Genomic DNA, 57,544 nt, shown 5'->3' on the forward strand with positions numbered 1-57,544 from the left:
ATCCACGTCGGCGGCACCAAGACCGGGAGCACGAAGACCGGGAGCACCAAGGCCGAGGACGCCAAGACGCAGACCGTCAAACGGTCCGTGAAGGACGTACAGCCGCAGACCACACCGCAGTCCCGCGCGGGCACCGTCGAGATGTACACGGTCGTGCGCGGCGACACCCTCTCCGGGATCGCCGAGACCGAGCGAGTCGACGGCGGCTGGCACGAGCTCTACGCCGCGAACCGCACGACAGTCGGTGACGACCCGGACCTGATCCTGCCGGGCCAGCGGCTGAGCCTGCACGCCAAGGCCGAGGCGAAGGCCCGTACGACGACGAAGCCGGCCACCAAGTCCGCGACGAAGAAGGCCTCTTCGGACACCGCGGAGAAGAAGACCACCACCAAGAAGTCGACGAGTCGCTCCCTCGTCGCCCCCGTCAACGCCCCCATCGGCACGGCGTACCACGCGGAGGGCTCCGCCTGGTCGAAGGGCTACCACACCGGCGTCGACTTCCTTGTCCCCACCGGCACTTCGGTGAAGGCCATCGAAGGCGGGCAGGTGGTCACCGCGGGCTGGGGCGGCTCCTACGGCTACCAGGTGGTGATCCGGCACGCCGACGGGCGGTACTCGCAGTACGCCCACCTGTCCGCGATCTCGGTGCGGGACGGACAGTCCGTCGGCGCAGGGCAGCGCATCGGGCGGTCGGGGTCCACCGGGAACACCACGGGCCCGCATCTGCACTTCGAGGTGCGGACGGGGCCCGGATTCGGTACCGACATCGACCCGCTCGCCTATCTGCGGGCCGGCGGCGTCACGATTTGACTCGGGTGCGATGCCGGTCGTGGACCGGCATCATCACGTACAGCCCGGCGTGGAACGGGCCGAAGTAGCTCGGCGGTTCGGCGGAGCCGGCCGGTTCCAGGGTCTCGTAACCCTCGTCGGCCGGGATCGCCGCCGGGGCCGGGACGAGGAATTCGCCGCTCCGCGCGGCGACCGTGAGGTCCGTGCCGCGCGCGTCGACGTTCGCGCTCACGTCGACGGGCTGTCCAGGGAGGGCGTCGAGCAACTCCTCGATGGGCGACGGCGCGACGGGGATGCCCGGTGCCGCGGTGCCGTCGGCGGAGCGGGACGGTGCGTGCTCGCTCTCCAGCCGCTCCGTCGTCAGCAGGATCAGGCCACCCGCGGCGACCACTCCGGCGCTCAGGGCGAGCAGGGTGCCCGTCGTGCCGTAGCGGAAGGTCTCGCCGAACATCGTGATGCCGACGACGGCCGCCACCACCGGGTTCACGACCGTCAGGACGGCCAGCGGAGCCGCCAGGCCCGCGCCCCGGTAGGAGGCCTGCGAGAGCATCAGACCGGCCACGGCGAACACGGCGATCACGGCCAGGAACGGGATGTCGCTCGCCGATATCGCGCCGTTGCCCCAGTCGACCGTCACCGTCTTCGTGAACACCGAGGACATGCCGAACGCTATGCCGGACGCGGTCGCCAGCAGCACACTGCGCACCGCCGGGTGCCGGTGTGCCGCGCGGCCCGCGATCATCAGCGTCGCGACCACCGCGCCGGTGAACACCGCCACGGACACCCGCTGGGCGGTGCTCAGCGAGTGACTGTCGGACGCGCCGACCAGGGACAGCAGACCGGCGAGACCGATCGTCGCCATGATCGCGCCGCGCCAGGCGGTGGACCCGGCCTTGCGGCCGACGAACAGGGCCGCCATCGGCAGCGCGAACACGATGGTCAGCGCGCCCAGCGGCTGCACCAGGCTCAGCGGGCCGTAGGCCAGCGCCACCACGTGCAGCAGACCGCCGCTGCCGTTCAACGCGACCGCCGCCCACCAGCTCGGGCGGCGCAGCGGCGCGTACTCCTGGTCGGGAGAGGACACCGCGACGCGCTCCTGCACGATCGCACCGGCCGCGTAGGCCACGGCGGAGACGAGCGACAGCACGATGGACAACGCGAGGGCGCTCATCGGCAGCTCCTCTGCGTCAGGCGGGCGCCTCTGGCACCACGCGGCGAACGGTCGGCTTTCATACAGAACACGATGCCGCGCGATGTTCTTCCCGTCGTCGTACCTGAGCACCGATTGGGTAGTACTGCCGATGGAGTACGAAACCCCCCTTGTCCTCCCCAAGGTGGGTGACATCAGGGGGACACCCCCTGGGTGGAACCCTTAGAAGCCTTGGTACTACTGCTGTTCGTGGACCTGGACCCCGAACTCGCCGCGCTCCGCCCCCTCGGCGGCTTCTTCGTACTACGCACGGGCGCAGCCCCGAGCGGCCCGCTGCCGACGCTTGCGACGACCTACGAAAACCCGGTGCCGGATGTCTACGGAAATTCTCTGACTTTCCGTGTCCATGTCGTCGCCAAGCGTCTCCAGGCCCCTGAGCCGCGCATTGCCGCCTCGGTGGCACAACAGGCACTCGCGGCCCGGCTGTGGTCGGCGGCGCTCGGCTGCGCCGCCCTCTACGACCGCATCCCGGACCTCGACCCACGCCTGCTGTACTGGGACGCGGGCAGCGCTGCTCCGGACGACCTGTGGCTGGCCGAGGTCCGCCCGCTGCCCGTCGACGCTCTGGCGGACGTCGTGCTCCACGGCCACCTGGAACCCCTGACCGCGGCCCTGGTCGCCCACCACCGCATGTCCGCCGGCCTGCTGTGGGGCAACGCGGCCTCCGCGCTGGCGGGCGCGGCCCGCGAACTGGACCGCTGGGCACGCGCGCGTGGCCGTACGGAAGTGGCCACGCGCGCGCGTGCCCTCACGACGGAACTCCTCGCCCACCCCCTCCTGGCCGGCACCGGAACCCTCACCGGAACCGCCTTCCGGCGCCGCAGCTGCTGCCTCTATTACCGGGTCCCCGGCGGCGGGGTCTGCGGGGACTGCTGCTTCACACAGCCGCCCGGCTCTTCCGCGAACGCCGCTTCTGGGTGACCATGAGTGCAATCAGCCGCCGAGAACAAGGGGTTAACGGGTGCGAGTGGGACTGCTGACCCGGGAGTACCCGCCGGATGTGTACGGCGGCGCGGGCGTCCATGTGGAGTTCCTGGCCCGGGAGTTGAGGCCCCTGGTCGATCTTGACGTGCACTGCTGGGGCGAGGGCCGCACGGAGGGCGTCGTACGCCACCGCTCCTGGCCGACCCTGGACGGCGCCAACGACGCCCTGCGCACCTTCTCCGTGGACCTCTCCATGGCCGCCGCCCTCGAAGGCCGCGAGCTCGTCCACTCGCACACCTGGTACGCCAACCTCGCCGGCCACTTCGCCAAGCTCCTCCACGGCGTCCCGCACGTGATGACCGCCCACTCCCTGGAGCCGCTGCGCCCCTGGAAGGCCGAGCAGCTCGGCGGCGGATACGCGCTCTCCAGCTGGGCCGAGCGCACCGCGATCGAGGCCGCGGACGCCGTGGTCGCCGTATCGGGAGCCATGCGCGAGGACATCCTCGCGTGCTACCCGTCGCTGGACCCCGCCACGGTGCGGGTGATCCACAACGGCATCGACACCACGCTCTACCGGCCCGACCACGGCACCGACGTGCTCACCCGGCTCGGCATCGACCCCGACCGCCCCTACGTGCTGTTCGTCGGCCGCATCACCCGCCAGAAGGGCGTGCCCCATCTGCTGCGCGCGGTGCGTGACCTCGACCCGGCCGCGCAGGTCGTCCTGTGCGCGGGCGCGCCCGACACGCCGGAGATCGACCGGGAGTTCCGCGACCTCTTCGAGGAGCTGAGCCGGGTCCGCGAGGGCGTGCGCTGGATCCCTCAGATGCTGCCCCGCCCGGAGGTCATCCAGCTCCTCACCCACGCCACCGTGTTCGCCTGCCCCTCGGTCTACGAGCCCCTGGGGATCGTCAACCTGGAGGCGATGGCCTGCGGTACGGCCGTGGTCGCCTCCCGGGTCGGGGGCATCCCCGAGGTGGTGGCGGACGGCGAGACCGGCCTGCTGGTGTCCGTCGAGGAAAACTTCGAGGAGAACCTGGCGTCGGCTCTCGACTCCGTGCTCGCCGACCCGGAGACTGCGAAGCGCATGGGCGAGGCGGGGCGGAAGCGCGCGGTGGGCGAGTTCGGCTGGGACGCCGTGGCGCTGCGCACCGCGCGGCTCTACGCGGAGATCCTCAAACAGGCTTAGTGTGCGCTGCTCAGGGGCAGGCTGGGGTCAACCAGGGTGAGGGGAGCGGCCATGCGTCGTGGCGGACCTTCGGTGCTCGGGATCGTACTGGCGGGCGGTGAGGGCAAGCGGTTGATGCCCTTGACCGCCGACCGGGCCAAACCCGCGGTCACCTTCGGCGGGACGTACCGCCTAGTGGACTTCGTGCTGTCCAATCTCGTGAACGCAGACATCCTGCGCATCTGCGTGCTCACGCAGTACAAGTCGCACTCGCTGGACCGCCACATCACCACCACCTGGCGGATGTCCAGCCTGCTCGGCAACTACGTCACACCGGTTCCGGCGCAGCAGCGCCTGGGGCCGCGCTGGTACCTCGGCAGCGCGGACGCGATCCTGCAGTCGCTGAACCTGATCTACGACGAGCGCCCCGAGTACGTCGCGGTCTTCGGCGCCGACCACGTCTACCGCATGGACCCCCGGCAGATGCTCGCCCAGCACATCGACAGCGGCGCGGGCGTCACCGTGGCCGGGATCCGCGTCCCGCGCGCGGAGTCCTCGCAGTTCGGCGTGATCACCCCGGGCTCGGACGGCCAGACGGTCGAACGCTTCCTGGAGAAGCCCGCCGACCCGCCGGGCCTGGTCGACGACCCCGAGTGCGTCTACGCCTCCATGGGCAACTACATCTTCACCACCAAGACCCTGATAGAGGCACTCCAGCGGGACGCCGAGGACATCGGCTCGGTGCACGACATGGGCGGCTCGATCCTGCCCGCGCTCACCGACCGGGGCGAGGCCGCGCTCTACGACTTCAGCGCCAACCACGTCCCCGGCGAGACCACCCGCGACCAGGGCTACTGGCGCGACGTCGGCACCTTGGACGCCTACTACGACGCCCACATGGACCTCATCGCCGAGCGCCCCGCCTTCAACCTCTACAACCGCAACTGGCCCATCTACACCCACTCCGGCCAGCTCTCCCCGGCCCGCTTCAACGCCGGCGGCATGGCCAGCGAGTCGATCATCAGCTCCGGGTGCCTCATCCGCGGCCAGGTCACGCGCTCGGTGCTGTCCCCGGGCGTGGTCGTCGACCCCGGAGCGGTCGTCCAGGGCTCGATCCTGCACGACAACGTCCACATCGGGCGGGGTGCGGTGGTCCGGGGCGCCGTGCTGGACAAGAACGTCGAGGTGCCGCCGGGCGCGACGATCGGGGTCAACCCGGAGCGCGACGCCGACCTGTACACGGTCTCCAAGGGCGGCGTCATCGCCCTGGGGAAGGGCCAACTGGTCACGTAGTACCGAACATCGGCCCCGGTGCGTCCCGACCGCACCGGGGCTTTGCCGTGCCCTGACGCAGGCTTGTCATGTCCCTGGACGGAATGCGGAATCCGTGTTGTCATGCCAACTGCTGCCCATGACAACGTTGTTATGGAGGTTCCGTGCGTATCAGACGTCTCAAGGACCGACTCGCGTTACTGCTCGCGCTGGCACTCGGCATCGCCGCCCTGGCGGCTGTCCCCACCGCGAGCGCCACCACCGCCGAGGATCCCGTGGAGATCCACGGCCTGAAGGGCGAGTACTACACCCAGTCCGCCCCCGGCGCCTTCGACTTCGCCGACCTCAAGGCCACCGGCGTCGACCCGAACCTCGACTTCGACAACCTCGAACCCCGGCTCGCCTTCACCACCGGCCAGTCGGACGACGTCAGCATCCGCTGGACCGGAAAGATCGTCCCGACGAAGTCCGGACCCCACACCTTCTCGATCATCGGCGACAACGGCTTCCGCCTCTGGATCGGCGGACAGCTGGTCATCGACCACTGGGTCGACGACTGGGACAACGAACAGAGCGCCGCCCCCGTCGAGTTGACCGCCGGCACGGCCTACGACATCAAGGTCGAGTACTTCGAGCACTACGGCGGCTCCAACCTCCACCTCCGCTGGACCGAACCCGGCGGCGCCAAGGTCCCCGTCCCGCAGTCGGCCTTCCGCCTCCCCGACGGCTACGACTACGACGGCGCCCTCGCCGCCACGGTCACCAGCACCGGCCGCACCCTCAAGCTCGACTTCGCCCAGCCCCTCGCCACACCCCCGGCCGACCTCACCGACCACCTCGAAGCGGTGATCGGCGGCGCCAAGTGGCCACTGGGGAAGGCTCAGTTGGATCCAACGGACGCGCGCACCCTGCTCGTCCCCCTCACCGAACCCGTCGTGGGCAACAAGACGGGCACCGCCCCCGGCACCGCCGACATCCGCTACGACGGCGAAGCCGGCCTCACCGCGGCCGATGGCAACGTTATCAACGCCTTCTGGAGCACCGGCCCGAACCGCTCCACCCACGAACTGCGCACCCAGTGGGCCGACCAGGTGGGCCCGCAGAACGCGCTCCCGGAGTACCCGCGCCCACAGCTCACCCGCACCGACTGGCGCAACCTCAACGGGAGTTGGCAGTTCGCGGCGGCCACAGCGGGCGAGTCCCCGCCCATCGGCCGGACACTCGCCGAGCGCATCCTCGTTCCGTACCCCGTCGAGTCCCAGCTCTCCGGCCTCGAACGGCACGAGGACCGCATGTGGTACCGCCGCACCTTCACCGTCCCCGCCGACTGGAGGATCGGCTCGGGCAAGCGCCTGATGCTCAACTTCGGTGCCGTCGACTGGCGGGCCGAGGTCTACGTCAACGGCGTCAAAGTCACCGAACATCAGGGCGGCTACGACAAGTTCAGCACCGACGTCACCGACGTCCTCAAGCCCGGCCGCACCCAGGAACTGATCGTCGGCGTCTACGACCCCACCGACGCGCCCGACGGCGAGAACCCCCCGATCGGCAAACAGCGCCTCGACCCGAGCGGCATCTGGTACACCCCCACCTCGGGCATCTGGCAGACCGTCTGGATGGAACCGGTCGCCCCCGACCACGTCGACTCCCTCAAGCTCACCCCGGACGTCACCAAGAGCCAACTCACCGTCGAAGCAAAGGGAGTCCGGGACGGCGTACCGATCACGGCGACGGCGTACGACGGAAAACGGGAGGTCGCGACAGCACACGGCCGCACCGGCGGCCCACTGACCCTGACCATCACGAACCCCCAACTCTGGTCACCCGACAACCCGTTCCTCTACGACTTGAGGGTCGCCGTCGGCAAGGACCGCGTCGGCAGCTACTTCGGGATGCGTTCGATCGCCGTGGAGAAGGTGAACGGCGTCCCGCGCACGGTCCTGAACGGCAAGCCGATCTTCATGATGGCCACCCTGGACCAGGGCTTCTGGCCGGACGGCCTCTACACCGCCCCGACCGACGAGGCACTCGCCCATGACCTCAAGGTGCACAAGGAGTTGGGCTTCAACGCGGTGCGCAAACACATCAAGGTCGAGCCCGACCGCTGGTTCTACTGGGCCGACCGGCTCGGCCTCATGGTGTGGCAGGACATGCCCGCGATGACCGCCGGGGTGAACCCGTCGCCCGCCGCCCGCGCCGAGTACGAGCGCGAGATGAAGCAGATGATCGACCAGCACATCAGCAGCCCGTCGATCGTCATGTGGGTGACGTTCAACGAGGGTTGGGGCCAGTACGACGAGGCCCGCGTCGCCGACCAGGCGAAGGCCTGGGACCCGACGAGGCTCGTCAACAGCATGTCCGGCATCAACCTCGGCGTGGACGGCGGCACCGGCGACGTCATCGACGAGCACGGCTATCCCAGCCCCGCCCTGCCACCCCACCCGGACGGCCGACGCGCCCTGGTCAGCGGGGAGTACGGCGGCCTCGGGCTCGCGGTGCCGGGACACGCCTGGTCGGTCCAGCAGTCGTACGTCGACGTCGACCCGGCCGCCTACACCGACGACTACCTCGCCAAGCTCGCCGAGGTGCACGCCCTGACCTGCCAGGGGAGCAACGGCGCGGTCTACACGCAGATCTCCGACGTCGAGGGCGAGTTGAACGGCCTGATGACGTACGACCGGCGGGTGCTCAAGCCCGACGCGCAACGGGTGAAGGCCGCTCAGCAGGCACTGATCCGCGATGCCTCGCAGGCGACCCCCGCAGGGTGCCCCACCACCTGAACTCCCTTGGAGGACCCATGAGATGGACCCGGCGCCTGCGGTTGTGCATGGCGGGGGCGGTGGCAGTGTCCGCGCTGTTCGCCGCCCCCGCCACCGCCGCCCAGGCCTCGGTCGGCGGTCAACTCACCGACCTGGTCAACCCGTTCATCGGTACCGAGAACGACGGCAACACGTACCCCGGCGCCGCCGTGCCCTTCGGTATGGTGCAGTTCTCGCCGGACACGGGCCACAACACCGGCTACGACTACTCCCAGAACCACATCCGCGGCTTCTCCCTCGTGCACCTCTCCGGCGTCGGCTGCGGCCTCGGCGGCGATCTGCCCGTACTGCCCACGACCGGGGAGGTGACACAGACCGACTACGCCCAGTACGCGGCCGAGTTCAGCCACGACGACGAGCACGCGAGCCCCGGCTACTACCAAGTCGGCCTGAAAACAGGCATCGAGGCCGAACTGACGGCGACCGCGCGCACCGGCGTCCAGCGCTACACCTTCCCGGCCACCGACAAGGCCAACGTCCTGCTCAACGCGGCCCAGTCGCTGCACTCCGGCGTCTCCTCGAAGGTGGAGGTCCTCGACAACCGCACCGTGCGGACCACCATCACCGGCCGCGGCTTCTGCCAGGACACCAAGCCGTACACCGTCTACACGATCACCCGCTTCGACCGGCCCTTCACCACCTACGGCACCTGGAACGGCTCGACGGTGACGGCCGGTTCGAGGAGCGGGAGCGGCGGTGCGTACGTCCGCTTCGACACGACGAAGGACCGTACGGTCGAGGCGACCACCGCCCTTTCGTACGTCGACGGGCACGGCGCGGCCGTCAACCTCCGTGCGGAGGGCGGGAGTTCGTTCGACGCGGTACGCCACCGTGCTCAACAGGCCTGGGAGGACAGGCTCGACGATGTCCGCGCCCAAGGCGGCTCCGACAGCCTGCGCCGGACCTTCTACTCGTCCCTGTACCGGTCGTTCCTCGCACCCAACATCGGCAGCGACGCCGACGGCCGCTACACCGGCTGGGACCAGAAGATCCACCGCGCGAAGGGCTTCACCTACTACCAGAACTGGTCCCTCTGGGACACCTACCGCACCCAGTCCCAACTCCTCGCCCTCCTCGCACCCCGCGAGGCCCGGGACATGGCGATCTCGGTGATCGAAATTGACGAGGAGAGCGGCTGGCTGCCCAAGTGGGGCTACGGCACGGTCGAGACGAACATCATGACCGGCGACCCCGTCACGCCGTTCCTGACCAACGCCTATCAGCAGGGGTTGCTCAAGGGGTACGAGGAGCGTGCGTACCGGGCGTTGAAGCGGAACGCCGACGGCGTGCCGCCCACCGAGTCGGCTGCGGTCGGCCGGGAGGCGAACAAGGAGTACATCGCCAACGGTTTCGCGCCGTACATCAAGGGCCGCCCGCACGCGAAGCCCGGTGACTCCGACTACGACCACGGGGCCTCGGCCACCTTGGAGTACGCCCTCTCGGACGCGATGCTCGGGCAGATGGCCCGCGACCTCGGACACGGCGCCGACGCCGCACGTTACGCCGCCCGCGCCCAGAGCTACCGGAACATCTTCGACCCGTCGACCGGCTTCTTCCGCGCCCGCGACGCCTCCGGTGCCTTCGTCGGTCCCGCTGACCCTGCACAGAGCGAGGGCTTCCACGAGGGCACGTCGTGGCAGTACCAGTGGCTGGTCCCGCAGGACCTGCCCGGCATGGTCGACCTCATCGGCGGGCAACAGGCGGCCAACCAGCGGCTGGACTCCTTCTTCGCCTACGACCAGCTGCTCGCCGACCCGGCGAAGACCGCCCGCGAGGTGTGGGTCAACGGGCCGTACGACTACTACAACGCGGACAAGTACAACCCGCAGAACGAGCCCGACCTGATCGCCCCCTACACCTATCTGTCGACCGGACAGCCGTGGAAGACGACCGACGTCGTCCATGCGGCGCTGACCCTGTTCACGGACGGTCCGACCGGCATGACCGGCAACGACGACCTCGGCACGATGTCCGCCTGGAACGTGCTGTCGTCGATCGGGATCTTCCCGGTCCAGCCCGGCTACGACACCTGGGGCCTGTCCACGCCCGTGTTCGACCGGGTCGACCTGACCCTGGACCGCCGCTACTACCCGCACGGCGCCCTGACCATCAAGGCGCCCGGCACCTCCGCCGGCGACCGCTACATCCAGGCGGCCCGGACGGACGGGACGTCGTACGACCGCACCTATCTGACGACCGGGCTGCTGCGGTCCGTACGGTCGCTGGACTTCACGGTCGGCCCGCACCCGTCGGAGTGGGGTACGTCACCCCAGGCGGGACCACCGGCATTGAAGTGACCTCAGTCGCCTCATGAGTCCCGCCCCTCTCAGAGGGGTGGGACCGGGGTCGGATGTAATCTGCTGTTAACTGTGTGTAGCTTGATCGTACTTGACCGTAATCGCTTGTCGGCGCTTGACTGCTTGCTCACTCCTAGTCGACGCGAGGCAAGCCTTTGACTTCCGATCTGCTCGCTCCTCTCGACCTGGCGTTCTGGAACATCGAGTCCGACCGGAACCCGATGCACCTGGGCGCACTCGGCGTCTTCTCGGCACACTCGCCGACCGCGGGAGCCCACGCCGCCGACCTCCTCGCCGCCCGCGCCGCCGCCGTCCCCGGGCTGCGGATGCGCATCCGGGACGTGTGGCAGCCGCTGTCCCTGTCCTTCGGGAGCGCCACCCGCGAGGAAGACCCCGACTTCGACCCGCTGCACCACGTCCGGCTGCACGCCCCGACCGCCGACTTCCAGGAGGTCGCGGGCCGGCTCATGGAGCGCCCGCTGGAGCGCGGCCGGCCCCCGTGGGAGGCGCATGTGCTGCCCGGCGAGGACGGTGTCTCCTTCGCCGTGCTGTTCAAGTTCCACCACGCCCTGGCCGACGGGCTGCGGGCCCTGACCCTGGCCGCCGCGATCCTCGACCCGATGGACATGCCCGAGCGGCGACCCCGCCCCGAGGAGCCCGCGCGCGGCCTGCTGCCCGATGTGCGCAAGCTGCCCGGGCTGCTGCGGGGTGCCCTGTCCGACGTCGGCCGGGCCCTCGACATCGGGGCGTCCGTCGCCCGCTCGACCCTCGACGTCCGTTCGTCGGCGGCATTGGCCTCCGAGTCGTCGGGCACCCGCCGTACCGCCGGAGTCGTCGTGGACCTCGACGACGTGCACCGCATCCGCAAGACCGTCGGCGGGACCGTCAACGACGTGCTCATCGCCGTCGTCGCGGGCGCCCTGCGCCGCTGGCTCGACGAACGCGGCGACGGCAGCGAGGGCGTCGCGCCCCGCGCCCTGATCCCCGTCTCCAAACGCCGCCCGCGCGGCGCGCAGCCACAGGGCAATCGGCTCTCCGGGTATCTGATAAGGCTGCCCGTCGACGACCCGGACCCCCTCGCCCGCCTCGACTCCGTGCGCACCGCCATGGACCGCAACAAGGACGCGGGACCCAACCGGGGCGCGGGTGCCGTCGCCCTCCTCGCCGACCACGTACCGGCGCTCGGCCACCGGCTCGGCGGGCCGTTCGCCGCACAGGCCGCCCGGCTCTGGTTCGACATCCTCGTCACCAGCGTCCCGCTGCCCGGCATCGGCCTCAAGCTCGGCGGCAACCCGGTCACCGCGGTCTTCCCGTACGCCCCGCTGGCCCACGGCCAGTCCCTCGCCGTCGCCGTCTCCACCTTCCGTGGACACGTCCACTACGGCCTCGTCGCGGACGCGGCGGCCGTACCGGATCTCGATCTGTTCGCCCGTGCGCTCACCGAGGAGGTGGAGACACTCATCACCGCGTGTGGGTCGTGACGCGGCACGGGTTTGGTGCTGCGGCCCGGCGCTCCGTAAAATTCCCTGTTCGACGGCCGGTGCGCTCTGAGCGCCGCCGCGGACGACCCAAGGAAACGGCAGCGCGATGACGGTGACAGAGAACGGCTCAACGACCCCGGACGAGGTCGTGTACGGGCCCGGCATCGACCCCGAGCGGCTGGCCGTCTGCCTCAGCGTGCTCGACGAACTGGAGAAGATCGACGTCGACCACCCCGACGCGATCACCGTGCGCCGCGCCACCGCCGGCATCTACCGCAGCGTCAAGCAGCGCCGCCGCCAGGAGCGCCGGGCCGCGAAGACCGCGCACGACAAGGCCGTCACCGAGTCCACCGCGACCGGCTCCGCCCAGCGCATCGACGACGAGACCGAGGGACTGCTCCCGTCGTCGGTGACGGAGGAGGGCCGGATCGCCGGGATACTGCAGCGCCCGCGCTCCTGCTACACCTGCAAGACCCGGTACGTGGAAGTCGACTACTTCTACCACCAGCTCTGTCCCGACTGCGCCCGTCTGAACCGCGAGAGGCGCGACGTCCACGCCGACCTCACCGGCAAGCGCGCGCTGCTCACCGGCGGTCGCGCCAAGATCGGCATGTACATCGCGCTGAGGCTGCTGCGCGACGGCGCCCACACCACGATCACCACGCGCTTCCCGAAGGACGCCATCCGCCGCTTCAAGGCCATGGACGACTCGGCGGACTGGCTGCACCGCCTGGAGGTCGTCGGCGTCGACCTGCGCGACCCGGCCCAGGCCGTGGCGCTCGCCGACCAGGTTGCCGAGACGGGCCCGCTCGACATCCTCATCAACAACGCGACCCAGACCGTACGGCGCCTGGCCTCGGCCTACGCCGCCCTCGTCGACGGCGAGAGCGCCCCGCTGCCCGCCGGTGAGCTGCCCGCCCACCACGTGATCGGCGCGTTCGGCTCCGGCGCGGTCGACGGCCTTGCCGCGCTGCCCGTCGGGATCTCCGGCCTCGACGCCCAGCAGGTCGCCGACCTCGCCCTGGTCGCGGGCAACGCCAGCGTCGCCCGGCACCTCGACGGCACCGCCATCGACGCCGGCGGCCTGGTTCCCGACGTGGTCGACACCAACACCTGGGTGCAGACCATCGAGCAGATCTCCCCGGTGGAGCTCCTCGAGACCCAACTCTGCAACTACACCTCGCCGTTCATCCTGATCAGCAAGCTCCGCCCGGCCATGGCCGTCGCCGCGAGGACGGCGACGAGCGGGCGCTCGTACATCGTCAACGTCTCCGCGATGGAGGGCGTCTTCGGCCGCGGCTACAAGGGCGCCGGACACCCGAACACCAATGCCGCCAAGGCAGCGATGAACATGGTGACCCGCACCAGCGGCCAGGAGATGTTCCAGACCGACGGCATCCTCATGACCTCCGTCGACACCGGCTGGATCACCGACGAACGCCCCCACTACGACAAGCTCCGCCTCGCCGAGGAGGGCTTCCACGCCCCGCTCGACCTGGTCGACGGAGCGGCCCGGGTTTACGATCCAATTGTGCGCGGCGAGCAGGGCGAGGACCTGTACGGCGTCTTCCTGAAGGACTACGCGCCCGGCAAGTGGTAACCCGCCACCCTGGGCGCGGGCCGGGCGTCCGCCGGCCCCGGCCCTGGTGAAGACCGCGCGAGGAGTTCCCATGGCCAGTGCACACGGCATCGATCCGAGGGCCTTCGAAGACCCGCGCAACCACTACCCGACCGACGACGAGTTCTACGCGAGCGACCGCCCGGCACACCCCGTGCTGCCGGAGGACCGCCCGCGCGGCGGCGGACCCACGACCGCGGTGAAGCACCGCGGGACCTGGGCCACGGTCGCACTGGTCGCCGGGATCATCCTGCTGATCCTCGTGGGGATCGCCCTGTTCCCGTGATCCCGTCAGGGGCCGCTACGGGCGGGGCGGCACCGCCGATCTCAGCCGGTCGTGGACGGCGTACCCGCCCGACGCGTACGCCGCCCGCACCCGTGTCCCGCCGTCCACCAGCAGATCCGCCCCGGTGATCCACTCGGCCTGGTCGGAAGCCAGCCACAGCACGGCCCGTGCGATGTCGGCCGGCTCCCCGATCCGGCCGAGCGGCAGCCCCGCGGCGACCTCCGCCTCACCCGGCTCCCAGACGAAGCGCGCCATCTCGGTGCGGACGAGTCCGGGGGAGACGGAGTTGACCCGCACCCCCGGCGCGAGTTCACCAGCGAGCTGTTGCGTGAGGTGAAGGAGCGCTGCCTTGCTGGTGGAGTACGCCCCCACGTTCGGCCCGACATGCCCGGCACCCTCGGTGCACACGTTGACCACCGCGCCGCCGTGCTCCCGCATCCACGCCCGCCACGCGCACTGCGTCAACCGCAGCGGCGCCTCGACGTTCACGGTGAAGGCAGCCCGCCAGGTATCCGGATCGGCTTCCATCAGCGGGCCGTACGGCTGGTTCGTCGCCGCGTTGTTGACGACCACGTCGATCCGCCCGAAGGCGCGCAGCGCGAACTCGGTCAGCTCACACAGGTGTTCCGGGTCGGCGACATCCCCGGCCAGGCCGACACCGCCCAACTCCTCGGCCGCGCACGCCACTTCACCGGCGTCCCGGGCGCTCACGCACACCAGCGCGCCGGCCCCGGCGAACGCCTCGGCGACCGCGCGCCCGATCCCGCGCGTGCCGCCGGTGATCAGAGCGACCCGACCCCGCAGACCGTACGACGACGACGTCATCGCCGTACGATCTCATGACGGACCGTCAGTCGACAGCCCTCAGGCGGGAGTTGGGCAGTCGTGAGTTCCGGGCGGCGACGATGTCCAGGACCGTGCGCCAGTCCTCCAGGACCCCGGCGTCGAGGCCCACGACCTTGGCCGCGTCGTCGGCCTGGCGGAGGGTGATCGCGTCGTCGGCGAGCGGATCGCGCTCGAAGGCGGCGGCCTCTGCGCGGGACATCGGGCCGCCCTGGGCCCGGAGCGTCAGCGTGCTCTGCGCGGACATGCCGTGGTCCGGTGCGGCGGTGGCCAGGTAGCGCTTCGCGGGCACGTGCATCCGGACCAGCCGGGCGACCCGTGCGCCGAGCAGGGCGTGGACGGCGTCCGCCGCGTGGTCGGCGTGTCCGGCGTCGTCGCCGGGTTGCAGGAGATGCCCGATGTCGTGGACCAGGCCGGCGACCTGGAGTTCCTTGTCGGCGGGGCGACTTCGGCGCAGCAGTGCGGCCGTCTGCAGCGCGTGGTCGTGCAGATCGACCGGATCGCCGCTCCGGTCCGGGGTGTCCCGGGCGCCCCGGCAGGCGTACAGCAGGTCCATCAGCTCCTCGACGCTGCGCAACTCCATGCGTCAGTCCTCCCGCGAGACAGCCTGTGCGGAACGCCAGGAGATCATGGCGAGCTTTCGGCGCAGCCAACGGGACCTGAACTGCGCGACGCCTTCAGTGACGCAGGTCGTGTTCGCGCCGGTTCGGGCGTTGGTGTTACGGGGAGTCGGGCCGTGTGCGGGCGGAGCCCTGTCCGGCCCAGCCGTGCTGGAGGGTGTCGACCATCCGCTCGATCCGGCCCTCCTCGATGGGCTGCCGGATGAGCAGCGCCCTGAAGTGCGGCGGTGCGACCAGCAGTTCGAGGGCGAGCTGGTGATCGGCGTCGGCCGCCAGCTCGTGGCGGTCGATGGCGCGGTCGACGACGTCTCGGGTGAGGTCGTAGCGGGTCTGCCAGAACTGGGCGCGGCTCCCGCCCAGTTGGGGATCAGGATCAGGTTCTGCACGGCGCCCCAACGCCGCTGGATCGACGTGGCGTGGACGCCCGACCGCCGGGCGATCTCGCTCACCGTCAAGCCGCCCGTACCGTTCTCGGCGAGCGTTTCCAGGGTCGACCAGCCGTCATGCCCTACCAAGGGCCGCTGGACGCGTCGGAGCTGTTCGGCGAGCGGTATCCGCAGATGGTCCGCGGCGAGGTCGACGCCGCCGTGGTGCTGGGCGGGCCGGTCGAAGCGGCGTTCACCGACGCGCGCAAGGACGCCTTCGGCATGGACGGGATCCTCGGCAACGCGATGGGATTCGACGCGCCGCCCACCCCCGAGCAACTGGCCGCAGGAAGGGCCGAGTTCTCCCTGCGCCCGCTGCTCGGCCAGGACAGCAACAGCCCCACTCGTGAACCTCGTTCCCGACACCGGGCACTGCGCGGTCAGCAAGCTGCCCGAAGTGTTCCCGACGATCATCGGCCGGCTTGACCGCACCCTGACCGCCACCACGGAGACGGACCGGTAAGCGGCCGTATTCCGGCCTCGCGGTCATGGCTACTGGGTGGCCCGGTGGACGAAGGCGGGTGGGAGGTTCGGCCAGACCACGGTCGAGCGTTCCAACTCGCTGAAGCGGCGGGTCAGTTCGGCGGTGAAGTGACGGGCGGGTGGAGTCCAGGACGCGTGCAGATAGGCGAAGGTGGTGAACCGGCCTCCGGGTGTGAGGACTTCGGCCACGGCGTCCAGGATGTGCCCGCGCTGCTCCCGAGGCATGACCGTCCACGGCAGACCGGAGACCACCGCATCGGCCGGTTCGCCCACTGTCGCGGCCAGTTCGGCGGCCGAGCCCCGTATCACGGTCAGGCGGGTGTCGCGCCGGGTGGCCGACAGCCGTGCTGCGAGCACCGGGTTGAGCTCGATCGCGACGAGCCGTGCGGCGGGCGCGAGCCGGGCGAGGATCGCGTCGGTGAACACCCCGGTTCCCGGGCCGAGTTCGACCACGAGCCGGGCCCCCTCCAGGCCGATGCCCTCCGGTAGGTGTTGCGGGTCATCGCGGTGCGTCCTTCTCGCTCGCCTGCGAGCGGCGGCCCCGCGCGCTGATCAGGGGGTAGGCGTTGACGACGAATTCCGGGTGCCGCAACAACGCCTGGAACCGGGCCAGTTCAGCGGCTGACACACCGGACATGGCCAGCCGGTCGGTGACCTGGTCGGTGTTGTGCCGGTGCAGGGCGATGCCGGTACTGCCGCCCGGCCATGCCTCGGCGTACGTGCTCGCGGCGATCTCGGGCAGCCCGGCAGCCGCCATCGCTCCCAGCGCGCGGCGCCCCCACAGCGGACCGGCCCCGGCCTCCGCCAGCGGCCCCATCAACGCTGTGTGGACCCGGTTGAACAGGCCGACGAGGCGTCGGGCGCGGCCAGTACCGGGGTCCAGCCGCAGTCGAACTCCTCCAGCACCAGCCACCCGCCCGGTCGCAGAGCCGCCACGAGCTTCTCGAGCACCTCCAGCCGCTCCGGCAGGTGGAGCAGTACCAGCCGGGCATGGACGAGGTCGTAGTCCTGGCCCGGCAGCGGATCGCGGACGATGTCGTGCCGCAGCAGACGGACATGATCCGGACGGTGCCGTGAAGCGGCCCGACGCGGTTCGAGCTCGGTGACCGTCACCTCGCCCCGCGGCCCCACCCGTTCCCCGAGCCAGTCGTCCAACGAAGCGCTGCCGCCGCCGACTTCAAGGCATCGCCATCCCGTGGCGAGCCCGGTCGGGTCCAACTGACGCCGAGAAACGGGGTCGTAGCTCGACTCCAGAGCGGAGAAGCGGCCGGCGGCCTGCGCGACGGCGCTGTCGAAGGAGGCAGCCCTGTCGAAAGGCGTACCCCAGCTCACTCACCATCGCCACGCGCTCGGAGCGGCTCGACGGTGGCGTGGAGCAGGTACATGCTGTCGCCGCTGAGCGGAAGGACGCCCGCGAACTCATCGCCGAGGCCCGGGAGACGGCCGGACGGTTGTTGAACTCCGCGTCCTGGCACCGTAGTTCACACACGGCGGGCCGGTTCCGCGCTGTCAGCCCTCGTCAGGCTCCCTCCTGCCGCGCGAAATCGGGGAGTTCGGTGGACAGGAGGTGTTCGGCGCCGTGGTCGAGGAGTCGCTGCATCTCGGTGGAGCGGGGCAGCAGGGTCTTCTCGTAGGCGTGGAGGGCGTCGTCGACGGTGGGGTGGTTCGCGAGGGCCAGGGCCAGTTCGCAGGCGTCGAGCATGGCGAGGTTGACGCCGACGCCGAGCGGGGGCATGAGGTGGGCGGCGTCGCCGAGCAGGGTGACGGTGGGGTTGTGGTCCCAGGTGTGGGGGACGGGCAGGGCGTGGATGGGGCGGTCGACGTAGCGGCCGTCGTTGTCGCCGATCAGCCGGCGCAGGGCCGGTGACCAGTCGCGGAACCGCTCCAGCAGGAGTGCTCGGATGCCGTCGGTGTCCTGGACGGTCAGGCCGCTCGCGGTGATCCAGTCGGCGGGGACGCGCTGGATGACGTAGACGCGGATGTGGTCGCCACTGCTGCGCTGGGCGAACAGACCGCGGTCGCCGTCGGCCGCGGCGGCGCTGCCCTGGCCGACGAGTCCGGCGATGTCGGGGTGCCGGTTCTCGACGTCGTGGAACCAGGCTTCGAGGAAGCTGACGCCGGTGTACTGGGGGACGGCGGGGGAGAGCGCACGGCGGACCCGGGACCAGGCGCCGTCGGCGCCGATGACGAGGTCGGCCTCGACGGTGGTGCCGTCGGTGAAGTGGAGCTGCCGGGGGCCCTCTTCGGGACCGGCGACGGCATCGAGGGTGCGGCCCCAGCGGACCGTGCCCGGCCCAAGGGAGTTCAGGAGGAGGTCGCGCAGCTGGCCGCGGTCGATCTCCGGCTTGAAGCGGTCGCCTTCTTCGGCGGTGTGGTGGAAGAGGAGCGTGCCGTACTGGTCCAGCCGGCGCATCTCCTGCCCTTCGAGGCGGGAGAGCCGGAAGAACTCCTCCAGCAGTCCGGCTTCGCGCAGGGCGATCTGGCCGTTGTCCTCGTGCAGGTCGAGGGTGCCGCCCTGATCGCGGGCGCCGGGACCTGATGCCTGGTCGTGGACGGTGACGGCGATGCCGTGCAGCTGGAGAATCCGGGCGCAGGTCAGGCCGCCGGGACCGGCGCCGATGATTGCGATGCGAGGGGTGGGTGAGGTGTTCATGGTGGTGCTCCGTTCGTGTTGCGGGAGGCCGCAGTGGGGTGCGCGGGGGTGAGGGCCGGTCAGCCGGCCGCGGTGGCGGGGGCGGCCGTGGTGCCGTCGGTCGCGGTCGCGGGCCGGCCGGCCTTCTTCAGCGGGACCTCGATGACGAGGAGTGCGGCGACGAGGGCGAGGGCGGACAGGATCGCGCCGGTCAGGAAGATGTGGCCGGTGCCGTCGGCGACCGCGTGGAGATAGGCGTCCCGGGTGCTCGCGGGGAGTTTCCGCAGGGCGCCGGCGTCGGTGCCGCTGTCGCCGCCGGGCAGGTGCGACCGGACGGCGCGGGTGAACATCGAGCCGAACACGGCGACGCCGAGGGAGCCGCCCAGGGTGCGGAAGAGGTTGACCGAGCTCATCGCGGCACCCATGTCCCGCATCGAGACGCTGTTCTGCGCGATGGTGCCGGCCATCTGCAGGGTGAAGCCCAGGCCGATGCCGATGAGCGCCATGTAGAGGCCGGTCAGCACGCGTGAGGTACCGGTGTCCATGGTGGCCAGCAGACCCAGGCCGACAGTGAGGAACGCGGCCCCGAGGACGGGGAAGATCTTGTACTTCCCGGTGGCGGACATGATCTTGCCCGCGAGAGTGGACACGATCACGACCGGGATCATCATCGGCAGCATCAGCAGCCCGGAGTTGGTGGCCGACGCGCCCTGCACGGTCTGCTGGAAGAGCGGCAGATACAGGCCCGCACCGAACATGACGACACCGGCGACCAGGAGCATGACCATCGCGAGCGGGTAGTTGCGATGGCCGGTGAACACGGACACCGGCAGCAGCGGCTCGTCGACGCGCTTCTCCACCAGGACGAACACGGCCAGCCCCGCCACCGCGGCGGCACCGAGGCAGAGGATCTGCCAGGAGCCCCAGGCGTATGTGCTTCCCGCCCAGGTCGCGGCCAGCACGATCGCGGAGATGGCGAGGGCCAGCAGGGCGATGCCCGCCCAGTCGATCCTCGCCTCGATGCGCTGGGCGGGGGTGTGCAGCTTCAGCCACAGCCACACGAGGGCTACGACGCCGAGCGGCAGGTTGATGTAGAAGGCCCACCGCCAGTCGAAGTGGCCGGTGATGAACCCGCCGAGCAGGGGCCCTCCGATGGTGCCGATCGCCATGACGGAGGCGGTCATGCCCTGGTACCTGCCCCGCTCACGAGGCGGCACGAGAGCACCGATCAGCGCGAACGCGCCCGCACCGATCCCGCCGGCACCGACACCCTGCACGACACGGAAGGCGATCAGCTCGCCCATGGACTGGGCGGCGCCGCACAGCGCGGACCCGGCGATGAACGCGGCGATCGACGCGAGATACATGGGCTTGCGGCCGTACAGGTCACCGAACTTGCCCCAGACCGGGGTGGTGACGGCGGTGACGAGCGTGTAGGCGGTAACGACCCAGGAGATGTGCTCCAGGCCGCCCAGGTCGGAGACGATCGTGGGCATCGCCGTACTGACGACCATGTTGTCGAGCATGGACAGCAGCATCGCGAGCATCACGCCGAGCAGTACCCAGCGCACGTTCTTCGGCACGGCCTGCTCGGCGGAGGAGAGCGCATCGGTCGTGGACATGACTGATCACTCCTTTCGGAGGGGGAGGTGGAGAAATAAGGGGCCGGCCGGGCGATGCCTCGAGGCCACGGCTTGAGAAAAGCACACCTGCTCAATAAGTGCAACGACTCAACTTTTGAAGTCGGTCCATCATGAAGGGTAGGATGGTGGTCATGACCGAGACCCGGAGCGCGCCCGTCCCGGTGGGACGCCGCGAACGCAAGAAGGCCGCCACCCGCCAGGCCATCGCCGACGCCGCCCTGCGTCTGTTCCTGGAACGCGGATACGACGATGTCGGCATCCGCGAGATCGCGGACGCCGCGGACGTCTCCACCACCACCCTGTTCAAGCACTTCCCCGTCAAGGAAGCCCTGGTCTTCGACGAGGACGCCGACCAGGAGACCCGCTTGCTCGCCGCCGTACGCGAACGCCTCGACGGTCAGTCGATCCCGGTCGCCCTGCGCGAGCACGCACTGCACCACCGCAGGGCCGCGGCCGGCGGTGACCCCCGCTTCACCGCCTTCTTCGACCTGATCAACAACACCCCCGCCCTGCGTGACTACGCCCAGGCCATGTGGTTGCGCCACAGCGCCGCCCTGGCCCGGGTCATCGCCGAGGAGAGCGGCCTTCCCTGCGGCGACCCCGTCTGCGCCGCCCTGGCCCACTTCGCCCTCGAAGCCCCCCGCGCCGCCCGCGGGCACAGTGCCCCCGAGGAAGCCATCACCCGCGCCTTCGACCTGCTCGACAACGGCTGGAGCGCGGTCGCCTCCGGTCGGTGAGCGGTAGTGCGGGTGCCCGCTGAGAAAGCGGCCGTCGACTGTCGGGGGTGAAGGTGGCGATGACGAGGCGTTCGCCGGCCCGTCTGTGGGAGACGCTCGCGGCGGAACAGCCGGGCCGACTCGGAGACCCGTCGGTCTTCAAGTCCTTGATCACGGACGCGACGTGGCCGTCCTTCACGGTGACGACGAAGGAGCCGACCTTCTTCGAGCCTGGCCTTCCGGCCAGGTGAAGCATCGCCTACCTCATTTGTCCGGTAGGGGCATCGCCGGGTTGACGGACGTCATGCGACTGGTTGTCGCGGAACACTGACCGGCTGAGGCGGTGCCCCGGCCTTGGGTATCCACGTTTGTTGGGGCGGCATTGCCCTGACCGGCGGGATCACGGCCCCGAACGCGCTCGGCTTCAACGACGACGTCGCAGTTCGCCACCGCGCGGTTCGCGCATACACCGAGTGCGGGCCGGTCAACTCCCTCTGATCGTCCCGCAGATGCGACGACCTGCCAGGTGGAGACCTTCCGCCGACGGCGGAAGTGCCGCACGTGCACGTCCGAACAACCCTGGGCCGGGTCGGCCCGCGAAAGGCGGTGGGCGTCGTACTCCTGATCTTCGAACGACCCGGTCAGGCAAACGCCGGGCTCCTGCGCGCCAAGTTCCCAGAACCTCCGGCACCGGACGGACAACGCGTGTCGCCCTTTGCCTAGGCGGTCGTGAACACGACACAATCGCCCCGAGCGCGAGGACGGCGATCGCCGGCGCCCGCTCAAGGCCATCGCGGACCAGCGCAGGCGACCACGGACGACCACGACGTCTTCGACACTTCGACGTCGTATCGGCCGCGCAGGAAATCCCCGACCGCAGTACCGGAAGGACGACATGACGGCCTCCTCCGAGGATCCGACGGCGGAGGCCGTCACGGCCGCCCGGACCGACCAGTCCGACACCGCGCCGCTGCTCCTGCCACGCCGGTCGAGGGGACCGTCGGCGATCGCCGAGGCCGCTGCCGCGCTGGGACCCGCTCCCGCCTCCGACCCCCGGCCTGAGCCTTTGCCGCCCATGTCCGCAATGGCGGCCGAGTTCGCGGCATTCACCGAGCGCGCTCCGGACGCCGACACATTGGGGAGGCGTACGGACGCCTTCGCCGGGGACGCGACCGACCGTCGAGCCGACATCACGACCGCCCCGAGCCGGTCCGTGCTTCGCCCCGCACAGCGCCGCGGGATGCTGCTCGCCGTCGCCGCTACCGCCGCCGTCCTGCTGGCCGGCTCCCTGTTCCTCATGGACGGCGACGACGGCAAGGGACGTTCGGCGGCCGGTACCGGATCGGACACCGTCCGGGGCAGCGGACAGAACGAGGACGTGACCGACTCGTCCGACTCCGCCTCGCCGTCGGGTGAATCCTCCGCGCTCGAAGCCGACGCCACCCGGCAGGCGACCCCGAAGGCCGGTTCACCGGCAGCGGGGAAGAACACCGGTGATGCCACGGCCACTACGAAGGGCGGCACCAAGAACGGCGGTGCGCCGTCCGGCAGTTCCTCGCCGGCCGCCGATTCCGCCGCCGCTGCCAAGGGCGTACTGATCCGGGGTCACGGCTCCGGCCGCTGTATCGATGTGACCGGAGGCGAGCCGGTGGACCACACCCGCCTGCAGATATGGGACTGCACGGATGCCGCCCGGCAGAAGTGGCGGTTCGGGTCGGACGGAACGGTCCGCGCCCTGGGCAAATGCATGGACGTCGACGGCGGTTCGCGGACGGACGGCGCGTGGATCAAGCTCGTCACCTGCAACGGCACCGGGGCCCAGCGGTTCCGGCTCACCGCCGCGCACGACCTGGTCAACATCCAGGCCGACAAGTGCGTCGACGTCACCGACGCGGGGACCGCCAACGGTGCGGAGCTGCAACTCTGGAGCTGTACCGGCGGGGACAACCAGAAATGGAGCACCGGCTGACCGATAGGTCGGGCCGGTGGACCGTGAGCGAGGTCGGCAACCAGTCCACTGCCAGGACTCGACGGGTCCATCCCGATCGGCCGCCTCAGGACGCGTCCTGTACCGGGAACTCCAGCCGCAGTTCGTAGCCGCCGTCGACCGTGGGGCCCGCGCTGACGCTGCCGCCGAGCAGTTCGGCGCGCTGGCGCAGGCCGACCAGACCGTGGTGGGAGCCGGGGAGGGGGAGCGCGGGGCGTTGGGGGGCGGAGTTGACGACCACGACGTGGACGGTCCCGGCCTGCTGCCCGATGCGGATCGCGGCCCTGGAACCGGGCGCGTGCTTGCGTATGTTGGTCAGCGCTTCCTGGACGGTGCGGTAGACGGCGCGCTGCACCGCGGGCGGGAGTTCCTGGGGCAGCTCGGCGCGTAGTTCGGCCTCGATGCCGCTGCCGTCGACCAGTTGTGGCAGGTCGGCGAGCAACGGCTGGGGAGTCAGTTCGGTGGGGCGGCTGCCGGCGGCGCGCAGTACGCCGACCATGTGGCGCAGTTCGTCCAGCGTCTGCACGGCGAGTCGCCGGATGTCGGCCGCGGCCTCCTTCGCCTCCGGGTCCCGGTTGCCCACCTGGAGCGCCCCTGCCCGTACGGCGATCAGGCTGACCTGGTGGGAGACGACGTCGTGCATCTCCCGGGCCAGTTGGGCGCGTTCCTTGGCCAGCACGTTCTGGGCGAGCAACCGGCGTTCGTGCTCGCGCGCCTCGGTGATCTCGGTGAGGCGCAGTCCGAGTTCGCGCCGGGCCTGGACGAGCTGTCCGAGGAAGACGGGGGCCGTCGCCGTCGCCAGGCTGTAAGTGATCGTGATGAGCGTCGCGGCGTCCGACGGGTCGGCGAACTCCGGTACCGGCCACGACCAGGCCGTGGTGTCGCCGACCGTGAACACCGCCGCGCAGCCGGCCAGCAGGACGCGACGGCGGGAGAGCGAGGCCAGCGTGTACAGCGCGGCGAGGGTGACGAACACCCAGTCCGCCACGGGCGCGCTCGTCCTGCCCCAAGTGCTGTACGCGGTACGGCAGTCCATCGAGGGCGGCGACTGGGCCGACGCCGTCGTCGTCGCCGATCCACTCGCCAGGGTCACCGGCACGGACGGCTTCACGGAGCTGCTGTTCACCGGCGCGTACCCGGTGCTCACCTGGATGCCGTTCATGGTCGCGGGCATGGCACTGGCCCGCCTCGACCTCACTCGGCCCGGACTCCGCACCCGCCTGCTCCTCACCGGCGGCGCCCTGACCGTGCTCGGCTACGGCGGTTCATGGCTGGCCCTGTACCTCGTCCCGCACGCGCTCACCGCGGTCGGCGCGGCGACGAACGGCGGTCCGGCATCCTCGGCCTGGTGGTCCGACACCGTCGGAGACCTAGGTGACGACACCCCGGCCGCCTGGCTGCTGGTGGCCGCACCGCACAGTCAGACGACGTTCTCCATCCTCGGCAGCACAGGCCTCGCGCTTGTCGTGGTAGCTCTCTGCCTCTGGGCGACGCACCGGCTGCCCCGGCTCACCCGACTGGCCGCACCCGTGACCTCGGTCGGCATGACCGCGCTGACCGCCTACGTCCTGCACATTCTCGCCATCCGTGCCGTCGGCATGGAGGAGTCGACAGGCCCGGCACTTCTGTCACTCTTCATCTTCATCGCCGCCTCCATGCTCCTGGCGACCGCCTGGAGCCGACGATTCCGTCGCGGCCCGTTGGAACACCTGCTCCACAGCACGACCCGCTTCGCCGACCGCATCACGTGATCCCGCCGACTGGACCCGGTGGCTGTGCGTTGCTAATTTTTACTCCATGTTTTCAGCCCCATCGAGCGGCAGCCCGCTCATTTGGTTAGTCTGAGGCAGACGGACAGCAACAAGGGGTCCCACCCACACCCATGGTCCGTCCCGGGGCAAGCCGTTCACAACGGCCTGCTCTCACACGAGTAACCGGCGCCACCGCGTCCGAACTGCCTTCAACCCACACCCGAGCGGGCCTCAGGTACCGGACCGGAGAATGGCCGGTATGCCCCGAGGGTGACCCGACACATAAGGAGTGCGCGGTGACACCGGAGAAGACGAATCGCGAGGAACGCCCCAAGGAACCAACGGAGCGTGCGGGCCACCGGTCCGACGAGCTCGGCAGCCTGGCCGTGTGGGCCCGCTCGGCCCCCATCCGACTCGCGGGCTACGAGGACGACCTCGCCGAGCCCCACATCCTGCCCAGCGTGGACTGACCCCCACGGGACCCATCGCGATCGCCGACAGCATGGGCGTGCGAGAATCGCGCCCATGCTGATCAGAGAAGCCGCGGCCGACGACTGGCCGCGGATCTGGCCTTTCTGGCACCGGATCGTCGCCGCCGGCGACACCTACACCTGGGCCCGGGACACCTCCGAAGAGGCGGCCCGGGCCCTGTGGACGTCCCCGCCCAAGCGCGTGTACGTCGCCGAGGACGAGAGCGGGGCGATCGTCGGTTCGGCCTTCGTCACCCCCAACTACGGCGGCCCCGCCGACCGCATCGCCAACGCCGGCTTCATGGTCGACCCCGACCACGGCGGCCGGGGCATCGGCCGCGCTCTCGCCGAACACATCCTCACCGCCGCCCGCGAACAGGGCTTCCGGGGCATGGTCTTCAACGCGGTCGTCGAGACCAACCCCGCCGTCAAACTCTGGCGCTCCCTCGGCTTCACGATCCTGGGCACGGTGCCGGACGCCTTCGACCATCCCCGGGACGGCCGCGTGGGCCTGCACATCATGTACCGCGCCCTCTAGCCAGGACCTTCAGTCGAGTGGCGCGGTCCGCACCCACGGGCGCAGCTTCTCCAACTGCTCCGCCAGCTCCAGCAGCGCCGCCTCCGAACCCGGCCGCCCCACCAGCTGTACGGCACAGGGCGCGCCCGAGGGCAGCGTGCCGAACGGGACCGACATCGCGGGCCAACCGGTGAGGTTCCACGGGGGAGTCATCGGCGAGTAGTTGGTGTTGGCCAGCACGTTCCGCAGCCAGCCCCGCTCGTGCCACGGCCCGGCCTTGGGGGAGCGGCGGGCCAGCGCCGCCGTCAGCAGGATGTCGTGCTCGGCGAAGAACGGCGTGAGCCGCTCCCGCAGCTGCTCCCGGCTCCTCCCGGTACGGACGCTCTTCACGAACCGGCGCCCGATCGCCGCGTGCACCCTGGTCCGCCGCGCCAGCTTCCGCGGGTCGAGCCCCGCCGCGTCCACCGAGGTGCCCGCCGTCCAGTGCGCGAGCGAGGTGGTGCTCAGCGACAGCGGATACGGCGGGTCGGCGCGGTGCAGCGCGTGCCCGGCCTTGGCCAGCAGCCCGGCCGCCTCCCGGACGGCGGTCGTATACGGCTTGCTGACGGCGACTCCGGCGAGCGGGCTGCGCACGGACACGGCCACCTTGCGGGAAAGGGACTCGTCGGGGCGTACGACCTCGATGTCCGCGATGACCGAAAACATCAGCCGGGCGTCCTCGACGGTCGTCGCCAGGGGGCCGTTTTCGGACATTCCGAACCAGTCGCCGTCGCCGATGCCGGCCGGGACGACCCCGAACCCCGGCTTGATGGTGACCAGACCGCAGTTGGCCGCGGGTATGCGCAGGGAGCCCATGCCGTCGTTGCCGAGTGCGATCGGCACCATGCCCGCCGCGACCGCCGCCGCGCTGCCGCCCGAGGAACCCCCTGCGGTGCGGGTGGTGTCCCACGGGTTGCGGGCGGTGCCGTGGACGCCCTCGGTGGTGCCGAAGACGCACAGCTCGGGCACGTTCGTCAGCCCCACGACCACCGCGCCCGCCGCCCGCAGCCGGGCCACGGTGACATGGTCGTGGTCGGCGGGGGTGTCCGGGGTCGCGGCGGAGCCGGCCCGGGTGGACTCGCCGGTCACGGCGAGGTTGTCCTTCACGGCCACCGGCACGCCCGCGAGCGGCAGTTCGGCCAGATCGGCCCGTGCGCCCACCGCGTCGGCCTCCGCGAGCGCGGCCTCGGCCCGCACCACCCGGAACGCGCCGATCCGCCCGTCGAGCCGCTCGATCCGGGCGAGATGCTCGGCCACCACCTCACGGGGCGTGGCCCGCTTCTCGCGTACGGCGGCGGAGATCTCGGCGGCGGTACGGCCGATCCAGCTGGTCACGGGCGCGCTCCTTCAATCTACTCGCGAGTACGTAGGGAGAACTGTGCCTCGGCAGGAGCGTCGCGTCGAGAGGTGACCGGCCTTGGACATTCGCTTCCGTCTTCTTGGACTTTTCGCGGGCCGGTGCCGGGCGGGTGTCCACTGACCTGCTGGTCATCCGATCAATGGCTCAACTTGGCTGCTCCCAGCACCCGTTGACAGCCCCCGAGCGCAGTCCAATCATCAGTCGTCCGATCAATCGCGACCGGTGGAGTGTCATGGCTGAGCGAAGCAGGAGACGGTTCCGGCTGATCGGCTTCGTGGCGGTGTTCGCGCTGCTCACGGCACCCGCAGCGCCGGCGGTCGCGGCCCGGCAGGAGCAGGCGGCACCCCCGGTGACCGTGCCCGCGCTCTCCAACTGGACGCCGCAGACCGGGAGTTACGACTTCGGGGCCGGGACCCGACTGGTGGCAGGCAGCGCGAGCGAACGCCGGGTCGCCGCCACCCTCGCCGGCGACCTGAGGGCGGCGGGCCACGGAACAGTGCCCGTCGTACGAGGCGGTGCCGCCAGGCCCGGCGACATCGTGATCGAAGTCCGGCCGACACAGGGCTCGTTGGGCGCGGAGGGCTATGAACTCCGGGCGGGCAAACGGCTGTCGGTCACCGGCGCGACCGAGACGGGAGCCTTCTACGGCACCCGCACCCTCCTCCAACTCCTCACCCAGGGAGACCACATACCGGCCGGACGCACGGTCGACGTACCCCGGTACAAGGAGCGCGGGGTCGGCGTCTGCGCGTGCTACATCCACATCTCCCTGCCGTGGCTGGAGAACCTGGTGCGCGAGATGGCGTACCACAAGCTCAACCAACTGCTCCTGGAAATCAAGGTGAAGAGCGACGCCCACCCCGAGGCCGACACCTGGGGCTACTACACCAAGGATGAGCTGCGCACCCTCGTCGCCCTCGGCGACAGGTACCACGTCGAGATCATTCCCGAGATCAACTCCCCGGGCCACATGGACCCGTGGATAGAGAACCGCCCCGACCTCCAGCTCACCGACAGCGACGGCAACAAGCAGCCCGCCCGGCTCGACGTCACCCAGCAGGCGGCGTTCGACTACTACACGAGCCTGATGGACGAGTACGCGCAGGTCTTCACCGCGCCGTCCTGGCACATGGGCGCCGACGAGTACATGCTCGGCTCCGACTACTCCAAGTACCCGCAGATGCTGCGCTACGCCCAGGAGAAGTACGGCGCGAACGCCACCCCGCAGGACGCCTACATCGACTTCATCAACCGCGTCCAGGCCTACGCCGCGAGCAAGGGCAAGCAACTGCGCATCTGGAACGACGGGCTCACCGGCGCCAACACCGTGCCGGTGGCGGCGGGCACGACCGTCGAGCACTGGCTGAACGTCCAGACGAAACCGAGCCAACTCATCGCGCAGAGCTACCCGTTGATGAACGCGGCCTACTCCCTCTACCTCGTGCGCGGCGGCTTCCACAGCGACACCGAGTCGCTGTACGACCAGAGCTGGGACCCGCGCAGTTTCGAGGGCGAGAAGCTCACCTCCAGCACCGGCATCACCGGGGCGAAGATCAGCCTCTGGCCCGACAACGGGCGCGGCGAGACGGAGAACGAGGTCGCCGCCGACATCGAGCCCGCACTGCGGCATCTCGCCCAGGCGACCTGGGGCGACCCGCACCCCGACGCCACCTACGCCCACTTCACCGCGCGGGGCACGGCAGTCGGTCACGCGCCCGGATGGCGGGACCTGACCCGGATGCCGGTCGCGGACGGGACGTACACCTTCCGGACGGCGGGTGCCTCCTTCGACGCCACCGTGCAGCGCACGACTGACGGCTACGCGACGGTACGGACCGCCGACGGCTGCCTGGAGATACAGGGCGGCAGGCTCACCCTCAATGTGCCGCTCCAGCCCGGGGTCGCGGCCACCCCGCAGCCCTGCGACGCCGCGAACACCATGCAGCGCTGGGAGTTGGCACCAGTGACGGGCGGCTACCGGCTCGTGAACGCCATCACGCAGATGGCGCTGAGCGTCGCCGACGACGGCCGCCTCGCCCAGTACCCGCCGGACCAACACCGGCCCGGCGTCTGGCACTTGACCGCCCACTGACCAGAGGAGTCCCACCCCATGGCCCTCTCCAGACGTCTCTTCGTCCTCTCGGCCACCGCGCTCGCCGCGACCGGCACCGCCACGACCCCCGCTCTCGCGACACCCCCGCCTCCGTCCGACTCCCGCTACCGCATCCCCGTCGGTCCGGACGACACCGCGACCGACCTGGTCCGCAAGGCCTCCCAAGTCCGGCCCACCGCACGGCAGATGGCCTGGCAGCAGTTGGAGCGGACGGCGTTCCTGCACTTCGGCGTCAACACCTTCACCGGTCTGGAGTGGGGGACCGGCGACGAGGACCCGAACGTGTTCCAGCCGACCGGCCTCGACACCGACCAGTGGGCCCGCGCCCTGCGCGACGGCGGCTTCAAGCTCGCCATCCTCACCGTCAAGCACCACGACGGCTTCGTCCTCTACCCCTCCCGCTACACCAACCACACGGTGGCCTACAGCAGTTGGCGTGCGGGGGAGGGCGACGTTCTGCGCTCCTTCGCAGACTCCATGCGACGGTACGGCCTCAAGGCAGGCGTCTATCTCTCGCCCGCCGACGAGAACCAGTACCTCCACGGCGTCTACGCCAACGGCAGCGCACGCGCCACGCGCAGCATCCCCACGCTCGTCGACGGCGACGACCGCGCACCGGACGCCTTCTGCACACTGGACGCCACCGACTACGGCGCCCATATGCTCAACACCCTCTACGAAGTGCTGACCGAGTACGGCCCGATCGACGAGGTCTGGTTCGACGGCGCCCAGGGCCGCATCCCGCCGGGCCAGGTCGAGGACTACGACTGGGACAGCTGGTACACCCTGGTCAGATCACTCGCCCCGGACGCGGCGATCGCCGTGACCGGCCCTGACGTGCGGTGGGTCGGCAACGAGGGCGGCACCGCACGCGAGGACGAGTGGAGCGTCCTGCCGGTCAAGGAGGAGCAGTACGGCCGCACGGACTGGGCGCTGTCCTACGACACCCCCGACGAGGGCAGTCGTAGCGCGCTCGTGGCGGCGCAGCCGAACACCGACTACCTGCAGTGGTGGCCGGCCGAGTGCGATGTGTCGATCCACGACGGCTGGTTCTACCACCCGGGCCAACTCCCCAAGAGTGTCGACGAGTTGATCGACATCTACTTCGGTTCCGTGGGCCGCAACGCGGTTCTGCTGCTCAACGTGCCGCCGGACACCGACGGTCTGCTGGCGGACCCGGACGTGGCGCGGTTGCGCGAGTTCCGTGAGCGCGTGGACCAGGAACTGCCCGAGGACCTGGCACGCGGAGCCCGGACGGCCACTTCGCCGGGGCGGGTCGCCGTCGACCTCGGGGCGGAACGCGAGGTGGACCGCGTCCGGTTGGCGGAGGACGTCCGGCGCCAGGGCCAGCAGGTCGAGGCCTTCGTCGTCGAGGCGTACGTCGACGGGAGCTGGACCGAGGTGACCCGGGCCGGGACGATCGGTGCGAGTCGCATTCTGCTGCTGCCCGCACCCGTACGCGCCCGGCGCTGGCGAGTCCGCGTGACGGCGGCCCGGGACACCGTACGCATCGTGGAGTTCGGGCTGTACCGGTCGCGGGTCTGAGCGGACCGAGACCCCGACCTCACATGTCCTTGAGGAGCTTCTCCAGGAAGACCACCGACTCGGGGCCGGGCAGCGCCACCAGACTCAGCCGGTCCATGACCGCGAGATAGCGGTCGACCTCCTCCGCCTTGTCCAAGTACAGGGCGCTGGTGAGCTGTTCGAGATAGACGATGTCCGGCAGGTCCGGGACCGGGAAGCGCAGCACGGTGATCGGGCCGCCGGCCGCCGCATGGCCGCCCACCTCGAAGGGCAGCACCTGGATCGTGACGTTCGGCAGGGCGGCCGTCTCGACGAGATGCCGGAGCTGGTCGCGCATCACCTCGGCCCCGCCGAGCGGCCTGCGCAGTGCCGCCTCGTCCACCACGACCCACAGCTTCGGCGCTCCGGGGCGGGTCAGCAACTCCTGGCGGGTCATGCGGAGTTCGACGCGGCGCTGGATCGAGTCCGGGGAGTCCACGGGGCGGCCGAGCCGGATGACGACCTCGGCGTACCCGGCGGTCTGCAACAGGCCCGGGATGAACTGGACTTCGTAGGTGCGGATGAGGGAGGTGGCCTCCTCCAGCCCCAGGTGCTGCTCGAACCAGGCCGGGAAGGAGTCGCCGTAGGCGCGCCACCAGCCGGGTTCGTTGGCGCGGCGGGCCGAGTCCAGGAACTCCTGGCGGGCGTCCGGCTCGTGGAGGCCGTACAGCGTCAACAGGTCGGCCACGTCACGCTCTTTGAAGCCGACGCGGCCCAACTCCATGCGGCAGAGCTTGGCGTCCGAGGCGCGTATGGCCGAAGCGGCCGTGTCCCGGGTGATGTTCAGGGACTCGCGCAGCCGGCGCAACCGGGTGCCCAGCATGATGCGCTGAACTGTCGGACCACCGCGCTGAAGGCTCAGCACGTCCGTACCCAAGGGGGCGTGTTCCGGTTGAGCTGCAGTCATGTTCATCCCCTCGGCGGTCGCGCCGATACTGCCCGCAAGTTTTCGGGACTCAAAAGAGGATCGTAGCACCGAGGTTCCGGATAACTGCGGGGAGTGAAGGAGCCGGAAGGTGTCGGCCTGTGTCCGGCGCCTTCCGGCCATCCGCGGGTCTGTCTGACTTCAGCGGCCGGGGAGTAGGCCGTCGAAGTCGCCGTCCTTCACACCGCGGACGAACGCGGAGATCTCGGCGCTGGTGTAGACGAGCGCCGGACCTTCGGGATGGCGCGAGTTGCGCACGGCGATGTGGCCGTCGGAGAGCGCGGCCAACTCGACGCAGTTGCCCTCGGGGTTGCTGTGGTGGCTCTTGCGCCACTCCGCGCCGCTCAGCAGGGTCGCCGACATGCCGTTCGCGTGCTCTGTCTGAGGCTTCATCGCTCCCCCGGAAGATCGAATGCAATTGCAGCTTCAATTGCACCCATTGGTGATGTGGAGGACGATAGCCCTCGGGAGGACCGCTCGCAAGATCGTCTGCAATTGCAGCGGCAATTGCCGATGCACTTGCGTTCGCAGGGTCAGTCGGAGGACCATGTTCCGGACAGGTGTAGCGCGCGCAGTTGTTCTCTTGGGGTCTCAGGGGTCGCGATGTCCGCAGAGCAAGTCGTACGGCCGGTCGACTCCCTGCGCATCGAGGGCACTTGGCAGTGGCTGTGCCGGGCCGTCGACGAGGTGGGCCGACCCGCACCGGGGCAGACCGTCACGCTGGTCCCCGCCGTCGGGGACGGAGGCAACCCGGCTCTCTGTTCCGTCCTGGTCGTGCCCCCGATGCCTCAATCGGCGCATGTGGCACGGGACTTCGCCCGCGCCGCACTGGCCGACCGGGCCGGGGACGAGCTCGTCGACGACATGGCGGTCACCGTCTCGGAACTGGTGAGCAACGCGCTGCGCTACGGCCGGGCGCCCAACTCCCCGCTGGAGCCGCAGCCTTCGCTCTGGCTCGCGGTGTGGGACCGGCTGCCGTACGCGGTGTGCGCGGTCACCGACGACAGCGACCGCATACCCGTGGAGGGACACCCCGACGAGTTCGCGGAGTCCGGACGCGGCCTCCAGGTGGTCTCCGCGCTCAGCGACTCATGGGGCTGGAACCTGCGGGCGGGCGGCGGGAAGACGGTGTGGGCGCTGTTCCGGCTCTGACGCCGGACACACGTCACAAAAGAGGGGCACCGGCTCAACGCCGGTGCCCCTCTTCGCTGTTGCCGCTCAGACCTTGCGGCCGACGCCGCAGATCGTGTCCACGTCGGACGGATCACGGCCCACGTCGACAGGCTCCGGCCTCCAGCGTGAAATGGGGACGATGCCGGGCTCGACCGCTTCGAGACCCTCGAAGAAGGCCGCCACCCGTGCGGGGCTGCGCAGGTGGTAGGAGCTGGCGGAGTTGGCGTTGTACACCGAGATCGCCTGGTTGAGCGACGGGTTGGTGTCGGTGCCGTCGGTCAGCGCGAGATAGCTGCCCGGGGGCAGCGCGTCGAGGAAGCGGGCCACGACGGCCTCGGGCTCGTCCGAGTCCGGGATCTGGCCCAGGATGCCCAGCATCGTCAGCGCGATCGGCTTGCTGAAGTCCAGTGTCCGGGCCGCGGCTTCGAGGATCGTCTCGGGATCGCGCACATCGGCCTCGACGTAGGCGCAGGCGCCTTCGGGGGTGCTGGTGAGCAACGCCTGCGCGTGCACCAGCACCAGCGGGTCGTTGTCGACGTACACGATCCGGCTCTCGGGCGCGATGCGCTGCGCGACCTCGTGCGTGTTGTCGACGGTCGGCAGGCCGGTTCCGATGTCGAGGAACTGGCGGATGCCCGCCTCCGCGGCGAGATGGCGTACGGCCCTTACCAGGAAGCCTCGTTGGAGGCGGGCGAGCAGGGCGATGTCCGGAAACATCTTGATGATCATTTCGCCGGCTTCCCGGTCGGCGGCGTAGTTGTCCTTGCCGCCCAGGAGGAAGTTCCACACGCGGGCGGAGTGCGGCCGGTCGAGCTGGAGCCGGTCGGCCAGCGGGTCTTCGGAGGTCATGGGCAAAGCCTCACACGAAGTGCCCGGCGGCGTCCGGCGATTCGGGCTCGAACCGGGAGACACAGCACTTTCACACCCGTGCCGCTCCCGTACTGTCCCGCTCGATCAGCCGCGGCACCGGCACCCGCACCGTGCGCGCCGGGCCGCCGTCCAGCAGCGCGGTCAACTCCTGGGCCGCCGTACGGCCGAACTCCACACTGTCCCGGGACAGCGCCGACAGCCACGGCCGGACCATCCGGCACAGCGCGGAGTCCTCCCAGGCGACCACCGACACGTCCGCCGGTACGGAGAAGCCGAGTTCGGTCGCGGCGGCCACCCCGGCGACCGCCATCACATCGTTGTCGTAGATCAACGCCGTTGGGGGCGCGGCGACTTCGAGGACCCGGCGGGTGACGGCGGCGCCCGCCGCGTCCGAGTAGTCCGTCGTCACCGAGTGCACCTCGGTCAGCCCGCGCCGCGCGGCCTCGGCGCGCAGGGCGCGGATCCGGCGCTCGGTGTGCGCGAGGCCCGGCAGACCGGCGATGTGCGCGATACGGCGGTGGCCGCGTGCGGACAACTCGTCGACCACCGACGCCATCGCGCCCGCGTCGTCCGCCCACACCGTCGACAGTCCGGGATGCCGTTCGTCCGGCGCGCCGCCGATCACCACGGCGGGCAGGCCCAGTTCGTCGAGGAGATCGGGGCGCGGATCGGCGGTGCGCGGGTCGGCCACCAGGACGCCGTCCACCCGGTGTTCGGCCCACCAGCGCCGGTACACCGCGCACTCGTCGTCGACGTCCTCGGCCATCTGGAAGAGCAGACCGAGATGACGCTCGGCCAGTATCTCCTGGATGCCCGAGACGAGTTGGAGGAAGAAGGAGTCGACGCCGAGGGTGTCCGCGGGCCGGGCCAGCACGAAACCGACCGTCGCCGCGCCCTCCCCGGACAGCGCCCGCGCGGCCGTGCTGGGCCGCCAGCCGAGCTGTTCCGCGACCCGGCGCACCCGGTCGCGGGTGATCTCGGAGACGCCGGGCCGGCCGTTGAGCGCGAAGGAGACCGCGCTCTCGGACACACCGGCGCGCTGCGCGATGTCCTTCATCGTCGGCCGACGCGCGGGTGACCGCTTGCCTGACAAGCCTGCTCTCCATTCCATCGGCACCGCGCACTAATGCGCTTGAGCCAGCACACCCTAAAGCGCATTAGTGATCCATCGCAAGAATGCGAACATACCTCTCTGAGCTGGGGTGTTGGCCGGATCTGGCCAACTAATGAATTTAGCTGAGCGGAATCCATTGACGCGCCCCGCGAACAGCGTGCAAGGTCTGCCCCGGCACGATTGGCCAACCCCACTCCAAAGGAGCGACCCGCCGTGCGCATCTCCCGCAGAGCCTTCGCCGCCGCTGCCGCCGCCGTAGTCCTCATGCCGCTGAGCGCCTGCGGCTCCGGAGGAGACGACGGCGGCTCGACCGACGCCTCGGGCAAGGTCGAGGGCGACATCACCTTCCAGACCTGGAACCTCCGCGCCAACTTCAAGTCCTACTTCGAGGGCGTGATCTCCGGCTTCGAGAAGCAGTACCCCGGCACCCATGTGAAGTGGATCGACCAGCCCGCCGAGGGCTACGCCGACAAGATCAGCGCCGACGCGGCCGGCGGCACCCTGCCCGACGTCGTCAACGTCTCCCCGGACCTGGTCGCCCCGCTCGCCAAGGCGGGCCTCGCGATGGACCTCGACAAGGCGGCCTCGAAGTACAAGAGCGAGTACCTGCCCGGAGCCTGGGCCAGCCACCGGATACCGGGCATGACCGGGACCTACGCCTTCCCCTGGTACCTCAACACCGGCCCGCTCTTCTACAACAAGTCCCTGTTCGAGCAGGCCGGCCTCGACCCCGACCAGCCGCCGAAGACGTACGACGAACTCTTCGCCCAGGCGCTCCAGTTGGCGAAGAAGACCGACGGCAAGGTCGCCACCCTCGCCAACGTCCCCACCGTCGAGGACTTCGGCCGCTACGGCGTCGAGCTCATGAACAAGGCCGGCACCACCTTCGCCTTCAACGACGCGAAGGGCGTCGAACTCCTCACCAAGTACAAGGAGTTGTACGACGCGAAGGCCCTCGACCCGCAGGCGCTCACCGCCACCCCCGAGTCGTCCGGCAAGAAGTTCCTCACCGGGGCCGTCGCCATGAACCCCGGCAGCGCCCTCGACCTCGACAACTTCAAGAAGCAGGCGCCCAGCCTGTACAAGAACATCGGCATCACCGACCAGATCACCAGCACCGGGCACGTCAACATGTACGTGATGGGCGTGATGGTCAACTCCAAGACCAAGCACACCCCCGCTGCCGTGGCCTTCGCGCACTACGTCACCGACGCCCAGCAGCAGATGTCGTTCGCGAAGAAGGTCGCCATCTTCCCGAGCACCGCCGGCTCCCTCGACGACCCGTACTTCACCAAGGAGGACGGCACCGACGAGACCCGGGTGCGGATCGCCGCCGCCAAGTCCCTGAAAAACGCGGTGAATTACACGCCGGTGCTGTTCAGTGAGCAGATGAAGACAGCGCTGCGCAACGAGGTGGCCAAGGCTCTGCAGGGGAAGGAGAACCCCAACACGGCTCTTGACAACGCTGTCAAGCAGTGCAACACGCTCCTCCAGCAGCAGGGGTAGTCCACGATGGCCCTCTCCACCGTCTCCCGGGTGCGGCGCCAACTGCCCACCAGCCCCTGGCTGTTCGCCGCCCCCGGGCTGCTGATCACCAGCGTCTTCATCCTCTACCCGTTCGGCTCCACGCTGGCCAACGCCTTCACCGACCGGCGCACCCTGATCCCGGGCCACTTCGTCGGCTTCGCCAACTTCCGCGAGCTGTGGCACGACGACATGTTCTGGACCGGCCTGCGCAACAGCACCCTTTACATCCTCGGGGTGGTCCCCGCACTCGTCGTACTCCCGCTGCTGCTCGCCCTGTTGGTGCAGAAGAACATCCCCGGCATCACCTTCTTCCGGTCCGCCTTCTACACACCGGTCGTCGCGTCGATCGTCGTGGTCGGACTCATCTGGGTGTGGCTGCTGGACGAACGCGGCCTGGTCAACTCGCTGTTGGAGACGATCGGCGTCGGCCGGATCGGTTTTCTGAGCGACCAGTGGCTGTTGCTGCTGAGCGCCATGGCCGTCACGGTCTGGAAGGGGCTCGGCTACTACATGATCATTTATCTGGCCGCGCTCGCCAACGTGCCGCGCGAACTGCACGAGGCCGCCTCGGTCGACGGCGCGGGCGCGGTGCGCCGGTTCTTCACGGTCACCGTGCCCGCCGTCCGCTCCACCATGGTCCTCGTCGGGGCGCTGTCCTCGGTGGCCGCCTTCAAGGTGTTCTCCGAGGTCTATCTGATGGCGGGCCCGAGCGGTGGTCCGGCCGGCGAGGACACCACCCTGGTGATGCTCGTCCAGCGCACCGGCACCGGCCTCACCGGGCGCGTCGGCTACGCCTCCGCGCTCTCGGTCGTCGTCTTCGTCGTCACGGTCGCGCTGATGCTGCTCGTGCTGCGGGCAGACCGGAAGGAGGACGCTTGAGCGTCATCGAGCGCACAAGACCCGTCCAGGAGAAGGCGGTTCGCGAACCCCGCGTCACCGATGAGCACGGCCGCCGCATCCGGGTCTGGGAACTCGCCCTGCGCTACACGTTGTTGCTCGCCGTCCTCGCCATCACCGTCGGCCCCTTCCTGTGGCAGCTCTCCACCTCGCTCAAGGGCCCGACCGAGGACATCTACAGCTCACCGCCGACCTTCCTCCCCGAACACCCCACCCTGCACAACTACAAGCGGGTGGCCGACACCATCCCGGTATGGGACTACGCCTTCAACTCGCTGAAGGTCGCCTCCGCCAACGTCGTGACCAACTGCGTCGGTTCGGCCCTCGCGGGCTACGCGCTCGCCCGGCTGCGCTACCGGGGCCGCCGCGTCGCCACCCTCGTCTTCATCCTCGCGATGCTCGTGCCGGTGGAGGGCATCATCATCGCCCAGTTCACCACCATGCGGGAACTGGGCCTCAACAACACCCTGATCGGGGTGGTCCTCCCGGGCTGCATCGGCGCGATGAACGTCCTGCTGATGCGCAACGCGTTCCTCAACCTGCCGTACGAGATCGAGGAGGCGGCCTACGTCGACGGCGCCAACGTGTGGCAGCGGTTCCTGCGGATCGCGCTGCCGTCCGTGAAGGGGACTGTCGCCGTCGTCGCGATCTTCGCCTTCATGGGCGCCTGGGACGACTTCCTGTGGCCGCTCATCGTGCTCAGCGACCCGTCCAAGTTCACGCTCACCATCGGCCTCAACTATCTGCACGGCACCTTCGCCAACGACGAACGCCTGGTGGCCGCCGGCACGGTGATCGCCGTGGCCCCGCTGATCGCCCTCTTCGCCTGCCTCCAGCGGTACTTCTTCCGGGGTGTGGGCGAAGGCGCGGTGAAGGGCTGACGTCCACTTGCATTCAGACACGCACTACAGAACCAGGATCCCGATGTCTTCTGCCGTGCGCTTCGGCGTCAACTACACCCCCAGCCAAGGGTGGTTCCACCACTGGCTCGACTTCGACCTCGACTCCGTACGCGCCGACCTCGACTCGATCGCCGAACTGGGCCTCGACCACATCCGGGTCTTCCCGCTGTGGCCGTACTTCCAGCCCAACCGCACACTGATCCGTCCGAAGGCCGTGGAGCAGCTCGTGCAGCTCGTCGACGCGGCCGGTGAGCGCGGGCTCGACGTCAACGTGGACGGTCTGCAAGGGCACTTGAGCAGCTTCGACTACCTCCCTGCCTGGACCCGGACCTGGCACCGGCGCAACCTCTTCACCGACCCGGACGTCCTCGACGGCCAGGCCGCCTACCTGCGCACCCTCGCCGCCGCCCTCGCCGACCGCCCGAACTTCATCGGCATGACCCTCGGCAACGAGGTCAACCAGTTCTCGGCGGGCCCGCATCCGGACCCAGACCGGGCGACCGAGGACCAGATCGACGCCTGGCTGGAGCGGATGCTCGCCGCCTGCGCGGAGGGGGCGCCCGGCAAGCCGCATCTGCACGCCGAGTACGACGCGACCTGGTTCCAGAACGACATGCCGTTCACCCCGGCGCAGGCCGCCCGGCGGGGCGCGATGACGGCCGTGCACTCCTGGGTCTTCAACGGCACCGCCCAGCGCCACGGCCGTACCTCCGTGCCCAGTGAACATCACGCCGCCTATCTCATCGAGTTGAGCAAGGCATGGGCCGACGAACCGCACCGGCCCGTCTGGCTCCAGGAGGTCGGCGCGCCCCAGCCGCTCGTCCCCGCCGAGCACGCGGCGGCCTTCGCCGAGGCGACCGTCGCCAACTCCCTTGACTGTCCTGACCTTTGGGGAATCACCTGGTGGTGCTCCCACGACGTGTCCCGCGAGCTCGCGGACTTCCCCGAACTCGAATACGGGCTGGGCCTGTTGACCAACGACCGGCAGCCGAAGGACATCGCGCTCGTGCTGGCCGAGGCGGCCCGCGAGCCCACGTACGCGCCCGCCACCCGCAGCACGGCGCTCGTGGTGCCCGCCGATCCGTCGGTCCGCTCGGTCTGCGGTCCCGGCGGGCCGGTCTTCGATGCCTACTTCCGACTCGTCGCCGACGGAGCCCGCCCGGCGACCGTCCTCGACGTGCGCGCGGACGACAAGGAACACCTCGCCGCGCGCGGCATCACCGAAGTCGTCACTCCCGACCAGGTACTCCCCACCCCACAAGGAGACACCAGCTCGTGAACCCCACCAGACGCACCGTCCTGCTCGCCGCCGGCGCGGCGGCCCTGCTGCCCCTGCCCGCCTATGCCGCAGGGCAGGCCGCGGCCACCGCGACCCAGCCGTACGCCAGTTACTGGTACCCGGACTCGCTCCCCTCCGGCACTCCGGGCACCGGCATCACCTGGCGCAGCCTGAAGACCTGGACCGCCGCCTCGGACACGGACCTCGCCTTCAACGCCGCCGCCGTCCCGCTGGCCGCGCGCTTCACCCCGACCCCCGCGAACAGCACCGCCCGCTCCGGCCAGGCCCGCATCCAGTCCCTGGTCTCCTTCGGGCCGACGTCGAGCAACCCCTCCCAGGGCGCGGCCACCGCCGACTACTACGCCCTCACCCACTGGTCCTACCTCGACGAACTCGTCTTCTGGGGCGGCTCGTCGGGCGAGGGCATCATCCTCGCCCCGAACGCGCCGGTCGTGGACGCCGCCCACCGGCACGGCGTGCCCGTCCTCGGCAACATCTTCCTGCCGCCCGTCGCCTACGGCGGACAACTCCAGTGGACCCGCGACCTGGTCCAGAAGGATGCCGCCGGGCACTACCCGCTCGCCGCCCAACTCGTCGCGGTGGCCGCCGCGTACGGCTTCGACGGCTGGTTCGTGAACGCCGAGACCAGCGGCGGGAACACCGCGCTCGGCACCGACATGCAGGGCTTCGTCGGCGAGTTGAAGTCCCTCGCCGCCGCCCAGGGGCAGCGGGTCACCTGGTACGACGCGATGACCGTGAACGGGACGGTCAGCTGGCAGGGCGCGCTGAACACCTCGAACCAGGCGTTCTTCCAGGCCGCGAACGACATGTTCATCGACTTCCGCTGGAGCACGAGCACGCTGGCCGCCTCCGGGACGAAGGCCGACGGACTGGGCCGCAGCCGCTACGAGTTGTGGGCGGGCGTCGACGTCGAGTCCAACGGGTCGAGTACGTCAGTGAGTTGGGACGCGATGGTGCCGACGACCAAGGCGCACATCACGTCCATCGGCTTCTACCGGCCCGAGTGGACCCGCAACCACCTCCCCGCGACCCGCACCCCGGGCGACTTCCACGCGGCCGACGACCGCTTCTGGACCGGGCGTTCACTCGACCCGTCGAAGCCGGACAGCACCGACCCCTGGCGGGCACCGGCGGTGTCGGTCGCCGACCGCTCCACGGTCGGCGGCGCACTGCCGTTCGCGAGTGTCTTCAACACCGGGCACGGGCTGCGCTGGTACGAGGACGGCGCGGTCACCTCGGACACCCCGTGGAACCACCTGGGCCTCCAGGACCGGCTGCCGTCCCGCCGCTGGGCGGTACGCACGACGGGCCAACGGCCCACCGTGACCTTCGACTTCGCGGACGCGTGGCGGGGCGGCAGCAGTGTGCTGGTCGGCGGCGCACTGGACGCGCCGACGACCCTTGATCTGTACGCCACCCAGCTGCCGATCGCCGGTGACACCGTGGTCGACGTGACCTTCCGCACCGACAGCGGCAGCGCGAACGTCGAACTGGCGGTCGCCACCGCCGAACCGAACACGGCGGGGGCGACGCCGCCGTACACGTATCTGCCGGTGGCGGCCTCGGGCAGTGACTGGCAGACGGTGACCGTGCCCCTCACCGGTCTCTCCGGCACACTGCACGCCATCGGTGTACGGCTCACCGCGACCGCGGGGCCGGTGAACTGGCGGCTCGGCGGGCTGGCCGTGCGCGAGGCCGACGCGTCGCCGACGCCGACCGCTCCCGCCGACTTCCTCATCAGCGCGGCCACCGGCGGCAACCTGCGCTTCGCCTGGGACGCCGCGCCCGGGGCCGTACGCCACTACACGCTGCACCGGCTGCTGCCCGACGGCACCCGGCGGTTCCTCGGCGGCACCTGCCAGCGCGCCTTCTACGTCGCCGGGCTGACGGCCGAACAGGGCGAGCAGCAGGCGTGGTTCGAACTGCGCGCGACAGGGGAGCTGTACACAGCGTCGGCCCCCGTGACCGTCGCGTACGCCTGGTAACACCCGTAGTCCCACCCGCAACCGAGCCACGGAGCACCCCACATGCATGACGACCGCAGCCTGGTCGAAGCCCGCCTCAAGCGTGTTCTCGAAGAGCGCATCCGTCCCGCCGTGTACCCCGAGTCAGTGCCGCTGGAGGTGGCCGTCTGGCACGCGCCCGGCGAGCCGGTGCCCGTGGCCGAGGGGCTCGCGGGCACACCCGAACCGATCGAGGTGGGCGCCCGGTGGGGTGCTCCCTGGGGAACCAGCTGGTTCCGTGTCACCGGGACCGTCCCCCAGGAGTGGGCCGGGAAGACCGTCGAGGCCCTGCTCGACCTCGGCTTCGACGAGAACATGCCCGGCTTCCAGTGCGAGGGCCTCGTCTACCGGCCCGACGGCACCCCCGTGAAGGGCCTCAACCCGCGCAACCAGTGGGTCCGGATCGGCGCGCCCGTCGCCGGCGGCGAGGAGGTGCGGCTGTACGTCGAAGCCGCGTCCAACCCGGTGGTCATGGACTACCACCCGTTCGTGCCGACCCAGTTGGGCGACAAGGAGACCGCCGGCAGCGAGCCGCAGTACACGCTCACCCGCATGGACCTCGCGGTCCTCGACGAGAACGTCTGGCAGCTCGTCCTCGACCTGGAGGTGGTCGGCGAGCTGATGGCCGAGCTGCCGGTGGACTCGGCGCGCCGCTGGGACCTCCTGCGGGCCATCGAGAAGGCGCTGGACGCCGTCGACCTCCAGGACGTCAACGGCACGGCGGAGCAAGCCCGTTCACAGCTGACGGCCGTCCTGTCCACGCCCGCCGTACCGTCCGCGCACCGCATCAGCGCCATCGGGCACGCGCACATCGACTCCGCGTGGCTGTGGCCGCTCCGGGAGACGGTCCGCAAGGTCGCCCGCACCACCTCCAACATGACGGCGTTGCTGGAGGACGAACCCGACTTCATCTTCGCCATGTCCCAGGCCCAGCAATGGGCTTGGGTGAAGGAGCACCGGCCCGAGGTGTGGGCGCGGGTCAAGAAGGCGGTGGCGGACGGGCGGTTCGTGCCGGCCGGCGGCATGTGGGTGGAGTCCGACACCAACATGCCGGGCTCGGAGGCGATGGCCCGTCAGTTCGTGCACGGGAAGCGGTTCTTCCTCGACGAGTTCGGTATCGAGAACGAGGAGGCGTGGCTGCCCGACACCTTCGGCTTCGCCGCCGGACTCCCGCAGATCATCAAGGCCGCCGGCTCCAAGTGGCTGCTGACACAGAAGATCTCCTGGTCGCAGACGAACAAGTTCCCGCACCACACCTTCCGTTGGGAGGGCATCGACGGCACCCGGATCTTCACCCACTTCCCGCCCGTCGACACCTACAACTGCTCCATGCAGGGCCGTGAAATCGCCCACGCGGCACGCAACTTCAAGGACAAGGGAGTAGCCCGCCACTCCCTCGCGCCTACCGGCTGGGGCGACGGAGGCGGCGGCACCACCCGCGAGATGGTCGCCAAGGCGGCCCGCCTGCGCGACCTCGAAGGCTCGGCGACCGTGGCCTGGGAGACCCCGAAGGAGTTCTTCGAGAAGGCCGAGGCCGAGTACCCCGAACCCCCGGTCTGGGTGGGCGAGTTGTACCTCGAACTCCACCGTGCCACCCTCACCAGCCAGGCCAGGACCAAACAGGGCAACCGGCGAAGCGAACACCTCCTGCGCGAGGCGGAACTGTGGGCCGCCACGGCCGCCGTACGGACCGGATTCCCTTACCCCTACGAGGACTTGGACCGGATCTGGAAGACGGTGCTGCTGCACCAGTTCCACGACATCCTGCCCGGCTCCTCGATCACTTGGGTGCACCGCGAGGCACGGAAGACGTACGAGGGAGTGGCCGCCGAGCTGAACGGCATCATCGACGCGGCCCAGCGCGCGCTGGCGGGGGAGGGGACGCGGGAGCTGGTGTTCAACTCGGCGCCCCACACCCGCGACGGCGTTCTCGCGGGCGGTGCCCAAGTCCCGGCGGTGGAGGGCGAGTCGGCACTCGCGACGCGGGTCGGCGGCGGACACGTACTCGAGAACGGCCTGCTCCGCATCGAGATCGACGCCCGTGGACTCGTCGTCTCCGCCTACGACATCGAGGCCGACCGCGAGACGATCGCCCCCGGCCGGGCCGCCAACCTGCTCCAACTCCACCCGGACTTCCCGAACATGTGGGACGCCTGGGACGTCGACGAGTTTTACCGCAACACGGTCACGGACCTCACGGACGCGGAGGAGGTCGTCGCCGACGGGAACACGGTGCGGATCGTCCGCACCTTCGGTGCGTCCCGGGTCACCCAGCTGCTGTCCCTCGCACCCGGGGAGCGGCGGCTGCTCATCGACACCGAGGTCGACTGGCACGAGACCGAGAAGTTCCTCAAGCTCGCCTTCCCGCTCGACGTGCACGCCGAACGGTACGCGTCCGAGACGCAGTTCGGGCACTTCCACCGGCCCACGCACACCAACACCTCTTGGGAGGCGGCCAAGTTCGAGGCCTGCAACCACCGCTTCGTCCACCTGGAGGAACCCGGCTGGGGCGTCGCCGTAGTCAACGACTCGACGTACGGCCACGATGTGACCCGTACGGTCCGCACCGACGGCGACCGCGGTACGACCACCACGGTGCGCGTCTCCCTGCTGCGCGCCCCACGCTTCCCGGACCCGGAGACCGACCAGGGCGTCCACCGTTTCCGGCACGCGCTGGTGCCGGGCGCGGGCATCGGGGACGCGGTGCGGGAGGGCTGGCGGATCAACCTGCCGGAGCGGCGGGTCACCGGTGGGCAGGAGGTCGCTCCGCTGGTGAGCGTGGACCGGGACGCGGTCGTGGTCACGGCGGTGAAGCTGGCGGACGACGGGAGCGGGGATGTGGTGGTCCGGTTCCACGAGGCGCACGGGGGACGGGCCAGGGCGACGCTGACGGTGGGCTTCCCCTTCGACTCCGTCGAGGTCACCGACCTGCTGGAACGTCCGTCGGCCGAAGCGAAGGAGATCATCCGCGAGGGCGATCAACTGGCCTTGCGGCTGCGCCCGTTCGAACTGGTGACGCTGCGGCTTCGACGGTCCTGACCCGGAACGGCTTTCGCCGGCGGCCGTGATCGCCCGATGATGTGGCGATGAGACGAAGAACGGCCGTCGGTCAGGCCTGGGCCTCCCAACCCGATCCGCTACTGGCGCTCGCCCGGCAGGAGCTGGAGTTCTACGCGGGGGCGTGCGACCGGGCCAGGTGGTTGCACTACACGACGGAACTCGGCGCTCTCGCCGCCACGTCCGCGACGGTCGTGGCGGCGGGATTGCACGCGCCCGCCTGGCTCACCGCCCTGATCGCGGGCGGCGCCGTCTTCTTCACCGGCATGCGCCAACTGTTCAATCCGGGCTCACGCTGGGTCCTGGCCGCACAGGCACGGGAGTCCCTGCGGCGGGCGATCGACCGCTACCTGCTGCTTCCGCAGGCCGACCGGGACGTGGACGCGCGGGCCGCCCTGCACCGGGCGATCGACGAGGTGGGCACCAGCGAACTGCGCGGATGGGCAGAGGTCCAGGGCCAGCGGGGCGATCCGCCGCTGCCTGCCTCCGGCGTTTGAGGGTCGGGCCAGGGCGGATGCTCTCGGTCGTTTGCTGCGGGTGCGTTGGGGCTGGTCGCGCCCGCGCGGCGGAGCCGCATGTCGATGCAGCCCCGCGCCCCTGGAGGACTCGCCCCTCGGGGCTGAGTCCTCCTCTGGCGGGTCTCCTTGCGCGGGCGGAGACAGAGCGCACAGTAAAGAGTGGCTGCCCCTGTTCGCCGTGAGCCCGTGACGACCAGCACGGCCCGGCTGCCAGTGCGCCTGAACCCCTGCTTCTAGGGGGCGAGTTGCGACCGCAGCCACTCCTCGACCTCGCCCACGTGTGAGGCCGCCGCTGCCCGTGCCGCCTCCGGGTCCCGGGCCACCAGCGCCCGGTGGATGGCGGCGTGTTCGCGGCGGGTGCGGGTGAAGGCGCCCTCTTCCTGGTAGCCGCGCCAGACCCGGGCGCGGAAGGTCCGGGACGACAGGCCCTCCAGGATCGCGGCCATGGTGTCGTTGCCCGCGGCGGCGGCGATCTCGCGGTGGAAGGCGAGGTCGTGGGCGAGGATCTCCTCGGGGTCGTCGGTCGCGTTCATCGCCGTGAGGTGTTTCTCCACCTCGGCCAGCTGGTCCGGGGTGATGCGGGCGGCGGCCAGCGCGGTCGCCGTCGACTCCAGGATGCGGCGGACCTCCAGGAGTTCCACCAGACGCGGGCCGCGCGAGAGGTCGGCGACGACACCGAAGGTCTCCAGCAGGTCACCGGCCTCCAGCTGGGTGACGTAGATGCCCGAACCGTGCCGGGCCTCCAGCACGCCCAGCACCGTGAGCGCGCGGATCGCCTCGCGCATCGAGCTGCGGGAGATGCCCAGCTGGGCCGCGAGATCGCGCTCGGTGGGCAGCCGCTGGCCCGGCTCCAGCCGCCCCTCGCCGATCAACGCCTTGATCGAGTCGATGGCGCGCTGTGTCACGGTGCCCTTCGGCGGAGCCGTCTCGTCCACGCAATCCTCCACTCACCGGGTGCGCCGCAGTCTAACCGCTCAGGTGGTCCGACCACTACGGCGGAAATCCCGGAAAAACTGCCACTGCGGGGTGTTGTTTTGGGGAAGTGGTCTGATAAATATGCGGTCATCTGCTCGGACACGCTCAACGAGGAGCCACCAAATGCTCGGCAGGACAGTGGGGATACGCAGCAGGTTGCGCATGGTCGGTGCGGTGGCCGCGGTCACAGGTACCGCGCTCGTGCTCGCCGCGTGCGGCAGCACCAAGGACACCGGCGCGAGCAGCGCCGGCGGCAGCAGCGGCACCGGCAAGGTGGGGGTGATCCTGCCCCTGCTGACCTCGCCGTTCTGGCAGTCGTACAACGACTACGTGCCGAAGATGGCGAAGTCCGAAGGCGTCGACGCGCTGAAGACGGTCAACTCCAACAGCGACCCCTCGCAGCAGATCACCGACATCAACAACGAGCTGAACCAGGGCGTCAAGGGCCTGGTCGTCGCCCCGCTGGACAGCGCCGCCATCGAAGCCGGCCTCGACCAGGCGGACCGCAAGGGCGTGCCCGTCGTCGCGGTCGACGTGGCGCCCGACAAGGGCAAGGTCGCGATGGTCGTGCGCGCCGACAACGTCGCGTACGGCGAGAAGGCCTGCGAATACCTCGGGGCGCACATCACCAGCGGCAAGGTCGTGCAGATCATGGGCGACCTGGCGTCCGTCAACGGCCGTGACCGGTCGGAGGCGTTCAGGGACTGCGTGAAGAAGAAGTACCCGAAGCTGAAGGTCCTGGAGATCCCCGCCAAGTGGGAGTCCGACACGGCGGCCTCCAAGCTCGACACGCTTCTCAACGCCAACCCGGACATCAAGGGCATCTACATGCAGGCGGGCGGTGTCTATCTCGCGCCCACTCTCCAGACCCTCAAGTCCAAGGGCATGCTGAAGACGGCGGGCCAGGCCGGGCACATCACGATCGTCTCGAACGACGGCATCCCGCAGGAGTTCGACGCGATCCGCAAGGGCGAGATCGACGCCACCGTCTCCCAACCGGCCGACGCCTACGCCAAGTACGGCATGTACTACATCAAGGCCGCGATGCAGGGGAAGACCTTCAAGCCCGGCCCCACCGACCACGACTCCACGATCGTCAAGCTGTCCAGCGGCATCCTCGAGGACCAGCTGCCCGCGCCCCTGGTCACCAAGGACAACGTCGACGATCCCAAGCTCTGGGGCAACACGGTCAAATGAGTACCCCACTTGTTGAGGCGCGGGACATCGTCAAGCGGTACGGCCCCACCGTCGCCCTCGCCGACGGCCAACTCACCGTACTGCCGGGCGAGTCCCACGCCCTCGTCGGCCGCAACGGCGCCGGCAAGTCCACCCTCGTCACCGTCCTCACCGGACTCCAGGCCCCCGACGAGGGCACGGTCCGCTTCGACGGCGAGCCCGCGCCCCCGCTCGCCGACCGGGACGCCTGGCGCGCCAAGGTGGCCTGCGTCTACCAACGGCCCACCGTGGTACCCGAGTTGACGGTTGCCGAGAACCTCTTCATCAACCGTCAGCCGACCTCACGCGGCGGAGTCATCAGCTGGCGCAGGCTCCGTACCGAGGCCGCCGAACTCCTCGACACCTGGGACGTGCGCGTCGACCCCGAGGCGCGTACCGCCGACCTCAAGGTCGAGGACCGCCAAATGGTGGAGATCGCCCGGGCGTTGAGCTTCGGGGCCCGGTTCATCGTCCTCGACGAACCGACCGCCCAGCTCGACAACCGGGAGATCGAACGGCTCTTCACGCGGATGCGTGCACTCCAGGAGTCCGGCGTCACCTTCCTGTTCATCTCGCACCACCTCCAGGAGGTGTACGAGGTGTGCCAGACCGTCACCGTGCTGCGCGACGCCCGCTGGATCACCACCGCACCGGTCGCCGACCTCCCGCGCCGCGCCCTCGTGGAGGCGATGGCGGGGGAGTCGATCGCCGAACTGGAGGTGGAGCTGAGGGAGTTGGACGACGCGGCACCCGTCCTCCTCGACGCCCGCGGGCTGACCTCCCAGTCGTACGAGAACGTCGACCTCACCGTCCGTCGCGGCGAGGTCGTCGGACTCGCCGGGTCGAGTGGCAGCGGCAAGATCGAGCTGGCGGAGTCCTTCACCGGGCTGTACACGCCGACCGGCGGGACCGCTCAACTCGAAGGCGAGAAGCTGCCGTTCGGGGATGTGCAGGCCGCGTTGAAAGCCGGTGTCGGATGCGTCCCTCGTGACCGCCACGGCCAAGGTCTGGTCTTCGGAATGTCCATCGGTGACAACGCCACCATGACGGTCCTGGACCGGCTCGGCCGCTTCGGCTTCGTCGGCACCGACCGCAAACGCGGCTTCGCCACCGAGCTGATCGACCGCCTCGACATCCACGCCGAGGGCCCCGACCAGCCCGTCTCCGACCTCTCCGGCGGCAACGCGCAGAAGGTCGTCATGGCCCGCGCCCTCGCCTCCGACCCCCGGCTGCTGGTCCTCATCAACCCCACCGCGGGCGTCGACGTGAAGTCCAAGGAGTCACTGCTCGCCCGTATGGACAGCGCCCGCGACGACGGCACCGCCGTGCTCGTCGTCTCCGACGAACTCGACGACCTGCGGCGCTGCGACCGCGTCCTCGTCCTCTTCCACGGCCGTGTCGTCGCCGAGCACCCGGCGGGCTGGCGCGACCACGAGCTGATCGCCTCCATCGAAGGAGTGGACCATGGCTGACACCAAGGCGGCCCCGCCGCTCGCCGCCCCACGCGCCGCCGGGGCGGGCTCGGCCCGCACGGTCCTGCTCCGCCGGGCCCGTGAACTCGCCCTCGTACCGGCCCTGTTGGTGCTCCTGGTGCTCGGCGCGATCGTCAATGACTCGTTCCTCACCGAACGCAACCTGATCTCCATCCTCGGCGCCTCCGCCGCGCTCGCGATGGTGGTCCTCGCCGAGTCGCTGATCCTGATCACGGGCAAGATCGACCTCTCGCTGGAGTCGGTGGTCGGCATCGCACCCGCCATCGGCGCCCTGCTGGTCCTGCCGTCGGCCGAGTCCGGCTGGGGCACGGAGTGGTCGGCGCCGCTCGCCCTGGTCGCGATCCTCGTCGTGGGCGGGATCATCGGCGCCTTCAACGGCATCCTCGTGGTGAAGTTCAAGCTCAACGCCTTCATCGTCACCCTCGCCATGCTGATCGTGCTGCGCGGACTGCTGGTCGGCGCCACCAAGGGCAAGACGCTGTTCGGGATGCCCGACTCCTTCTTCACGCTGGCCACCAGCACCTTCCTGAGCGTCCCGATGTCGGTGTGGCTGGCGGCGGTCTGCTTCGCGGTCGCCGGGTTCGTGCTGAAGTACCACCGTGTCGGGCGCGCCCTGTACGCGATCGGCGGCAACCAGGAGGCGGCCCGCGCGGCCGGCATCCGCGTCGACCGGATGCTCCTCGGGGTGTCCATCGTCGCCGGTGTCCTCGCCTCGGTGGGCGGCATCATGCAGACCGGCTACGTCGGCGCGATCAGCGCCAACCAGGGCAACAACATGATCTTCACCGTGATGGCGGCGGCGGTCATCGGCGGCATCAGCCTCGACGGCGGCAAGGGCACCATGTTCGGGGCCCTGACTGGCGTACTCCTCCTGGGAGTTGTGCAGAACCTGCTCACCCTCGCCCAGGTCCCGTCCTTCTGGATCCAGGCCATCTACGGCGGAATCATCCTGGTCGCCCTCGTGATCGCCCGCATCACCACGGGCCGAGCCCAGGACTGACCGCTCGGCTTCCGGCACCCGCACGGCACCGGATCCCTGTACCCGACCGAAAGGCCTTCCGTGTCACCGATCCCCGGCCCCCCCGTTCGCGTAACCGCGGTCGACACCTACGACATCCGTTTTCCCACCTCGCGCGAACTCGACGGTTCCGACGCGATGAACCCGGACCCCGACTACTCGGCGGCCTACGTCGTCCTGCGCACCGACGCGGCCGACGGGCACGAGGGGCACGGATTCAGCTTCACCATCGGGCGGGGCAACGAAGTCCAGGTCGCCGCGATCCACGCGCTGCGGGACCATGTGATCGGCCGGTCCGTCGACGAACTGTGCGCGGACCCGGGGACGTTGAACCGCGACCTGATCGGCGACAGCCAACTCCGCTGGCTGGGGCCCGAGAAGGGCGTGATGCACATGGCGATCGGCGCCGTGGTCAACGCCGCCTGGGACCTCACCGCCAAGCGCGCGGGCAAGCCCCTCTGGCAGCTCCTCGCCGACGCCGACCCCCAATGGCTCGTCAGCCAGATCGACTTCAGGTACATCACCGACGCGCTCACCCCGGACGAGGCCCTGGACATCCTGCGGCGCGGCAGGGCAGGCGCCGAGGACCGCCGAACCCGCCTTCTGGAGCGGGGGTTTCCCGCCTACACCACCTCCGCCGGCTGGCTCGGCTACGACGACGAGAAGCTCACCCGGCTCGCCGTGCAGGCCGTCCGAGACGGGTTCCGGCAGATCAAGCTGAAGGTCGGCGCCGATCTCGACGACGACATCCGGCGCTGCCGCGTGGCCCGTTCGGCCGTCGGCCCCGGCATCCGGATGGCGATCGACGCCAACCAGCGCTGGAACGTGGACGAGGCGATCCGCTGGACCAAGGCCCTCGCCGAGTTCGACCCGTACTGGATCGAGGAACCCACCAGCCCCGACGACGTCCTCGGCCACGCCGCCATCCGCGCCGCCGTGGCCCCGGTGAAGGTCGCCACCGGCGAACACGTCCAGAACCGCGTCGTGTTCAAGCAGCTGCTCCAGGCCGGCGCCCTCGACATCCTCCAGATAGACGCGGCCCGCGTCGGCGGAGTCAACGAGAACCTCGCGATCCTGCTGCTCGCCGCCAAGTTCGGCGTCCCTGTCTGCCCGCACGCGGGCGGCGTCGGACTGTGCGAACTCGTCCAGCACCTCTCGATGTTCGACTACCTCGCCGTGTCCGGCACCACCGACGACCGCGTCATCGAGTACGTCGATCATCTGCACGACCACTTCCTCGATCCGGTGGTGATCCGCGAAGGTCACTACATGGCACCCACCACGCCCGGCTTCTCGGCCACCATGCGGCCCGAGTCCATCGCGCGCTACACGTTCCCCGGCGGCACCTTCTGGGCCGCCGACCTCAACAGCCAGAAGGGACACGCGGCATGACCGACTTCGAGGGCCTCAAGGCCCTGGTCACCGGCGGCGCCTCCGGTATCGGCCGCGCCACCGCCGAACTCCTCGCCGAGCGCGGCGCCCAGGTCGCCGTCCTCGACCTGGACCCGAGCAGTGTCGAGAAGCCGCTGCTCGGCTACCGCGCCGACGTCACCGACGACGCCTCCGTACGACAGGCCGTGGCGTCCGCCGTCGCCGACCTGGGCGGACTCGACATCGTCGTGAACAACGCGGGCATCGGCGCGCAGGGCACCGTCGAGGACAACGACGACGAGGAGTGGCACCGCGTCCTGAACGTCAACGTCATCGGCATGGTCCGCGTCACCCGCGCCGCGCTCCCGCATCTGCGCGAGTCCTCCCACGCGGCGATCGTCAACACCTGCTCCATCGCCGCCACCGCCGGACTTCCCCAACGCGCCCTCTACAGCGCCACCAAGGGCGCCGTGCAGTCTCTCACCCTCGCCATGGCCGCCGACCACCTCCGCGAGGGCGTCCGCGTCAACTGCGTCAACCCCGGTACGGCGGACACCCCTTGGGTCGGCCGCCTCCTCGACTCGGCCGCCGACCCGGCCGCCGAACGCGCCGCCCTGGCCGCCCGCCAGCCCTCCGGCCGGCTCGTCTCGGCGGCCGAAGTCGCGGGCGCCATCGCCTACTTGGCGAGCCCCCTGTCCGGCGCCACCACCGGAACCTCGCTCGCCGTGGACGGCGGCATGCAGGGCCTGCGACTGAGGCCGGTGGGCCAGTGAGCACCCTCGGCGCCAGCCGTGTCGAGGTGGGCGGGCTCGGTCTCGGCGCCGCCCCGCTGGGCAACCTGTTCACCGAAGTCGACGACGAGCAGGCGTACCGGGCCGTCGACGTCGCCTGGCAGCACGGCATTCGCTACTTCGACACCGCACCCCACTACGGCATCGGCCTGTCCGAGCGGCGCCTCGGCGCCGCGCTGCGCGACCGTCCGCGCGCGGAGTACACGATCTCCACCAAGGTCGGCCGCCGCCTGGAACCCGTGGAGACGGTGACCGGCGACGACCTCGCCAACGGCTTCGCCGTACCCGCCACCAGCCGCCGCGTCTGGGACTTCACCGCCGACGGGATACGGCGCACCCTAGGCTCCAGCCTGGAACGGCTCGGCCTCGACCGCGTCGACATCGTCTACCTCCACGACCCCGACGACCACGCCGAACAGGCCTTCCACGAGGGCTATCCCGCCCTGGAGAAACTCCGCGCCGAGGGTGTCGTCGGCGCGATCGGCGCGGGCATGAACCAGGCCGGGATGCTCACCCGCTTCATCCAGGACACGGACGTGGATGTGGTGCTGTGCGCGGGCCGCTACACCCTGCTCGACCAGAGCGCCCTCACCGAACTGCTCCCGTCCGCCGTCGCACGCGGTAAGTCCGTCGTCATCGGCGGCGCCTTCAACTCCGGCCTGCTGGCGGACCCGAAGCCGGACGCGACCTACAACTACGCCCAGGCACCGGCCGAGTTGCTGGACCGGGCGCTCCGCATGAAGGAAGCGGCCGAGCGGCACGGCACGACCCTGCGCGCCGCCGCCCTGGCGTTCTGCGCCGCGCACCCGGCCGTGGCGAGCGTCCTGGTCGGCGCCCGCTCGGAGGCCGAAGTACGTGACTGCGCCGAGCAGTTCGCGGCCAAGGTGCCGGGCGTGTTCTGGCAGGAGCTGCGGGACACGGGGCTGCTGTCCACCGATGCCCCGGTCCCGACGAAGGAGCCGAGATGAGAGTGGCTCTGCACACCAAGGTGCGCGCCGACCGCGTCGCCGCCTATGAGAGCGCCCACCGCGAGGTTCCCAAGGAACTCACCGCCGCGATCCGGGCCGCCGGCGCCACCTCCTGGACGATCTGGCGCAGCGGCACCGACCTCTTCCACGTCCTGGAGTGCGACGACTACGCCCGCCTGCTGGCCGAACTGGACCAGCTCCCGGTGAACGTCGCCTGGCAGGCCCGCATGGCTCAACTCCTGGACGTGGTGCACGACTACACGAGCGAGGGCGCCGACGCCGGCCTGCCCGTCGTATGGGAGCTGCCATGACCGTTGACGCCCACCACCACGTCTGGGACCTCTCGGTCCGCGACCAGGACTGGATCACCGGCCCCGAACTCCAGCCGATCCGGCGCGACTTCACCGTCACCGACCTCGAACCCGAGGCGCGCGCGGCCGGCGTCGACCGGACCGTCCTCGTCCAGACGATCACCGTCGCCGAGGAGACCCCGGAGTTCCTCGCCCTCGCCGACACGCACGACCTCGTCGCCGGAGTCGTCGGCTGGACCGACCTCACCCGCCCCGACATCGCCGACGAACTGGCCCGCCTGCGCGAACTCCCCGGCGGCCACCACCTGAAGGGCATCCGCCACCAGGTACAGGGCGAACCCGACCCGAACTGGCTGCTGCGCCCCGACGTACGCCGTGGCCTCGCCGCCGTGGCCGACGCGGGGCTCGTCTACGACCTGCTCGTGCTGCCCCACCAGTTCCCGGCCGGCGTCCAGGCAGCCGCGTCCCTGCCCCAACTCACCTTCGTGCTCGACCATTTGGGCAAACCGCCCATCGCCTCGGGCCGGCTGGAGCCGTGGGAGGCGGCCCTGCGCTCCCTCGCCGCGCTCCCCAACACCCACTGCAAACTGTCCGGCCTGGTCACGGAGGCCGACTGGAAGACCTGGAGCACCCAGGACCTGCGCCCCTACACGGACGTAGCGCTCGACGCCTTCGGGCCGGGCCGGCTGATGTTCGGCTCCGACTGGCCGGTGTGCACCTTGGCCGCGAGCTACGGCGAAGTCGCCGCCGCGACAGACGAGTTGACCGACGGTCTCAGTGCGGCGGAACGCGCCGAGGTCTTCGAAGGCACGGCAACCCGCGTCTACGGCCTCTGAACCACCTTCGCCAGTCTGGTCGGCGGGAAGTACTCCCGCACGAACGTCCGCTCCCAGCACGCGCCCGTCTCCCTCAACTCCCGCCAGGTCGTGTAGCGGTAGCGGAAGAGACGGGCCCGGACGTAACGCGGGGGCGCGTCCGGCGGGAACGGCGAGCGGCGCAGCAGCCGTAGCGTGTCCGGGTCGTTCTCCAGGAGCCGTTCCACCAGGGCGCCGAACCACGGCTCGGCGTAGCCCGGGGAGAGTGCCGCGAACCACATCATCCAGTCCAGCCGCAGATGGTACGGCGCGAACTGGCGCGGCCAGCGGTGGGGTTGGCCCGGCTTGCCCCTGAACTCGTACTCCCGCCAGTCGGAGTCCTCGCGCGGGACGACGTCCGTCGTGCCCTCGACCACCACCTCGTGGCGGATGCGGGTGACGTTGCCGAACGCGCCGTAGGTGTTGACCAGATGGAGCGGGTCGAAGGAACGGTTCATGATCTGGCGGCGGGAGACCATGTTGCGGACCGGACGGTGGCTGAGCCAGAGCAGCAGGGCGGCGACGGCCAGGACCACGGCCTCGTACCAGACGGGCGCTGGGCCGGGGACGGGCGACGGCGCCGTGTGCGGGAGGCGGATCGCCGAGAGGGCCAGTGCGATGGTGATCCAGTTCAGCCAGGAGAAGTTGCCGGACAGGACCAGCCACAGCTGAGTGGCGATCATCAGGGACGCGGCGGCCGTCGCGATCGGCTGCGGGGTGAACAGCAGGACGGGCACGACGAGTTGGGTGAGATGGTTGGCGGCGACCTCGATCCGGTGCAGCGGACGGGGGAGATGGTGGAAGAACCAGCTCAGCGGGCCCGGCATCGGCTGTGTCTCGTGGTGGAAGTCCAGGCAGGTCAGCTTCCGCCAGCACGCGTCGCCGCGCAGCTTGATCAGACCCGCGCCGAACTCGACCCGGAACAGGATCCAGCGCAGCATGAACAGCACCACGATCGGCGGGGCCACCTCGTCATTGCCGAGGAGGACGGCCAGGAAACCGACCTCCAGCAGCAGCGACTCCCAGCCGAACGCGTACCAGGTCTGACCGACATTGACGATCGACAGATACAGCGCCCACGGCACCAGCCACAGCAACATCCCGCCCCAGAGCGGGAGTCGGGAGTCGAGCCCGGCGGCCAGCGCCACCGACACCGCGCAGCCCGTCCACGCGCAGACCGCGAAGAAGCGGTCCGAGTAGTGGAGTTGGAAGAGACTCGGGGCCCGCCCGAACGGCATCCGGCGGACGAACCGGGGGACCGGCAGCATGCCGCGCTCACCGATCAGCGCGCGGAACTGCAGCGCCGCCGTGAGGAACGCGACCAGATAGACACCGGCCAGGGCCCGCTGGAAGACCAGCCGGCTCAGCCAGTAGTCGGGTGCGGTGAACCATCCCACGACCGTGCGCTCCTCCCTCCATCGTCACACCTCGACCGACCGTCACTCTGTGTCTTCCATGTCTCCGGTTGCGTAACCCAAGCGGGTGAAGCAGACAATAGTGGCGAATCACCCGGCTTGAGGCGGGAGAAGCGGTGCGCACATCCACCGGAACCATCGCCACGGCCTGCGCGCTCTCGGCGGCGCTCCTTGTCGCCGGCTGCGGCGGCGACGGCGCCCAAGGTATGAAGTCGAGCGGCAAGGCCACGAAGTCGAGCGGCGAGGTCTTTCTGCAGCCTGTCGCGGTCCAGGGCCCCGACCCCTTCACGGACTCCACGGCCACCGCGCCGAGCACCCCGCCACGGGTCACCCGAACGCCGCAGTCGACGCCCACGGTCTCGACGCGCACGCGGACCGCGTCCCCCGTGCACACGCTCGCCGTCTCCGGCGCCACACCCGGCCTGTACGGCGGCACCGCGCGGACCGGCAGCTGCGATGTCGAGCGGCAGATCGCCTATCTCACCCGCGACCAGGTCAAGGCCGGTGCCTTCGCGCAGGCCGAGGGGATCTCCCGGAGCGCGATTCCCGGGTATCTGCGCGGGCTGACCTCGGTCGTGCTGCGCGCCGACACCCAGGTCACCAACCACGGGTTCCGTGACGCGCGGGTGACCGGTTTCCAGTCGGTCCTGCAGGCCGGTACCGCCGTCCTGGTCGACAACCGGGGCGTGCCCCGCGTGCGCTGCGCCTGCGGCAACCCGCTCAAGGCGGGTGTGGCGGGCGGGAACTCCGGCAGCAGCGGACGGGGCTGGTCCGGGTACCGGCCCGCCGAGGTGGTCGTGGTGACACCGGCACCGCAGGAGATCACCAACATCACGATCGTCAACGTCGTGGACAACACGTGGATCGAACGGCCCCTCGGTCATCGCGGGCCGCACCACGACCACGTCGTACGGCCGCCGGCCCATGTGCCGCCCACGCGGCCCGGCACCACGCCGGCCCCGCACGGAAGCACGCCTCCGCGCCCGCACGACAGCCATTCCAGCACCCCGTCCGGCGGGACGAGCACCTCGCCGAGCCCTTCGTCGAGCGCCTCGCCGGGCCGGTCGCCGGAAACCTCGCTGAGCGCCTCCCCGAGCGACGAGAGCGCGTCCCCCGGTGACGGCCGGAGCACCGCCCCGGACAAGTCCACCACCGGCTGCACGACCCCGACCGTCATGGTCACCCCGGGCGCGACCGGCGGCCGGGCGGCCCGGATACCCGCCCCGGATGCCACGGGCTGCCCCACCGCGACCGCCACGGCCGTCCCGAGGACGGTCGCGCCCCAGCCCTCCCAGGACCCCGGTTCCCCGGACGACATCGGCCCGCCGACCGTCCCGGAGACCCCCGACCTGCCCGACGGCGGCGGGCTGATCCCCGACGACACCACCACCGGCAGCATCCTTGACAGCCCCACGGACGTCGTCGCCGGCTGACGGTGCCGCAGTGGCCGTAGCGGAGATGGCGCCGTAGCGCTCGGACAAGGTGAAGAATCGGGCGAATCCTGGCAAGGTTGGCCGCATGGTTGATCGGGGAGCGAGCGCCCTGTCACTCCCGGACGACTGGCCCGCCCACCCGGACCCGATCCTGGCGCTCAACCGCATGGGCAGCTTCGACTGGGACCTGGACAGCGGCCTGTTCCACATGGACGCCCAGGCCCACGAGGTCTTCGACCTGCGCCCCGACGAATACGACGGACGGCCCGAGAGCCTGGCGATCCGGGTGCCGCCGCCGGAGGGCTACCGGCTCGACGGTCTCGTCTCGCAGGCCATGAAGGACGGCAGCGAGAACTACGGCGCCTACTTCCGCATGCGGCTGCGCGAC

53 protein-coding genes (2 of these 53 running past the window's edge) are annotated in these 57,544 nt (G+C 70.2%); 36 read left to right on the forward strand and 17 right to left on the reverse strand.

The window, feature by feature from the left end; genetic code table 11:
* Positions 1–810: the 3' portion of a transglycosylase family protein gene (locus OH768_RS46355; RefSeq protein WP_406462913.1), read on the forward strand. The gene continues 402 nt to the left of window position 1, outside the view; the window shows 810 of its 1,212 coding nt (coding positions 403–1,212); its start codon lies beyond the left edge, outside the window; the stop codon is at positions 808–810.
* Here the strand turns inward: OH768_RS46355 and OH768_RS46360 are convergent.
* The gene (locus OH768_RS46360) at positions 800–1,960 is read right to left on the reverse strand and encodes a DMT family transporter (RefSeq protein ID WP_406462914.1); all 1,161 of its coding nucleotides are present in this window, start codon (positions 1,958–1,960) and stop codon (positions 800–802) included. The two genes, OH768_RS46355 and OH768_RS46360, sit on opposite strands and share 11 nt — an antisense overlap.
* 210 nt (positions 1,961–2,170) lie before the next feature.
* On the opposite strand from OH768_RS46360, the gene OH768_RS46365 reads away from it, so the two are divergent.
* From OH768_RS46365 to OH768_RS46400, 8 genes are all read left to right on the forward strand, one after another.
* Positions 2,171–2,920 (forward strand): (2Fe-2S)-binding protein, encoded by a 750-nt coding sequence (locus OH768_RS46365; RefSeq protein WP_406465712.1) that lies wholly within the window; start codon positions 2,171–2,173, stop codon positions 2,918–2,920.
* 40 nt (positions 2,921–2,960) lie between these two features.
* Positions 2,961–4,112, forward strand: a complete 1,152-nt coding sequence (glgA, locus tag OH768_RS46370) for a glycogen synthase (RefSeq protein WP_406462916.1) — start codon at positions 2,961–2,963, stop codon at positions 4,110–4,112.
* 51 nt (positions 4,113–4,163) lie between these two features.
* Positions 4,164–5,384: a glucose-1-phosphate adenylyltransferase gene (glgC, locus tag OH768_RS46375; protein ID WP_201049710.1), complete on the forward strand. Its 1,221-nt coding sequence runs from the start codon at positions 4,164–4,166 to the stop codon at positions 5,382–5,384.
* Between the two features lie 143 nt (positions 5,385–5,527).
* Positions 5,528–8,143: a PA14 domain-containing protein gene (locus OH768_RS46380; protein ID WP_406462918.1), complete on the forward strand. Its 2,616-nt coding sequence runs from the start codon at positions 5,528–5,530 to the stop codon at positions 8,141–8,143.
* Positions 8,144–8,160: 17 nt separating this feature from the next.
* Positions 8,161–10,479, forward strand: coding sequence for a GH92 family glycosyl hydrolase (locus OH768_RS46385; RefSeq protein WP_406462920.1), 2,319 nt, complete (start codon positions 8,161–8,163; stop codon positions 10,477–10,479).
* Between the two features lie 155 nt (positions 10,480–10,634).
* Positions 10,635–11,960 carry a wax ester/triacylglycerol synthase family O-acyltransferase gene (locus tag OH768_RS46390; RefSeq protein WP_406462922.1) on the forward strand — a complete coding sequence of 442 codons (1,326 nt, stop codon included), beginning with the start codon at positions 10,635–10,637 and terminating at the stop codon, positions 11,958–11,960.
* A 106-nt stretch (positions 11,961–12,066) separates the two neighbouring features.
* Complete coding sequence (locus tag OH768_RS46395) at positions 12,067–13,560, forward strand: SDR family NAD(P)-dependent oxidoreductase (RefSeq protein WP_406462923.1); 1,494 nt, start codon at positions 12,067–12,069, stop codon at positions 13,558–13,560.
* A 70-nt stretch (positions 13,561–13,630) separates the two neighbouring features.
* The gene (locus OH768_RS46400; RefSeq protein ID WP_406462925.1) at positions 13,631–13,864 is read left to right on the forward strand and encodes a hypothetical protein; all 234 of its coding nucleotides are present in this window, start codon (positions 13,631–13,633) and stop codon (positions 13,862–13,864) included.
* Between the two features lie 15 nt (positions 13,865–13,879).
* Here OH768_RS46400 and OH768_RS46405 read toward each other — a convergent pair whose 3' ends face one another.
* The 3 genes from OH768_RS46405 to OH768_RS46415 all read right to left on the reverse strand — a co-directional run bounded on the left by OH768_RS46405 (position 13,880) and on the right by OH768_RS46415 (position 15,723).
* Positions 13,880–14,689, reverse strand: coding sequence for an SDR family oxidoreductase (locus OH768_RS46405; protein ID WP_406462926.1), 810 nt, complete (start codon positions 14,687–14,689; stop codon positions 13,880–13,882).
* A gap of 25 nt (positions 14,690–14,714) precedes the next feature.
* Complete coding sequence (locus OH768_RS46410) at positions 14,715–15,290, reverse strand: HD domain-containing protein (protein ID WP_406462928.1); 576 nt, start codon at positions 15,288–15,290, stop codon at positions 14,715–14,717.
* Between the two features lie 136 nt (positions 15,291–15,426).
* Positions 15,427–15,723 carry a TetR-like C-terminal domain-containing protein gene (locus OH768_RS46415; RefSeq protein WP_406462930.1) on the reverse strand — a complete coding sequence of 99 codons (297 nt, stop codon included), beginning with the start codon at positions 15,721–15,723 and terminating at the stop codon, positions 15,427–15,429.
* A gap of 107 nt (positions 15,724–15,830) precedes the next feature.
* Between OH768_RS46415 and OH768_RS46420 the strand changes: the two genes are divergently transcribed.
* Positions 15,831–16,178 carry a hypothetical protein gene (locus tag OH768_RS46420; RefSeq protein WP_406462932.1) on the forward strand — a complete coding sequence of 116 codons (348 nt, stop codon included), beginning with the start codon at positions 15,831–15,833 and terminating at the stop codon, positions 16,176–16,178.
* Positions 16,179–16,244: 66 nt separating this feature from the next.
* On the opposite strand, the gene OH768_RS46425 is transcribed toward OH768_RS46420, so the two are convergent.
* The 5 genes from OH768_RS46425 to OH768_RS46445 all read right to left on the reverse strand — a co-directional run bounded on the left by OH768_RS46425 (position 16,245) and on the right by OH768_RS46445 (position 20,489).
* Positions 16,245–16,688, reverse strand: a complete 444-nt coding sequence (locus tag OH768_RS46425) for a class I SAM-dependent methyltransferase (RefSeq protein WP_406462934.1) — start codon at positions 16,686–16,688, stop codon at positions 16,245–16,247.
* Positions 16,689–16,734: 46 nt separating this feature from the next.
* Positions 16,735–17,052 carry a hypothetical protein gene (locus OH768_RS46430; RefSeq protein ID WP_406462936.1) on the reverse strand — a complete coding sequence of 106 codons (318 nt, stop codon included), beginning with the start codon at positions 17,050–17,052 and terminating at the stop codon, positions 16,735–16,737.
* The gene (locus tag OH768_RS46435) at positions 17,052–17,567 is read right to left on the reverse strand and encodes a class I SAM-dependent methyltransferase (protein ID WP_406462938.1); all 516 of its coding nucleotides are present in this window, start codon (positions 17,565–17,567) and stop codon (positions 17,052–17,054) included. Before OH768_RS46435 ends, OH768_RS46430 begins: the two co-directional genes overlap by 1 nt.
* Positions 17,568–17,754: 187 nt before the next feature.
* Positions 17,755–18,888, reverse strand: a complete 1,134-nt coding sequence (locus tag OH768_RS46440) for an FAD-dependent oxidoreductase (RefSeq protein WP_406462940.1) — start codon at positions 18,886–18,888, stop codon at positions 17,755–17,757.
* Positions 18,889–18,947: 59 nt separating this feature from the next.
* Positions 18,948–20,489: an MDR family MFS transporter gene (locus tag OH768_RS46445; protein WP_406462942.1), complete on the reverse strand. Its 1,542-nt coding sequence runs from the start codon at positions 20,487–20,489 to the stop codon at positions 18,948–18,950.
* Between the two features lie 152 nt (positions 20,490–20,641).
* Between OH768_RS46445 and OH768_RS46450 the strand changes: the two genes are divergently transcribed.
* From OH768_RS46450 to OH768_RS46460, 3 genes are all read left to right on the forward strand, one after another.
* A complete protein-coding gene (locus tag OH768_RS46450; RefSeq protein WP_406462944.1) occupies positions 20,642–21,247 on the forward strand; it encodes a TetR/AcrR family transcriptional regulator in 606 nt (201 codons plus the stop codon).
* Between the two features lie 59 nt (positions 21,248–21,306).
* Positions 21,307–21,477, forward strand: coding sequence for an oleate hydratase (locus tag OH768_RS46455; protein ID WP_406462946.1), 171 nt, complete (start codon positions 21,307–21,309; stop codon positions 21,475–21,477).
* Between the two features lie 644 nt (positions 21,478–22,121).
* Positions 22,122–23,195: a ricin-type beta-trefoil lectin domain protein gene (locus OH768_RS46460; protein ID WP_406462948.1), complete on the forward strand. Its 1,074-nt coding sequence runs from the start codon at positions 22,122–22,124 to the stop codon at positions 23,193–23,195.
* Between the two features lie 85 nt (positions 23,196–23,280).
* Here OH768_RS46460 and OH768_RS46465 read toward each other — a convergent pair whose 3' ends face one another.
* Positions 23,281–24,375, reverse strand: coding sequence for a sensor histidine kinase (locus OH768_RS46465; protein ID WP_406465714.1), 1,095 nt, complete (start codon positions 24,373–24,375; stop codon positions 23,281–23,283).
* Between the two features lie 10 nt (positions 24,376–24,385).
* Between OH768_RS46465 and OH768_RS46470 the strand changes: the two genes are divergently transcribed.
* The 3 genes from OH768_RS46470 to OH768_RS46480 all read left to right on the forward strand — a co-directional run bounded on the left by OH768_RS46470 (position 24,386) and on the right by OH768_RS46480 (position 25,972).
* The gene (locus tag OH768_RS46470; protein ID WP_406462950.1) at positions 24,386–24,964 is read left to right on the forward strand and encodes a DUF418 domain-containing protein; all 579 of its coding nucleotides are present in this window, start codon (positions 24,386–24,388) and stop codon (positions 24,962–24,964) included.
* Positions 24,965–25,260: 296 nt separating this feature from the next.
* Entirely contained in the window at positions 25,261–25,434 is a 174-nt protein-coding gene (locus tag OH768_RS46475; RefSeq protein WP_406462952.1) for a hypothetical protein, read from the forward strand.
* Positions 25,435–25,489: 55 nt separating this feature from the next.
* On the forward strand, positions 25,490–25,972 hold the full coding sequence (locus OH768_RS46480) for a GNAT family N-acetyltransferase (protein ID WP_388106495.1): 483 nt from the start codon (positions 25,490–25,492) through the stop codon (positions 25,970–25,972).
* 9 nt (positions 25,973–25,981) lie between these two features.
* Here the strand turns inward: OH768_RS46480 and OH768_RS46485 are convergent, their stop codons facing one another.
* Positions 25,982–27,325 carry an amidase gene (locus OH768_RS46485; protein WP_406462954.1) on the reverse strand — a complete coding sequence of 448 codons (1,344 nt, stop codon included), beginning with the start codon at positions 27,323–27,325 and terminating at the stop codon, positions 25,982–25,984.
* Positions 27,326–27,582: 257 nt separating this feature from the next.
* On the opposite strand from OH768_RS46485, the gene OH768_RS46490 reads away from it, so the two are divergent.
* Positions 27,583–29,442, forward strand: coding sequence for a family 20 glycosylhydrolase (locus tag OH768_RS46490; protein ID WP_406462956.1), 1,860 nt, complete (start codon positions 27,583–27,585; stop codon positions 29,440–29,442).
* Between the two features lie 18 nt (positions 29,443–29,460).
* Positions 29,461–31,008, forward strand: a complete 1,548-nt coding sequence (locus OH768_RS46495; protein ID WP_406462958.1) for an alpha-L-fucosidase — start codon at positions 29,461–29,463, stop codon at positions 31,006–31,008.
* 19 nt (positions 31,009–31,027) lie between these two features.
* Here the strand turns inward: OH768_RS46495 and OH768_RS46500 are convergent, their stop codons facing one another.
* Both OH768_RS46500 and OH768_RS46505 read right to left on the reverse strand, forming a co-directional pair.
* Positions 31,028–31,933, reverse strand: a complete 906-nt coding sequence (locus tag OH768_RS46500) for a helix-turn-helix domain-containing protein (RefSeq protein ID WP_406462960.1) — start codon at positions 31,931–31,933, stop codon at positions 31,028–31,030.
* Positions 31,934–32,092: 159 nt separating this feature from the next.
* Positions 32,093–32,344: a DUF397 domain-containing protein gene (locus tag OH768_RS46505; RefSeq protein ID WP_406462962.1), complete on the reverse strand. Its 252-nt coding sequence runs from the start codon at positions 32,342–32,344 to the stop codon at positions 32,093–32,095.
* A 210-nt stretch (positions 32,345–32,554) separates the two neighbouring features.
* On the opposite strand from OH768_RS46505, the gene OH768_RS46510 reads away from it, so the two are divergent.
* Positions 32,555–33,103: an ATP-binding protein gene (locus OH768_RS46510; protein ID WP_406462964.1), complete on the forward strand. Its 549-nt coding sequence runs from the start codon at positions 32,555–32,557 to the stop codon at positions 33,101–33,103.
* A 66-nt stretch (positions 33,104–33,169) separates the two neighbouring features.
* Here the strand turns inward: OH768_RS46510 and OH768_RS46515 are convergent, their stop codons facing one another.
* Complete coding sequence (locus tag OH768_RS46515) at positions 33,170–33,973, reverse strand: SAM-dependent methyltransferase (RefSeq protein ID WP_406462966.1); 804 nt, start codon at positions 33,971–33,973, stop codon at positions 33,170–33,172.
* Positions 33,974–34,043: 70 nt separating this feature from the next.
* The gene (locus OH768_RS46520) at positions 34,044–35,051 is read right to left on the reverse strand and encodes a LacI family DNA-binding transcriptional regulator (protein ID WP_406465716.1); all 1,008 of its coding nucleotides are present in this window, start codon (positions 35,049–35,051) and stop codon (positions 34,044–34,046) included.
* A gap of 270 nt (positions 35,052–35,321) precedes the next feature.
* Here OH768_RS46520 and OH768_RS46525 point away from each other — a divergent pair, with 270 nt between their 5' ends.
* Genes OH768_RS46525 through OH768_RS46555 form a run of 7 tightly spaced genes read left to right on the forward strand, consistent with a single transcriptional unit; the run spans position 35,322 to position 45,291 of the window.
* Positions 35,322–36,614: an ABC transporter substrate-binding protein gene (locus tag OH768_RS46525; RefSeq protein WP_406462968.1), complete on the forward strand. Its 1,293-nt coding sequence runs from the start codon at positions 35,322–35,324 to the stop codon at positions 36,612–36,614.
* Positions 36,615–36,620: 6 nt separating this feature from the next.
* A complete protein-coding gene (locus tag OH768_RS46530; RefSeq protein WP_406462972.1) occupies positions 36,621–37,514 on the forward strand; it encodes a carbohydrate ABC transporter permease in 894 nt (297 codons plus the stop codon).
* Positions 37,511–38,413: a carbohydrate ABC transporter permease gene (locus tag OH768_RS46535; RefSeq protein ID WP_406462974.1), complete on the forward strand. Its 903-nt coding sequence runs from the start codon at positions 37,511–37,513 to the stop codon at positions 38,411–38,413. Before OH768_RS46530 ends, OH768_RS46535 begins: the two co-directional genes overlap by 4 nt.
* 43 nt (positions 38,414–38,456) lie before the next feature.
* Positions 38,457–39,713, forward strand: a complete 1,257-nt coding sequence (locus OH768_RS46540) for a glycosyl hydrolase (protein WP_406462976.1) — start codon at positions 38,457–38,459, stop codon at positions 39,711–39,713.
* Positions 39,710–41,719: an endo-beta-N-acetylglucosaminidase gene (locus OH768_RS46545; RefSeq protein WP_406462978.1), complete on the forward strand. Its 2,010-nt coding sequence runs from the start codon at positions 39,710–39,712 to the stop codon at positions 41,717–41,719. The genes OH768_RS46540 and OH768_RS46545 overlap by 4 nt, the downstream gene beginning before the upstream one ends.
* 42 nt (positions 41,720–41,761) lie before the next feature.
* Positions 41,762–44,776: an alpha-mannosidase gene (locus OH768_RS46550; RefSeq protein WP_406462980.1), complete on the forward strand. Its 3,015-nt coding sequence runs from the start codon at positions 41,762–41,764 to the stop codon at positions 44,774–44,776.
* A gap of 47 nt (positions 44,777–44,823) precedes the next feature.
* Entirely contained in the window at positions 44,824–45,291 is a 468-nt protein-coding gene (locus OH768_RS46555) for a DUF4231 domain-containing protein (protein ID WP_406462982.1), read from the forward strand.
* A gap of 254 nt (positions 45,292–45,545) precedes the next feature.
* Here OH768_RS46555 and OH768_RS46560 read toward each other — a convergent pair whose 3' ends face one another.
* A complete protein-coding gene (locus OH768_RS46560; protein WP_388106520.1) occupies positions 45,546–46,247 on the reverse strand; it encodes a FadR/GntR family transcriptional regulator in 702 nt (233 codons plus the stop codon).
* Between the two features lie 163 nt (positions 46,248–46,410).
* On the opposite strand from OH768_RS46560, the gene OH768_RS46565 reads away from it, so the two are divergent.
* From OH768_RS46565 to OH768_RS46600, 8 genes are read left to right on the forward strand one after another with little or no spacing between them, the layout of a single operon-like run.
* A complete protein-coding gene (locus tag OH768_RS46565; protein WP_406462984.1) occupies positions 46,411–47,484 on the forward strand; it encodes a sugar ABC transporter substrate-binding protein in 1,074 nt (357 codons plus the stop codon).
* The gene (locus OH768_RS46570; protein WP_406462986.1) at positions 47,481–48,974 is read left to right on the forward strand and encodes a sugar ABC transporter ATP-binding protein; all 1,494 of its coding nucleotides are present in this window, start codon (positions 47,481–47,483) and stop codon (positions 48,972–48,974) included. The genes OH768_RS46565 and OH768_RS46570 overlap by 4 nt, the downstream gene beginning before the upstream one ends.
* Positions 48,967–49,995: an ABC transporter permease gene (locus OH768_RS46575; RefSeq protein WP_406462988.1), complete on the forward strand. Its 1,029-nt coding sequence runs from the start codon at positions 48,967–48,969 to the stop codon at positions 49,993–49,995. The genes OH768_RS46570 and OH768_RS46575 overlap by 8 nt, the downstream gene beginning before the upstream one ends.
* A 60-nt stretch (positions 49,996–50,055) precedes the next feature.
* On the forward strand, positions 50,056–51,405 hold the full coding sequence (locus tag OH768_RS46580) for an L-fuconate dehydratase (protein WP_406462990.1): 1,350 nt from the start codon (positions 50,056–50,058) through the stop codon (positions 51,403–51,405).
* Positions 51,402–52,157: an SDR family NAD(P)-dependent oxidoreductase gene (locus OH768_RS46585; RefSeq protein ID WP_406462993.1), complete on the forward strand. Its 756-nt coding sequence runs from the start codon at positions 51,402–51,404 to the stop codon at positions 52,155–52,157. The genes OH768_RS46580 and OH768_RS46585 overlap by 4 nt, the downstream gene beginning before the upstream one ends.
* Complete coding sequence (locus OH768_RS46590; RefSeq protein WP_406462995.1) at positions 52,154–53,143, forward strand: aldo/keto reductase; 990 nt, start codon at positions 52,154–52,156, stop codon at positions 53,141–53,143. The genes OH768_RS46585 and OH768_RS46590 overlap by 4 nt, the downstream gene beginning before the upstream one ends.
* Positions 53,140–53,454: an L-rhamnose mutarotase gene (locus OH768_RS46595; RefSeq protein WP_406462997.1), complete on the forward strand. Its 315-nt coding sequence runs from the start codon at positions 53,140–53,142 to the stop codon at positions 53,452–53,454. Before OH768_RS46590 ends, OH768_RS46595 begins: the two co-directional genes overlap by 4 nt.
* Positions 53,451–54,290 carry an amidohydrolase family protein gene (locus tag OH768_RS46600; protein ID WP_406462999.1) on the forward strand — a complete coding sequence of 280 codons (840 nt, stop codon included), beginning with the start codon at positions 53,451–53,453 and terminating at the stop codon, positions 54,288–54,290. The genes OH768_RS46595 and OH768_RS46600 overlap by 4 nt, the downstream gene beginning before the upstream one ends.
* Here OH768_RS46600 and OH768_RS46605 read toward each other — a convergent pair.
* Positions 54,278–55,705 (reverse strand): lipase maturation factor family protein, encoded by a 1,428-nt coding sequence (locus tag OH768_RS46605; protein WP_406463001.1) that lies wholly within the window; start codon positions 55,703–55,705, stop codon positions 54,278–54,280. The two genes, OH768_RS46600 and OH768_RS46605, sit on opposite strands and share 13 nt — an antisense overlap.
* A 134-nt stretch (positions 55,706–55,839) precedes the next feature.
* On the opposite strand from OH768_RS46605, the gene OH768_RS46610 reads away from it, so the two are divergent.
* Positions 55,840–57,156 (forward strand): DUF6777 domain-containing protein, encoded by a 1,317-nt coding sequence (locus tag OH768_RS46610; RefSeq protein WP_406463003.1) that lies wholly within the window; start codon positions 55,840–55,842, stop codon positions 57,154–57,156.
* Positions 57,157–57,241: 85 nt separating this feature from the next.
* A protein-coding gene (locus OH768_RS46615; RefSeq protein ID WP_406463005.1) for a SpoIIE family protein phosphatase crosses the window boundary here: on the forward strand, positions 57,242–57,544 show its 5' portion. The gene runs 1,773 nt beyond the window's last position; the window shows 303 of its 2,076 coding nt (coding positions 1–303); it begins with the start codon at positions 57,242–57,244; the stop codon falls past the right edge of the window.

The sequence above is a fragment of the Streptomyces sp. NBC_01622 genome (assembly GCF_045209635.1).
Lineage (GTDB): Bacteria > Actinomycetota > Actinomycetes > Streptomycetales > Streptomycetaceae > Streptomyces.

What these genes read in the sequence shown, in the direction of transcription:
- OH768_RS46595 (WP_406462997.1), top strand. Translation starts at nt 53,140, where the DNA reads ATGAGAGTGGCTCTGCACACCAAGGTGCGCGCCGACCGCGTCGCCGCC.
- OH768_RS46395 (WP_406462923.1), top strand. Translation starts at nt 12,067, where the DNA reads ATGACGGTGACAGAGAACGGCTCAACGACCCCGGACGAGGTCGTGTAC.
- OH768_RS46400 (WP_406462925.1), top strand. Translation starts at nt 13,631, where the DNA reads ATGGCCAGTGCACACGGCATCGATCCGAGGGCCTTCGAAGACCCGCGC.
- OH768_RS46455 (WP_406462946.1), top strand. Translation starts at nt 21,307, where the DNA reads ATGACGAGGCGTTCGCCGGCCCGTCTGTGGGAGACGCTCGCGGCGGAA.
- OH768_RS46570 (WP_406462986.1), top strand. Translation starts at nt 47,481, where the DNA reads ATGAGTACCCCACTTGTTGAGGCGCGGGACATCGTCAAGCGGTACGGC.
- OH768_RS46465 (WP_406465714.1), bottom strand. Translation starts at nt 24,375, where the DNA reads ATGAACGGCATCCAGGTGAGCACCGGGTACGCGCCGGTGAACAGCAGC.
- OH768_RS46540 (WP_406462976.1), top strand. Translation starts at nt 38,457, where the DNA reads ATGTCTTCTGCCGTGCGCTTCGGCGTCAACTACACCCCCAGCCAAGGG.
- OH768_RS46515 (WP_406462966.1), bottom strand. Translation starts at nt 33,973, where the DNA reads ATGACCTCCGAAGACCCGCTGGCCGACCGGCTCCAGCTCGACCGGCCG.
- OH768_RS46405 (WP_406462926.1), bottom strand. Translation starts at nt 14,689, where the DNA reads ATGACGTCGTCGTCGTACGGTCTGCGGGGTCGGGTCGCTCTGATCACC.
- OH768_RS46600 (WP_406462999.1), top strand. Translation starts at nt 53,451, where the DNA reads ATGACCGTTGACGCCCACCACCACGTCTGGGACCTCTCGGTCCGCGAC.
- OH768_RS46450 (WP_406462944.1), top strand. Translation starts at nt 20,642, where the DNA reads ATGACCGAGACCCGGAGCGCGCCCGTCCCGGTGGGACGCCGCGAACGC.
- OH768_RS46510 (WP_406462964.1), top strand. Translation starts at nt 32,555, where the DNA reads ATGTCCGCAGAGCAAGTCGTACGGCCGGTCGACTCCCTGCGCATCGAG.
- OH768_RS46445 (WP_406462942.1), bottom strand. Translation starts at nt 20,489, where the DNA reads ATGTCCACGACCGATGCGCTCTCCTCCGCCGAGCAGGCCGTGCCGAAG.
- OH768_RS46520 (WP_406465716.1), bottom strand. Translation starts at nt 35,051, where the DNA reads ATGAAGGACATCGCGCAGCGCGCCGGTGTGTCCGAGAGCGCGGTCTCC.
- OH768_RS46480 (WP_388106495.1), top strand. Translation starts at nt 25,490, where the DNA reads ATGCTGATCAGAGAAGCCGCGGCCGACGACTGGCCGCGGATCTGGCCT.
- OH768_RS46490 (WP_406462956.1), top strand. Translation starts at nt 27,583, where the DNA reads ATGGCTGAGCGAAGCAGGAGACGGTTCCGGCTGATCGGCTTCGTGGCG.
- OH768_RS46470 (WP_406462950.1), top strand. Translation starts at nt 24,386, where the DNA reads ATGGCACTGGCCCGCCTCGACCTCACTCGGCCCGGACTCCGCACCCGC.
- OH768_RS46500 (WP_406462960.1), bottom strand. Translation starts at nt 31,933, where the DNA reads ATGACTGCAGCTCAACCGGAACACGCCCCCTTGGGTACGGACGTGCTG.
- OH768_RS46360 (WP_406462914.1), bottom strand. Translation starts at nt 1,960, where the DNA reads ATGAGCGCCCTCGCGTTGTCCATCGTGCTGTCGCTCGTCTCCGCCGTG.
- OH768_RS46505 (WP_406462962.1), bottom strand. Translation starts at nt 32,344, where the DNA reads ATGAAGCCTCAGACAGAGCACGCGAACGGCATGTCGGCGACCCTGCTG.
- OH768_RS46530 (WP_406462972.1), top strand. Translation starts at nt 36,621, where the DNA reads ATGGCCCTCTCCACCGTCTCCCGGGTGCGGCGCCAACTGCCCACCAGC.
- OH768_RS46460 (WP_406462948.1), top strand. Translation starts at nt 22,122, where the DNA reads ATGACGGCCTCCTCCGAGGATCCGACGGCGGAGGCCGTCACGGCCGCC.
- glgC (WP_201049710.1), top strand. Translation starts at nt 4,164, where the DNA reads ATGCGTCGTGGCGGACCTTCGGTGCTCGGGATCGTACTGGCGGGCGGT.
- OH768_RS46555 (WP_406462982.1), top strand. Translation starts at nt 44,824, where the DNA reads ATGAGACGAAGAACGGCCGTCGGTCAGGCCTGGGCCTCCCAACCCGAT.
- OH768_RS46550 (WP_406462980.1), top strand. Translation starts at nt 41,762, where the DNA reads ATGCATGACGACCGCAGCCTGGTCGAAGCCCGCCTCAAGCGTGTTCTC.
- OH768_RS46575 (WP_406462988.1), top strand. Translation starts at nt 48,967, where the DNA reads ATGGCTGACACCAAGGCGGCCCCGCCGCTCGCCGCCCCACGCGCCGCC.
- OH768_RS46385 (WP_406462920.1), top strand. Translation starts at nt 8,161, where the DNA reads ATGAGATGGACCCGGCGCCTGCGGTTGTGCATGGCGGGGGCGGTGGCA.
- OH768_RS46495 (WP_406462958.1), top strand. Translation starts at nt 29,461, where the DNA reads ATGGCCCTCTCCAGACGTCTCTTCGTCCTCTCGGCCACCGCGCTCGCC.
- OH768_RS46565 (WP_406462984.1), top strand. Translation starts at nt 46,411, where the DNA reads ATGCTCGGCAGGACAGTGGGGATACGCAGCAGGTTGCGCATGGTCGGT.
- OH768_RS46440 (WP_406462940.1), bottom strand. Translation starts at nt 18,888, where the DNA reads ATGAACACCTCACCCACCCCTCGCATCGCAATCATCGGCGCCGGTCCC.
- OH768_RS46430 (WP_406462936.1), bottom strand. Translation starts at nt 17,052, where the DNA reads ATGGGGCCGCTGGCGGAGGCCGGGGCCGGTCCGCTGTGGGGGCGCCGC.
- OH768_RS46585 (WP_406462993.1), top strand. Translation starts at nt 51,402, where the DNA reads ATGACCGACTTCGAGGGCCTCAAGGCCCTGGTCACCGGCGGCGCCTCC.
- OH768_RS46410 (WP_406462928.1), bottom strand. Translation starts at nt 15,290, where the DNA reads ATGGAGTTGCGCAGCGTCGAGGAGCTGATGGACCTGCTGTACGCCTGC.
- OH768_RS46420 (WP_406462932.1), top strand. Translation starts at nt 15,831, where the DNA reads ATGCCCTACCAAGGGCCGCTGGACGCGTCGGAGCTGTTCGGCGAGCGG.